Source organism: Streptomyces sp. NPDC007157 (assembly GCF_040634235.1).
In the GTDB taxonomy this organism is placed as follows: Bacteria; Actinomycetota; Actinomycetes; order Streptomycetales; family Streptomycetaceae; genus Streptomyces.
The window spans coordinates 1-52,805 of sequence record NZ_JBEYFE010000045.1; the positions used below are offsets into that span (position 1 = coordinate 1).

49 protein-coding genes and 1 rRNA gene are annotated in these 52,805 nt (G+C 70.5%); 18 read left to right on the forward strand and 32 right to left on the reverse strand.

Annotated elements, in window-relative coordinates; genetic code table 11:
• Nucleotides 1-81 (forward strand): 5S ribosomal RNA (rrf, locus tag ABZ642_RS43980); the annotation flags it as partial.
• Between the two features lie 133 nt (nt 82-214).
• Here the strand turns inward: rrf and ABZ642_RS43985 are convergent.
• Together ABZ642_RS43985 and ABZ642_RS43990 are read right to left on the reverse strand one after the other, a co-directional pair.
• A complete protein-coding gene (locus tag ABZ642_RS43985) occupies nt 215-403 on the reverse strand; it encodes a hypothetical protein (protein WP_360496581.1) in 189 nt (62 codons plus the stop codon).
• 233 nt (nt 404-636) lie between these two features.
• Complete coding sequence (locus ABZ642_RS43990; RefSeq protein ID WP_360496584.1) at nt 637-1,188, reverse strand: isochorismatase family protein; 552 nt, start codon at nt 1,186-1,188, stop codon at nt 637-639.
• Nucleotides 1,189-1,284: 96 nt separating this feature from the next.
• On the opposite strand from ABZ642_RS43990, the gene ABZ642_RS43995 reads away from it, so the two are divergent.
• Nucleotides 1,285-1,833, forward strand: a complete 549-nt coding sequence (locus ABZ642_RS43995) for a GNAT family N-acetyltransferase (RefSeq protein WP_360496713.1) — start codon at nt 1,285-1,287, stop codon at nt 1,831-1,833.
• Between the two features lie 17 nt (nt 1,834-1,850).
• Here ABZ642_RS43995 and ABZ642_RS44000 read toward each other — a convergent pair whose 3' ends face one another.
• The 9 genes from ABZ642_RS44000 to ABZ642_RS44040 form a co-directional block, all read right to left on the reverse strand.
• On the reverse strand, nt 1,851-3,386 hold the full coding sequence (locus ABZ642_RS44000; RefSeq protein WP_360496587.1) for a type VI secretion protein: 1,536 nt from the start codon (nt 3,384-3,386) through the stop codon (nt 1,851-1,853).
• 13 nt (nt 3,387-3,399) lie between these two features.
• A complete protein-coding gene (locus ABZ642_RS44005) occupies nt 3,400-4,818 on the reverse strand; it encodes an ATP-binding protein (RefSeq protein WP_360496590.1) in 1,419 nt (472 codons plus the stop codon).
• A 14-nt stretch (nt 4,819-4,832) separates the two neighbouring features.
• Nucleotides 4,833-6,392 (reverse strand): SCO6880 family protein, encoded by a 1,560-nt coding sequence (locus ABZ642_RS44010; protein ID WP_360496593.1) that lies wholly within the window; start codon nt 6,390-6,392, stop codon nt 4,833-4,835.
• Nucleotides 6,389-7,732, reverse strand: a complete 1,344-nt coding sequence (locus ABZ642_RS44015; protein WP_360496596.1) for a hypothetical protein — start codon at nt 7,730-7,732, stop codon at nt 6,389-6,391. Before ABZ642_RS44015 ends, ABZ642_RS44010 begins: the two co-directional genes overlap by 4 nt.
• The gene (locus ABZ642_RS44020; RefSeq protein ID WP_360496599.1) at nt 7,722-8,558 is read right to left on the reverse strand and encodes a hypothetical protein; all 837 of its coding nucleotides are present in this window, start codon (nt 8,556-8,558) and stop codon (nt 7,722-7,724) included. The genes ABZ642_RS44015 and ABZ642_RS44020 overlap by 11 nt, the downstream gene beginning before the upstream one ends.
• A gap of 141 nt (nt 8,559-8,699) precedes the next feature.
• Nucleotides 8,700-9,008: a hypothetical protein gene (locus ABZ642_RS44025; protein ID WP_351328461.1), complete on the reverse strand. Its 309-nt coding sequence runs from the start codon at nt 9,006-9,008 to the stop codon at nt 8,700-8,702.
• A gap of 349 nt (nt 9,009-9,357) precedes the next feature.
• A complete protein-coding gene (locus tag ABZ642_RS44030; protein ID WP_360496602.1) occupies nt 9,358-10,668 on the reverse strand; it encodes a S53 family peptidase in 1,311 nt (436 codons plus the stop codon).
• A gap of 375 nt (nt 10,669-11,043) precedes the next feature.
• The gene (locus ABZ642_RS44035) at nt 11,044-12,411 is read right to left on the reverse strand and encodes a S53 family peptidase (RefSeq protein WP_360496605.1); all 1,368 of its coding nucleotides are present in this window, start codon (nt 12,409-12,411) and stop codon (nt 11,044-11,046) included.
• A gap of 268 nt (nt 12,412-12,679) precedes the next feature.
• Nucleotides 12,680-13,282, reverse strand: coding sequence for a TetR/AcrR family transcriptional regulator (locus tag ABZ642_RS44040; RefSeq protein WP_360496608.1), 603 nt, complete (start codon nt 13,280-13,282; stop codon nt 12,680-12,682).
• 73 nt (nt 13,283-13,355) lie between these two features.
• Here ABZ642_RS44040 and ABZ642_RS44045 point away from each other — a divergent pair, with 73 nt between their 5' ends.
• Nucleotides 13,356-14,264 carry an oxidoreductase gene (locus ABZ642_RS44045; protein ID WP_360496611.1) on the forward strand — a complete coding sequence of 303 codons (909 nt, stop codon included), beginning with the start codon at nt 13,356-13,358 and terminating at the stop codon, nt 14,262-14,264.
• 120 nt (nt 14,265-14,384) lie between these two features.
• Nucleotides 14,385-15,146 carry an SDR family oxidoreductase gene (locus tag ABZ642_RS44050; protein WP_360496614.1) on the forward strand — a complete coding sequence of 254 codons (762 nt, stop codon included), beginning with the start codon at nt 14,385-14,387 and terminating at the stop codon, nt 15,144-15,146.
• Nucleotides 15,147-15,187: 41 nt separating this feature from the next.
• On the opposite strand, the gene ABZ642_RS44055 is transcribed toward ABZ642_RS44050, so the two are convergent.
• Nucleotides 15,188-16,528 carry a DUF4157 domain-containing protein gene (locus ABZ642_RS44055; RefSeq protein ID WP_360496617.1) on the reverse strand — a complete coding sequence of 447 codons (1,341 nt, stop codon included), beginning with the start codon at nt 16,526-16,528 and terminating at the stop codon, nt 15,188-15,190.
• A gap of 320 nt (nt 16,529-16,848) precedes the next feature.
• Between ABZ642_RS44055 and ABZ642_RS44060 the strand changes: the two genes are divergently transcribed.
• From ABZ642_RS44060 to ABZ642_RS44070, 3 genes are all read left to right on the forward strand, one after another.
• Nucleotides 16,849-17,619, forward strand: a complete 771-nt coding sequence (locus tag ABZ642_RS44060) for a trypsin-like peptidase domain-containing protein (RefSeq protein ID WP_360496620.1) — start codon at nt 16,849-16,851, stop codon at nt 17,617-17,619.
• 73 nt (nt 17,620-17,692) lie between these two features.
• Nucleotides 17,693-18,712 carry a bifunctional lytic transglycosylase/C40 family peptidase gene (locus tag ABZ642_RS44065; protein WP_360496623.1) on the forward strand — a complete coding sequence of 340 codons (1,020 nt, stop codon included), beginning with the start codon at nt 17,693-17,695 and terminating at the stop codon, nt 18,710-18,712.
• Nucleotides 18,713-18,905: 193 nt separating this feature from the next.
• Nucleotides 18,906-19,598, forward strand: a complete 693-nt coding sequence (locus ABZ642_RS44070; RefSeq protein WP_360496626.1) for a phosphatase PAP2 family protein — start codon at nt 18,906-18,908, stop codon at nt 19,596-19,598.
• A gap of 170 nt (nt 19,599-19,768) precedes the next feature.
• Here ABZ642_RS44070 and ABZ642_RS44075 read toward each other — a convergent pair whose 3' ends face one another.
• Nucleotides 19,769-21,331, reverse strand: coding sequence for an FAD-binding oxidoreductase (locus tag ABZ642_RS44075; protein WP_360496629.1), 1,563 nt, complete (start codon nt 21,329-21,331; stop codon nt 19,769-19,771).
• A 364-nt stretch (nt 21,332-21,695) separates the two neighbouring features.
• Between ABZ642_RS44075 and pstS the strand changes: the two genes are divergently transcribed.
• The 4 genes from pstS to pstB all read left to right on the forward strand — a co-directional run bounded on the left by pstS (nt 21,696) and on the right by pstB (nt 25,845).
• Nucleotides 21,696-22,826 carry a phosphate ABC transporter substrate-binding protein PstS gene (pstS, locus tag ABZ642_RS44080; protein ID WP_360496716.1) on the forward strand — a complete coding sequence of 377 codons (1,131 nt, stop codon included), beginning with the start codon at nt 21,696-21,698 and terminating at the stop codon, nt 22,824-22,826.
• Nucleotides 22,827-22,969: 143 nt separating this feature from the next.
• Complete coding sequence (gene pstC / locus ABZ642_RS44085; RefSeq protein WP_360496632.1) at nt 22,970-23,977, forward strand: phosphate ABC transporter permease subunit PstC; 1,008 nt, start codon at nt 22,970-22,972, stop codon at nt 23,975-23,977.
• On the forward strand, nt 23,974-25,029 hold the full coding sequence (pstA, locus tag ABZ642_RS44090; RefSeq protein WP_360496635.1) for a phosphate ABC transporter permease PstA: 1,056 nt from the start codon (nt 23,974-23,976) through the stop codon (nt 25,027-25,029). Before pstC ends, pstA begins: the two co-directional genes overlap by 4 nt.
• A gap of 39 nt (nt 25,030-25,068) precedes the next feature.
• Nucleotides 25,069-25,845: a phosphate ABC transporter ATP-binding protein PstB gene (gene pstB, locus ABZ642_RS44095; protein WP_360496638.1), complete on the forward strand. Its 777-nt coding sequence runs from the start codon at nt 25,069-25,071 to the stop codon at nt 25,843-25,845.
• A gap of 114 nt (nt 25,846-25,959) precedes the next feature.
• Here the strand turns inward: pstB and ABZ642_RS44100 are convergent, their stop codons facing one another.
• From ABZ642_RS44100 to ABZ642_RS44110, 3 genes are all read right to left on the reverse strand, one after another.
• On the reverse strand, nt 25,960-26,859 hold the full coding sequence (locus ABZ642_RS44100; protein ID WP_360496641.1) for a hypothetical protein: 900 nt from the start codon (nt 26,857-26,859) through the stop codon (nt 25,960-25,962).
• Between the two features lie 143 nt (nt 26,860-27,002).
• Nucleotides 27,003-28,001 carry an inorganic phosphate transporter gene (locus ABZ642_RS44105; RefSeq protein ID WP_360496644.1) on the reverse strand — a complete coding sequence of 333 codons (999 nt, stop codon included), beginning with the start codon at nt 27,999-28,001 and terminating at the stop codon, nt 27,003-27,005.
• A gap of 7 nt (nt 28,002-28,008) precedes the next feature.
• Nucleotides 28,009-28,629 carry a DUF47 family protein gene (locus ABZ642_RS44110; RefSeq protein WP_360496647.1) on the reverse strand — a complete coding sequence of 207 codons (621 nt, stop codon included), beginning with the start codon at nt 28,627-28,629 and terminating at the stop codon, nt 28,009-28,011.
• A 197-nt stretch (nt 28,630-28,826) separates the two neighbouring features.
• Between ABZ642_RS44110 and ABZ642_RS44115 the strand changes: the two genes are divergently transcribed.
• A complete protein-coding gene (locus ABZ642_RS44115) occupies nt 28,827-29,165 on the forward strand; it encodes a metal-sensitive transcriptional regulator (RefSeq protein ID WP_351747096.1) in 339 nt (112 codons plus the stop codon).
• A gap of 170 nt (nt 29,166-29,335) precedes the next feature.
• Here ABZ642_RS44115 and ABZ642_RS44120 read toward each other — a convergent pair whose 3' ends face one another.
• The 9 genes from ABZ642_RS44120 to ABZ642_RS44160 all read right to left on the reverse strand — a co-directional run bounded on the left by ABZ642_RS44120 (nt 29,336) and on the right by ABZ642_RS44160 (nt 37,781).
• Nucleotides 29,336-29,503, reverse strand: a complete 168-nt coding sequence (locus ABZ642_RS44120; protein ID WP_360496650.1) for a hypothetical protein — start codon at nt 29,501-29,503, stop codon at nt 29,336-29,338.
• Between the two features lie 104 nt (nt 29,504-29,607).
• Complete coding sequence (locus tag ABZ642_RS44125; protein ID WP_360496653.1) at nt 29,608-30,462, reverse strand: hypothetical protein; 855 nt, start codon at nt 30,460-30,462, stop codon at nt 29,608-29,610.
• A gap of 394 nt (nt 30,463-30,856) precedes the next feature.
• Nucleotides 30,857-31,273, reverse strand: coding sequence for an NUDIX hydrolase (locus ABZ642_RS44130; protein WP_360496656.1), 417 nt, complete (start codon nt 31,271-31,273; stop codon nt 30,857-30,859).
• Complete coding sequence (locus ABZ642_RS44135) at nt 31,270-32,292, reverse strand: CHAD domain-containing protein (RefSeq protein ID WP_360496658.1); 1,023 nt, start codon at nt 32,290-32,292, stop codon at nt 31,270-31,272. Before ABZ642_RS44135 ends, ABZ642_RS44130 begins: the two co-directional genes overlap by 4 nt.
• A complete protein-coding gene (locus tag ABZ642_RS44140) occupies nt 32,273-34,507 on the reverse strand; it encodes an RNA degradosome polyphosphate kinase (protein ID WP_360496661.1) in 2,235 nt (744 codons plus the stop codon). Before ABZ642_RS44140 ends, ABZ642_RS44135 begins: the two co-directional genes overlap by 20 nt.
• A gap of 319 nt (nt 34,508-34,826) precedes the next feature.
• A complete protein-coding gene (locus tag ABZ642_RS44145; protein WP_360496664.1) occupies nt 34,827-35,612 on the reverse strand; it encodes a hypothetical protein in 786 nt (261 codons plus the stop codon).
• Entirely contained in the window at nt 35,612-36,523 is a 912-nt protein-coding gene (locus tag ABZ642_RS44150; RefSeq protein WP_360496667.1) for an ABC transporter permease, read from the reverse strand. Before ABZ642_RS44150 ends, ABZ642_RS44145 begins: the two co-directional genes overlap by 1 nt.
• Complete coding sequence (locus tag ABZ642_RS44155; protein ID WP_360496670.1) at nt 36,520-37,398, reverse strand: ABC transporter ATP-binding protein; 879 nt, start codon at nt 37,396-37,398, stop codon at nt 36,520-36,522. Before ABZ642_RS44155 ends, ABZ642_RS44150 begins: the two co-directional genes overlap by 4 nt.
• A complete protein-coding gene (locus ABZ642_RS44160; RefSeq protein ID WP_360496673.1) occupies nt 37,395-37,781 on the reverse strand; it encodes a GntR family transcriptional regulator in 387 nt (128 codons plus the stop codon). The genes ABZ642_RS44155 and ABZ642_RS44160 overlap by 4 nt, the downstream gene beginning before the upstream one ends.
• Before the next feature lie 134 nt (nt 37,782-37,915).
• Between ABZ642_RS44160 and ABZ642_RS44165 the strand changes: the two genes are divergently transcribed.
• From ABZ642_RS44165 to ABZ642_RS44180, 4 genes are read left to right on the forward strand one after another with little or no spacing between them, the layout of a single operon-like run.
• Complete coding sequence (locus ABZ642_RS44165) at nt 37,916-38,458, forward strand: RNA polymerase sigma factor (protein ID WP_360496676.1); 543 nt, start codon at nt 37,916-37,918, stop codon at nt 38,456-38,458.
• Nucleotides 38,455-39,264, forward strand: a complete 810-nt coding sequence (locus ABZ642_RS44170; protein WP_360496679.1) for a zf-HC2 domain-containing protein — start codon at nt 38,455-38,457, stop codon at nt 39,262-39,264. The genes ABZ642_RS44165 and ABZ642_RS44170 overlap by 4 nt, the downstream gene beginning before the upstream one ends.
• A 13-nt stretch (nt 39,265-39,277) precedes the next feature.
• Nucleotides 39,278-40,141 carry an ABC transporter ATP-binding protein gene (locus ABZ642_RS44175; protein WP_360496681.1) on the forward strand — a complete coding sequence of 288 codons (864 nt, stop codon included), beginning with the start codon at nt 39,278-39,280 and terminating at the stop codon, nt 40,139-40,141.
• Nucleotides 40,138-41,673, forward strand: a complete 1,536-nt coding sequence (locus tag ABZ642_RS44180) for an ABC transporter permease (RefSeq protein ID WP_360496684.1) — start codon at nt 40,138-40,140, stop codon at nt 41,671-41,673. The genes ABZ642_RS44175 and ABZ642_RS44180 overlap by 4 nt, the downstream gene beginning before the upstream one ends.
• Before the next feature lie 6 nt (nt 41,674-41,679).
• On the opposite strand, the gene mshD is transcribed toward ABZ642_RS44180, so the two are convergent.
• A complete protein-coding gene (gene mshD, locus ABZ642_RS44185) occupies nt 41,680-42,609 on the reverse strand; it encodes a mycothiol synthase (RefSeq protein WP_360496687.1) in 930 nt (309 codons plus the stop codon).
• A 168-nt stretch (nt 42,610-42,777) separates the two neighbouring features.
• On the opposite strand from mshD, the gene ABZ642_RS44190 reads away from it, so the two are divergent.
• Complete coding sequence (locus tag ABZ642_RS44190; protein ID WP_360496690.1) at nt 42,778-44,574, forward strand: bifunctional metallophosphatase/5'-nucleotidase; 1,797 nt, start codon at nt 42,778-42,780, stop codon at nt 44,572-44,574.
• 688 nt (nt 44,575-45,262) lie between these two features.
• A complete protein-coding gene (locus ABZ642_RS44195; protein ID WP_360496692.1) occupies nt 45,263-47,044 on the forward strand; it encodes an ABC transporter ATP-binding protein in 1,782 nt (593 codons plus the stop codon).
• Nucleotides 47,045-47,204: 160 nt separating this feature from the next.
• Here the strand turns inward: ABZ642_RS44195 and ABZ642_RS44200 are convergent, their stop codons facing one another.
• From ABZ642_RS44200 to ABZ642_RS44225, 6 genes are all read right to left on the reverse strand, one after another.
• Entirely contained in the window at nt 47,205-47,807 is a 603-nt protein-coding gene (locus ABZ642_RS44200; protein ID WP_360496695.1) for a PH domain-containing protein, read from the reverse strand.
• Nucleotides 47,808-47,878: 71 nt separating this feature from the next.
• Nucleotides 47,879-48,616, reverse strand: a complete 738-nt coding sequence (locus ABZ642_RS44205) for a PH domain-containing protein (RefSeq protein WP_360496698.1) — start codon at nt 48,614-48,616, stop codon at nt 47,879-47,881.
• A gap of 115 nt (nt 48,617-48,731) precedes the next feature.
• Nucleotides 48,732-50,216 carry a HAMP domain-containing sensor histidine kinase gene (locus tag ABZ642_RS44210; RefSeq protein WP_360496701.1) on the reverse strand — a complete coding sequence of 495 codons (1,485 nt, stop codon included), beginning with the start codon at nt 50,214-50,216 and terminating at the stop codon, nt 48,732-48,734.
• Nucleotides 50,213-50,947 (reverse strand): response regulator transcription factor, encoded by a 735-nt coding sequence (locus ABZ642_RS44215; protein WP_360496704.1) that lies wholly within the window; start codon nt 50,945-50,947, stop codon nt 50,213-50,215. Before ABZ642_RS44215 ends, ABZ642_RS44210 begins: the two co-directional genes overlap by 4 nt.
• 117 nt (nt 50,948-51,064) lie before the next feature.
• Nucleotides 51,065-51,292, reverse strand: coding sequence for a hypothetical protein (locus ABZ642_RS44220; protein ID WP_360496707.1), 228 nt, complete (start codon nt 51,290-51,292; stop codon nt 51,065-51,067).
• A 41-nt stretch (nt 51,293-51,333) separates the two neighbouring features.
• Nucleotides 51,334-52,497, reverse strand: coding sequence for a trypsin-like peptidase domain-containing protein (locus ABZ642_RS44225; RefSeq protein ID WP_360496710.1), 1,164 nt, complete (start codon nt 52,495-52,497; stop codon nt 51,334-51,336).
• Between the last annotated feature and the right edge of the window lie 308 nt (nt 52,498-52,805).

A 52,805-nucleotide genomic window follows, 5' to 3' on the forward strand; every position in this document is an offset into this window, starting at 1 on the left:
ATTCCGAACCCGGAAGCTAAGCCTTACAGCGCCGATGGTACTGCAGGGGGGACCCTGTGGGAGAGTAGGACACCGCCGAACAAATTTTAGGAAAGGCCCACGCCGTTATGGCGTGGGCCTTTCTGCGTTTATGGACATGGTCCCTCCGGCTCTCCCGGCTGACGCTCACGCGGAAGCGCCCCGCAGCGCGTGGCTGCGGGGCGCCTAGTGGGGTCTAGTCGACCATCTGCCCGTCGAACGAACCGCCCTTGCAGGTGTTGTTCGCCCAATTGACTACTCCGCCGCCCTGCTCGCACTCACCCGGGGTGAGGCTGGCGGCGGTGGCGGCGGCGGCGCCTGTGAGGCCGAGTCCGGCGAGGGCTGCCGTGGCGATGACGGCGGCGAGGATTCGTCGAATGCGCATGTGGTTTCCCTTTCACGGATTGCCGCGGTTGGGGCACTAGCCATTTTGATCTTCACCCATCCGGGTGGCACGTCATGTTGCGCCATTCGGGTGACAGGGCTGTCGGGTACGGGGTCGGTGACGCGACCCGTCAGACAGGCCCTGGGATGCGGTACCGCCCCGTCTCATCGAGGGCCTCCTCGCCAAGACCGGCCTCGACTTCCAACCGCCGTGACCTCAGCCGTTGAAGATCTCTAGAACGTCACGTCCGCCGTGTCGACCGTGCCGCCCTTTCGGCCCGGGGCCTCCTGCCACTGCCAGTAGAGGTTCGTGTGCGAGATGACCAGCTGCGGCGCCGGCGCCCCGTACGCGGTGAGGTCCTCCGTGGTGTGCGCGTCGCCGACCAGGGTCGCGTCGTAACCGCGGACCATCGCGCCGTGCAGGGTGGAGCGGACGCAGGCGTCGGTCTGGGCGCCGGTGACGACCACGCGGCCCACGCCGTGTTCGGCCAGCACGGACTCCAGCTCGGTGTCCTCGAAGGAGTCACCGTAGCGCTTGTGGACGAGGGGCTCGGTGGCTTCCTCACGGGTCAGCTCCGGCACGTACTGCCAGGGGGCGCTGTCCGGCTTCAGCTCGTCGCTGGAGTGCTGGATCCAGATCACCGGGACCGCCTCGGAACGGGCCTTGGTGATCAGTGTGTTGATGTTGGCGATGACCTCGTCGCGGTTGTGGGAACTGTCCACCACCCCGTTCTGCACGTCCACGATCAGCAGGGCGGTGTTCGGTCGGTTCGGCAGAGTCGTCATGGCGTCCACAGTAGGCGGGGGCACTGACAGCGGGCGAGCGTCGTAAACAAGGTGAGCGGGGCGGCCGGTGACGGCTACCGTGGCCGTATGAGTGCGATGACCAGCGGTGATTACATTGTTCGTGCGATACGGGCCGAGGAGTGGGAGGACGTGAAGCGGCTGCGGCTGGTCGCGTTGCGGGACCCGGTGGCGCGTATCGCGTTCCTGGAGACCTACGAGGATGCCCTGGGCCGGCCGGACTCCTTCTACCAGGAGCGGGCGGCGCGGTCGGCCGAGGAATTGAGCGGTGCGCGGCAGTTCATCGCCGAGGCGGCGGACGGGGAATGGGCCGGGAGCGTGACCGTGCTCGTCGAGGAGGCCGGGTCGACGGACTGGGCCGGGGCTCTGGTCGAGCGGCGGCAAGGGCATGTGGTCGGGGTGTTCGTGCGGTCCGAGCACCGTGGCAGCGGGCTGATCAAGGCGCTGTTCGACGCCGGTGTGGCATGGGCGCGGGAACGGGGTGCCGAGCGGGTACGGCTGCTGGTGCACGAGGACAACGCGCGGGCCCAAGGGGCTTACCGCAAGGCGGGGTTCGTGCCGAGCGGGGTACTCCTGCCGTTCGTCAAGGACGAGAAGGAGAACGAGGTGGAGTTCGTTCTGGAGTGACCGGCCCACGGGCTCGGTCAGACCGGCAGGTCCCGGTGCGGCCAGCGGGAACGGGCCTGTTCGTGGGAGCGGAGCAGCGCCAGGGTCGGCAGGCCCTGGTCGACGCCGGTGGCGAGCAGGTCGGGGAGCTGGGGGAGCGGGGCCACGGCCGCGACGTCGTCCAGGACGAGGGTCAGTGGTGGGTCGAGCCGACCGGAGGATGACCGTTCGGCCATGCGCCGGCCGCGCTCGACCACGCTGGAGGCGAGGGCCGTCAGGAGGGGCATCGCGCCGGGGTTGGTCCTGGGGTCCTCGATGGATTCACCGACCACATAAAGCGTGCCCCCTTCGGCCACGAAGGAATCCAGCGCGAGGGCATCGGATCGGTTGGGCGTGCAGGCTTCGCGGATGTTGACCGTGAAGAGGGCGGCGAGCGCCCGGGCCGTCAACTCCTGTGCGATGTCCCGGCGTTCGGGGTGGGAGGTGAGTGCGGCTTCGAGTTCGCCGGCCGCGCCGGGCGCCGCCTTCGGGTGGGTGCGCAGGGTTCGTACGGCGTCCTGGACGCCGGTGCCCTGCGCCCAGCGGTGGACGTGGCGGACCGTGCGGTTCTCCAGGGCGGCGGCGTGGAGGTAGCTGCGCAGGAGGGTCTCGGCCGTGTCGGTGACCGCCTGGTCGATCTTGGCGGTGGGTTTCACCGGGGTGAGGAGTGCCTGGGCGCGCAGAACCGCGGTCTGCTTGTCCTCGCAGTTGGCCGTGGGGGACCAGTGGAAGCGGGCCGGGGTGTCGCAGAGGTGGTTCGGGTCGTAGAGGAGGACCGGGCCGAGTTTGGCCCGGGCGTCCTTGGTGTCCGACCAGAGGGCGGGGTTCGAGGTGACGACGAGGCTGGGGCCGGCCGCGTCGCGGACGGCCTGGGTCGCGGCGGTGTGGCGGGTGTCCCTGGGTGCGATGTGGATTCTCGCCCACCCACCCATCCGTGCCCCGTTGGCAGAGGGGTGAGCGTAGAAGCCGTCGGGGGCCGCGCCGGTGTGAACTCCAGCCGCGTGTTCGACTCCCGCTTCCGGGACCGTTGACTCAAGGACGACGGTCTCCGGGGCGATCGTCTCCGGGGCGATCGTCTCGTGGACGGTCGGTGTCGGCCTCGGTTCCGGTTCTGTGCGTGGCTCCGGGACCGGCGTTGCCGCAGCCCCGTGCTTCTCCGCGGCCCGTCTCCTTCTCCCCGCGCGCCATCTGGCCGCCGTGCCCATCACGAAGATCGTCAGGACCAGCAGGATCATCAGCTGGCCGATGAACAGGCCCCAGAACAGGCCCCATCCCGACAGCTGGGCCGACGGTGTGTCCGGCCAGGCGCCCGTGATGTCGTGCGGTTCGCCGATGAGGTGGCGCATCGCGAGGGGGGTGTGGGAGAGGTCGACGGTCGACGGCCAGGCGCCGTGGGAGAACCAGGCCGCCAGGCCGGTCGCCGTCCACACCATCACCGTGATGCCGAGCAGGAACGCGAGTATGCCGATCAGCAGGCCGTCGGGGATGCCGCCGCCGCTCTGCTGTTCGCGCTCCTGCCGGGGGTCCGGTCTCACGATCGGGTTCTCCCTACGCCACCGTCGATTCCGAGTCGCCGAGGTGCTGTTCGACGAAGGCCGCCGCTCGCTCCTCCGCCTCCAGTTCGGCGGCGCGCAGGGCGTCGTCGGCGGCGGCGAGCTGGTCGGCGGACGACTCGGTCATCGCGCGGTCGGTGAAGACGAGCGGGCGTTCCGTCTCGGTGATCAGGTGTTTGACCACCTGGACATTGCCGTTGACGTCCCAGACGGCGATGCCTGGGGTGAGGGTCGGGATGATCTCCACCGCCCAGCGTGGCAGGCCCAGCACCCGGCCGGTGGCGCGCGCCTCGTCCGCCTTCTGGGCGTAGATCGTCCGTGTCGACGCCATCTTCAGGATCGCCGCCGCCTCCTTCGCCGCCGCGCCGTCGACGACGTCGGAGAGATGGTGGACGACCGCGACGAAGGAGAGGCCGAGCCGTCGGCCGAACTTCAGCAGGCGCTGGAAGAGCTGGGCCACGAAGGGGCTGTTGATGATGTGCCAGGCCTCCTCGACCAGGAAGATGCGCTTCTTCCGGTCGGGGCGGATCCAGGTGTGCTCCAGCCACACGCCGACGATCGCCATCAGGATGGGCATGGCGATGGAGTTGCGGTCGATGTGCGAGAGGTCGAAGACGATGAGGGGCGCGTCGAGGTCGATGCCGACCGTGGTCGGGCCGTCGAACATGCCGCGGAGGTCACCGTCGACCAGGCGGTCCAGGACCAGGGCGACGTCCAGGCCCCAGGCCCGTACGTCGTCTATGGCGACGTTCATCGCCTCCGCGGACTCCGGCTCGGGGTGCCGTAGCTGCTCGACGATGTCCATCAGGACCGGCTGGCGGTCCAGGATCGTCTCGTTGACGTACGAGTGGGCGACCTTGAGGGCGAAGCCCGAGCGTTCGTCGAGGCCGTGGCCCATCGCCACCTCGATGATGGTGCGGAGCAGCGCCAGCTGTCCGGTGGTGGTGATCGACGGGTCCAGCGGGTTCAGGCGGATGCCGTGGTTCAGGGCCGCCGTCGGGTCGAGCCGGATGGGTGTTATCCCCAGCTCTTCCGCGATGAGGTTCCATTCGCCGACGCCGTCCTCGCCCTGGGCGTCCAGGACCACGACCTGGCGGTCGCGGAAGCGCAGTTGCCGTAGGACGTAGGTCTTCTCCAGGGCCGACTTGCCGTTGCCGGACTCGCCGAGGACCAGCCAGTGCGGGGCCGGGAGCTGCTGGCCGTAGAGCTGGAACGGGTCGTAGATGTAGCCCTTGCCGGAGTACACCTCGCGGCCGATGATCACCCCCGAGTCGCCCAGGCCGGGGGCGGCGGTGGGGAGGTAGACCGCCTGGGCCTGGCCGGTGGAGGTGCGGACCGGGGAGCGGGTCGTCTCGACCTTCCCGAACAGGAAGGACGTGAAGGCTTCGGTGAGGACGGACAGCGGGTCCCTCATCAGCGCATCAGCCTCTACCTTCGGATTCCGGTGGCGAAGGGAAGTGTGTTCACGAAGGCGCGGTGGTGCTCACGGTCGCACCACTCCAGTTTCAGGTACGACTTTCCGGCGGACGCCCTTATCGTGCGCTTGTCGCGGTTGAGGGCCTCCGGGGTACGGGAGGAGACCGTGATGTAGCCGACCAGGTTGACGCCGGCCGCGCCGCTGGCCAGGTCCTCGCCGCGCTGGTCGAGGCGGTTGTGGGCGGCGATGTCGCGGGGGTCGACGGTCCGGTTCATCTTGGCGGCGCGGGACGCCTCCGCCTCGTCGTTGGTCTTCTCGGTCAGCATGCGCTCGATGGCGACCTCGGTGGGTTCGAGGTCCATCGTCACGGCGACCGTGCGGATGACGTCCGGGGTGTGGACGAGGAGAGGAGCGAGGAAGTTGACGCCGACGGGGGTCATCGGCCACTCCTTCACCCAGGCCGTGGCATGGCACCAGGGCGCGCGGGTGCTCGACTCGCGGGTCTTGGCCTGGAGGAACGTCGGCTCCATGGCGTCCAGTTCGGCCGGCCAGGCGTTGCGCTGGGTCATCGCCTGGATGTGGTCGATGGGGTGGTCCGGGTCGTACATGGAGTGGATGAGGGAGGCGAGCCGGCCCTGGCCGAGGGGCTGGCGGACGCGGATGTCCGCCTCCTGGAGGCGGGAGCAGATGTCGGTGAGTTCGCGGGCCATGACGACCGCCAGACCGGCGTCGCGGTCCAGTTTGCGGCCGGCCTGGGGGCGGGCCGCGCGGGCCATCGCCTGGGCCTCGGCGGCCAGTTCACGGGAGTAGTGCATGCAGGCGACGAGGTAGGCGCGGTGCTGCTCGCTGCTGGTGGAGACCATGGACTGGAGCTGTTCGTACGACTGCGACAGCCAGTCCGGGGCCTTCTCGTCACCGCGCTGGGCGACGTCCTTGGCGTGGGCGTCGGGGTCGGCGGGGAGGGTGCGGGCGAGCATCTGGAGGCGGGTGACGAAGCCGTCGCCGTTGGCCACGTGCTTGAGGAGGGTGCCGAAGCGGTCGACGAGGGCTTCCTGGTCCTCGGAGTCGCGCAGGCCGACGCCGGGTCCCTCGATCTCGATGGCGGCGGTGACCGTCTTGCGGTCGGCGTGCAGCAGGACGGCGATCTCGTCCGGGCCGAACGGGGCGGCGAGCCAGCTGATCCGGCCGATACCGGGTGGGGGACCGATCTCGACCTCACGGCCGTCGATCCGGGTGCCGGCCTCGGCGGCCGTGGAACGGTAGACCGTGCCCTGGCGGAGAGCGCGCTTGAAACTGCGGTTGATCTCGAACCACTTGTAGAACGTACGGCGCTTGTACGGCACGTAGACCGCCGCCAGCGCGAGCAGCGGGAAGCCCATGAGCAGCACGATCCGCAGGGAGAGGACCGGAACGAGGAGCCCGCACATCATGCCGAGGAACGCGCCCGCGATGATCAGCACGATCTCGCCGGATTCACGGTTCCGGCCGACGATCGCGTTCGGCCGGGCGCGGCCGATCAGATACGTACGGCGGGGCGTGACCGGATGGGACAGATGGGACTCGGTCGTCAACGCCCTTCACCTCCCGAGCTGTTGTTGCGGGTGTTGCCGGCGTGCGGGGTGTTCATCGGGCTGGGCGCGCGGGGTGCGGGTGCGGCGGAGGGGACAGATCCGCCGCCACCACCGTTCGAGCCGCGCGTGCTGTGCGCGGCGACGCCGCCCGAGGCCGGGTTGGACGGGCGGGCACCGGAGGAGCCGGAGGCCTGGCCTCCGCCTCCGCCGCCGTTGTTGTCGGTGCGGGCGCTGTGGGTCCTGATGCCCTGGGCGACCAGGTTGGCGGGGCTGCTGATGACGGCGGCGGCCTTGCCCTCGGCGCCCTGCATGATGCGGTTGCTGCGGCCGGCCGCGATCTCGTCGCCGAAGCCGGGGACGAAGCGGTAGATCATCGCGCTGGCGAAGATGGCGAGCAGGATGATGGCGAGGCCGGAGACGACGGCGGAGAAGGCGTCGGGGCCGCCGTCGGAGGACAGGGCGCCGGCGAGGCCGAGCACTATCACGATGACCGGCTTCACGAGGATGACGGCGATCATGATGCCGGCCCAGCGGCGGACGTGGCCCCACAGGTTCTTGTCGACGAGGCCGGCGTAGACGACGGTGCCGAGGAGGGCGCCGACGTAGAGCAGGGCGGCCCGGATGACGAGCTCCAGCCACAGCACTCCGGCGGCGAGGATGCTCACCAGGGAGACGACGATCAGCATGATCGGGCCGCCGCCGATGTCGTCGCCCTTGCCGAGGGCGCCGGAGAAGGTGCCGAAGAACGTGTCCGTCTGGTTGCCGGTGGTCTTCGCGAGGACGTCGGTGACGCCGTCGGTGGCCGAGACGACGGTGTAGAGGATGAGGGGCGTGAAGGCGGACGCCAGCACCGTCAGCCAGAGGAAACCGACGGCTTCGGAGATGGCGGTGCTGAGGGGGACGCCTCGCACCGCGCGCTTGGCGACGGCCAGGAGCCAGAGCAGGAGCGTGAGGATCGTCGACGCGGCGAAGACGACGGCGTACTGCTGGAGGAACTTCTCGTTCGTGAAGTCGACGTTCGCGGTCTCCTTCACGGCGTCGCTGAGCTTGTCGACGGTCCAGGAGGCAGCCTTGGCACACCCCTGGGCAAGCGAGGAGAGGGGGTCGAGGGTGGAGGTGAGGGGGTCGGTGGTGGAGCCACCGGTGCCGCCGCCGCTGCCTTTCTCGCAGTAGTCCTTCGCGGGACCGCGAATAAGGTCGCAGGCGTCGTTGCTCGCCGTCGGGGACGGAGTGGCGGAGGGCGAGGGGGCGGCGACGGCATGGGTTGCCAGCAGCACCGCGGCCGTTTGAAGGGTGCCGAGGATCGCGCCGACTTTGAGGAAACGATGGCTAACGCGCATACGTGAACCCTCCGAACTCCTCCACGGCCCTAGTCATGTCGTCGGCGGTGGAGGCCTGCTGGTCACGACCGACAGGGACCGGTCCGTCCTTCTGCTGGAAGTCGGTGATCTTCCAGTCGTTGTCGACCCACGTCAGTTCGTAGGTGGTGGTGTACCAGCTCTCGGTCACCGGATTGGTCGAGGCCGCGCCGGACAGTCCGAAGAGCGAGGTGTACCAGACCGCGACCGTGGCGGTGTCCGTGCTGGACGCGGTGACCTTCGTGCCTACCGGGATGACCCGGGAGATGAAGGTCTCGCCGGCCGGTGCGCTGCCGTCGTTGTTAAGGCCGATGTTCGTGAGGAACTTCGCGCTGGAATAGGCACTGTCCAGCCCCGCTTGTCTGCTCGCGGCGACGTCAGGGGCGTAGATCGTGTTCACGAGCGCGTGCCGCTTGGCCAAGGCGAACATGTCGGTCGAGCCAAGTGCAACGGAGTAGTTCGCCGCCGCACTCTGCGCCCCCTGCGTGCTGTGGGCGAAGCCCGTCGGGATTCCCTCGGCGCTCTTTGTCTCCACCGGCTTTGTACCGCTCGCCGCCGTTGACGAAGTCGTCGGCCGGCTCCCGTTGCCGCCTGCGGTGCCCGTCGCTGAGGACGAGTCTCCGTCCCCGCCCCTGTTCGCGAAGGCGATCGCCGCGATGAGGAGGACGACCACGCCGACGACCGTGACCAGGCTTCTGGACGAGGAGCGGCCGCCGCGGCGGGACGCGCCGCCGTACGGGTCGCTCTCGGGCAGGCGGGTGCGGGTGTGGCCCGTCTCCGGGTAGCCGGGCTCGTCTCCGAGGCTCATGCCGCGTACTCCCCCTCCACGTCGTACCGGAACGCGTAGCAGTACGACGGTAGCCGTGCTGGTTCCCGCGCGGGCGCGGTGTGGTGACTCGACATCAGGGAAACGCAACCTCGGAGCGGGGGAAAGGGAGGTGCAGATTGGCTAGACGGCCATGCCGTACACGATCGTGAACAGGGTGCCGAGTGAGCCGATGATGAAGACTCCGGTCAGTCCGGCGATGATGAGGCCCTTGCCCTGTTCGGCACTGAAGGTGTCACGGAGGGCCGTGGCGCCGATGCGCTGTTTGGCGGCGCCCCAGACGGCGATGCCGAGGCAGAGCAGGATGGCGACGGCCATGACCACCTGGATCATCGTCTTCGCCTCGTTGCCCAGGCTGCCGAAGGGGCCCCAGTCCGGAGCGATCCCGCCGATGATGGTGTTGATGTCTCCCTTGTCGGCCGCATAGAACACGTAAGTCACCGCCCCTGGTGGGTAGTTCCGTTCGCCTCTGCCGGGTGCAGAGGTCACGCATCATTCTCGCCGAAAACGTCGCCGGAGTATGTCGACTTGACGTCATCGATTGGCGGGTTTCGTACGAAAGGCTCGTACGGTCACTCTGTGTATCACGGCAGGTCACGCCGGGCAATGAGGCCTGAGCGGAACCTGTCGTGTGGTTCCGTCGTTGACCCCCTTTATGACCTGGCACGTTCGATGGCGGCCGGTCGGGTGAGGGGTCGAGACGATGTTCTCACGGTAGTCATGGGGAAAAGGCCAGTGGACCCCGGCCGATGCCGGGGTCCACTGGGTCGGTGACGGATGCTCAGCCCGCGAAGGCCGTGGCGCCCTCCGGGGTGCCCCAGCCGGTCGGACCGTCGTAACCGGTCGTGGCGGTGCAGTAGTACGAGGTGGTGCAGGTCCCGTTGTTGCCGCTGGTCACGTCGTTGAGGTACGAGGTGCCGGCATAGCTGTAGGGGAACTTGGCCGGGTAGGAGCCGCTGGACGGGGTGCCGGCCAGGGCGTAGACGCCCGCGATGATCGGCGCGGAGACGCTGGTGCCGCCGAAGGTGTACCAGCCGGCGGTGACGCCGTAGGAGTCGTAGACGGAGACGCCGGTCGCCGGGTCGGCCACCGCGGAGACGTCCGAGATCATGCGCTTGGTGCAGGTGGTGTCGGTCTGCCAGGTGGGCTTGGCGTCGTAGGCGGAGCAGCCGGAGCCGGTGCCCTCGGTGCTGGACGTCTTCCAGACGGTCTCGGTCCAGCCGCGGGTGGTGGAGGAGGTGGAGAGCTTGGTGCCGCCCACCGAGGTCACGTACTTCGACGCGGCCGGGTACTCGGCGCCGTAGCCCTCGTCACCGGCGGAGACGGTGATGGCGACGCCGGTGTGGTTGAAGTACGAGGAGTCGTACGAGGTGTCGGACGAGGACTCGCTGCCGCCGTAGCTGTTGGAGACGAACTTCGCGCCCAGGGTGACCGCCTCGTTCACCGCGGTGCCCAGGTTGGCCATGGTGGCGCTGGTCGCCTCGACGAGCAGGATGTTGCAGTTCGGGCAGATCGCGGAGGCCATGTCGAGGTCGAGGGAGATCTCCTCGGACCAGCCGGCGTCGGACGAGGGCAGCGAGGTCGTGGAGCCGGTCTGGCTGACCTTCTTGAAGCAGCCGTTGGCCGTGGTGCAGGCGGAGAGGCCGTAGTACGAGCGGTAGGTCGCGAGGTCGGTCTCGGCGTTGGGGTCGTTGTACGCGTCGACGATCGCGATGGTCTCGCCCGAGCCGTTGGAGGCGGCGGCGGAGGTCAGGCCGTAGGCGGCCCGGAGGTTGGTCGGGCTGTAGCCGGAGGGGGTGGAGGCGTCGGCGGCCTTGGGGGTGACGCCGGTCTTCGCCGCCTGCTGCTTCTGGTAGGCGGTGAGCCCGCCGGTGACGCGGTAGGAGTTGCAGGCGAGCTCGCCCGTGTGCTTGGGGGTGGCACAGGGGGCCGCGGTGTAGGTCACCTTGGCGGAGGAGACGGAAGATGCCGCGTCGGCCTGGACGGCGGTGCCGAATCCGGTGAGCAGCAGCGCGGCCGTGGCCGCCGCCGCCGTGCCGATGCGGCGCCAGCCACCGCGTATGGACGGTCTGTTGGGGGGAGTGGAACGCATGCGTGCAGCCTCCTGAGTTCCGGTATGGGGGGAGGAACAGGGGCGGTGCGGGTGCGATCTGGTGCGTTGTGGTGCGCGACGAGAATCCTTTGTTGAGTACGCGACAACAAGAGGCTTCAGGAATCATGACTTCCGCATTGCCGAACGGGGCGTTCGTGTGACCCGTCGATGGCCGCCCGTTGTCCTGCGGGTGACGGTTGCTTGACTCAACTCACAGACACTTCAATGGAGTTGCAAAGGTGTCCAGGGTTGCGAAAAACGGGCCACGGCCGGCTGCCGTGACCCGTTTCTCTTTGCGTGCCGCCGAGGGGACCCCACGTCCCCCTCACGGTGGCGGCTCCCCGTGACCCGACGGGGAGGTCCTGCGGTCGGGGCTCAGCCGGTGAAGGCGTCGGTCCCTTCCGGGGTGCCCCAGCCGGTCGGGCCGTCGTAGCCCGACTTGGCAGTGCAGTAGTACGACGTGGAGCACGAACCGTTGTTGCCGCTCGTCACGTCGTTCAGGGCGGAGGTGCCGGCCGCCGCGTAGGGGTACTCGGCCGGGTAGTCGCTGCTGCCCGGGGTGCCGGCCAGGGCGTAGACCGAGGCGATGATCGGCGAGGAGGCGCTGGTGCCGCCGTAGGTGTTCCAGCCGGTGCCGTCGTCGCCGTAGGAGTCGTAGACGGAGACGCCGGTGGCCGGGTCGGCGACCGCCGACACGTCGGCGATCATGCGCTTGGTGCAGCTGGTGTCGGTCTGCCAGGTGGGCTTGGCGTCGTAGGCGGAGCAGCCGGAGCCGGTGCCCTCGGTGCTGGACGTCTTCCAGACGCTCTCGGTCCAGCCGCGGCTGGTGGAGGAGGTCTTCAGGGCGGTGCCGCCGACGGCGGTCACATAGCGGGAGCCGGCCGGGTACTCGGCGCCGTAGGCCTCGTCACCGGCGCTCGCGGTGATGGCCACGCCCGCGTGCTTGTAGTACGAGGTGTCGTACGTCGTGTCGGACGAGGACTCGCTGCCGCCGTAGCTGTTGGAGACGAACTTGGCGCCCAGCTTGACGGCCTCGTTCACCGCGGTGCCCAGGTTGGCGTCGGAGGCCGACTTGGCCTCGACGAGCAGGATGTTGCAGTTCGGGCAGGTCGCGCTGACCATGTCCAGGTCGAGGGACTCCTCGCCGGCCCAGCCGCTGTCGGCGGTGGGGAGGGAGGTCGTCGAGCCGGTCTGGGAGACCTTCTTGAAGCAGCCGTTGGCCGTGGTGCAGGCGGAGAGGCCGTAGTACGAGCGGTAGGTCGCCAGGTCTGCCGCGGCGTTCGGGTCGTCGTACGCGTCGACGATCGCGACGGTCTCGCCCGAGCCGTTGGAGGCGGCGGCGGAGGCCAGGCCGTAGGCCGACTGCAGGTCCGAAGGGCCGTATCCGGTGGGGGAGTCGGAGGCGGCGTTCGGCTTGACGGTCTTCGGCGTCACGCCCTTGAGCGCGGCCTGCTTCTCCATGAAGGCGGTGGTGCCGCCGGTGACCCGCAGGGCGTCGCACGCGGCGAAGCCCTTCTTCGGGGTGGCACCGCAGTCGGCCTTCTCGTACTGCACATGGGCCTTGGCGACCTGGGCGGCGATGGCCTTGGCGCTGACCTCGTGGGTCGTGGTGGCGGTGGCCGCGGTGGCGTGCGCCGCGGTGCCGAGCCCGGCGACGAGCAGGGCGGCGGTGGCCGCGGCTGCCGAGCCGGCGCGGCGCCATCTGCCGCGTATGTGGGGGGTGTTGGGGGTGGTCGTACGCAAGGTACAGCCTCCTGGGAGAGGGGGACAGAGGCCTGCGGGTGGGGGCCACCGGTGTGGTTGCCGGTGGGGGCGGCGGCCCGCGACGACCATCGCGTTGTTCAGTACGCGACAACAAGGTGGGTTTCGGAATCCTGACTTCCGCGTTACTGAAGGACGGCCGGGGCTTACTGATCATTGGGGCGCGGATGGCCGGAAGTTGGGGTCCGATTGACCTGGAGGGCGCTGGAGGCGGTGACTCAATGCGCGTTGATCGGGGCGTACCGAGCTGTCAGCGGGGCTTCAGGCCGTGCAGCAGGAGATGGACGTGATCGTCCAGGCCGGCCAGCGCCTCGTCCGCCGGGAGCGTGCAGTTGGCGACCAGGGCCGCCAGGCCGTGGATGGCGGAGGCGGCGACGAGCGTGATGCGCTCCGGGTCGCCGTCGACGATCTCGCCCCGCTGCTGGGCGTCGGCGAGCAGTCGCACGAAGGAGCCCATGGAGCGGTCGACCGCCTCGGCCAGCGGCGTGGAGATGTCCGGGTCGTGCTTGCGGGAGAACATCAGCTCCAGCAGTTCGGGGTTCTCGACGGCGAAGGCCAGATAGGTCCGGGCGAGCGTGACGATGCGTGGTTCGAGGGGGGCGTCCGGATCGTCCGCCGACTCCAGGCCCTGGTTGAGACGGTCGTACCCGCTGAGCGCGAGCGCGTCCAGCAGGGCCTGCTTGTCCTTGAAGTGCCGGCCGGGTGCGGCGTGGCTGACGCCGATGTCGCGGGCCAGTTCGCGCAGGGACAGCGCGGCGGCTCCCTTCTCGCGCAGGGTGCGTTCGGCGCTGGCGAGCAGGGCGGCGCGCAGGTCTCCGTGGTGGTAGGGGCGGCTTTGCGGCATGAAGGTCATCGTAACCCGGATGTTGGCGGTGCCAGCTTTGTTGTCATTGACAGCATTGTTGTCGGCGCCTACATTGGCGGGCATGGCGAAGAAGACCGGCACATGGAACGCATCCGACCTCCCCGACCTCTCCGGCCGTACGGCCGTGGTCACCGGTGCCAACAGCGGCATCGGCTTCACCGCCGCGGACGCGCTGGCCCGGGCCGGTGCGCGGGTGGTGTTCGCGGTACGGGACCCGGAGCGCGGGCGCACGGCCGCCGCGCGGGTGAACGGCAGTACGGAGGTGCGCCGCCTGGACCTGGCGGACCTGGCCTCGGTACGGGAGTTCGCGGCGGGCTGGGACGGCCCGCTGGACCTTCTGATCAACAACGCGGGCGTGATGATGCTCCCGGAGCAGTCCACCAAGGACGGCTTCGAGATGCAGTTCGGCACGAACCACCTGGGCCACTTCGCGTTGACGAACCTGCTGCTGCCGCACCTCACGGACCGGGTGGTGACGCTCTCCTCCGGGCTGCACCGCGGGGGCGACGGCGTGATCCACTTCGCCGACGTCAATCTGCGCGGCACCTACAACCCGACCCGCGCCTACGCCCAGTCCAAACTGGCCAATCTGTTGTTCACCCTGGAACTCCAGCGCCGGCTGACGGAGGCCGGCTCCCCGGTGCGCGCGCTGGCCGCCCACCCCGGTTACGCGGCCACCAACCTCCAGAGCCACACCGCCAGCCCGGTGGCCCGGCTCGGCATGCGCCTCGGCAACCTCCTCGTCGCCCAGGACGACCGCGCCGGCGCGCTCCCCACGCTGTACGCGGCGACCCAGGACCTGCCCGGCGCCAGCTACGTCGGCCCGGACGGCATGGGCGGGATGCGGGGCGCGCCGGCCCTGGCCGGCCGCAGTCCGGCGGCGAGCGACCCGGCGGCGGCCCGCAGGCTGTGGACGCTGTCGGAGGAGATGACGGGGGTGACGTGGCCGCTCGGGGTCGAGGCCGTGTGACGGCGCCCGGCACCCCCGCGCCCACTACCCGGACGCCCGTCGGTCCGTCCGCACCCGCCGGATACGGTGACCCGATACGACGGATACGGCGGATACGACGGTTCTCCGGGAGGTGGCCGGATGAGCGGTGGCGTGGACTTCGCGCTCGACGGGCGCACGGCCCTGGTGACCGGTTCCGTGCGCGGACTGGGCCTGGAGATGGCCCGGGGACTGGCGGGCGCCGGCGCGCGGGTGATCCTCAACGGCCGTGACCCGGCGACGCTGGAGGCGGTGGCCGGGCGGCTCCGCGACGACGGTCTCGACGCGGTGGGCGCGGCGTTCGACGTCACCGACCGTGCGGCCGCCGAGGAGACGGTGAACGCGCTCGGCGCGATCGACATCCTGGTCAACAACGTGGGCCACCGCGACCGGCGCGGAGTCCACGAGATGACCCCTGACGAGCTGTCCGCGCTCCTCGACGTCCACCTGACCTCCGCGTACGCGCTGAGTCAGACGGTGGCCCGGGGTCTGGCCGCGCGTGGCATCCCGGGCCGGATCATCAACGTCTCCTCGGTCGTCGGCCAGCTGGGGCGCACCGGGGACGTCGCCTACGCCACGGCGAAGGCGGGCCTGGACGGTCTGACCCGGGCACTGGCGGCCGACCTCGGACCCAGCGGCACGACGGTGAACTCGGTGGCACCGGGCACCTTCGCTACGGACGTCAACGCGGAGTTGGCGGAGGACCCGGAGTGGGCACGGTGGCTGCGCACACGCACGGCCCTGGGCCGCTGGGGCCGCCCCGCCGAGATCGCCGGCATCGTCGTCTTCCTGGCGAGCGACGCGGCGTCCTTCATCACGGGCCAGACGATCGCGGTCGACGGCGGGATGACCACGACGTTCTGAGCGGGCCGGTCGCGCTTGTCCGTCAGGTTCGTCGCGGCTGCCTAGTCCTTGAGCTCCGACGTCCGGAGCGCAAGAACCCTCCGCATCTCCGCGGCCCTCTCCGGCCCCTGGAACTGACCGAGGTGGGTGGCGAGCGCTGCCGTGTCCTGGACACTGAGCAGGAACTCGGCCATCTCCTCTTTCTTGGCCGCCGCACGGAGCTCGTCCTCGGTCAGCGGGACGACCCCTTCCTTCGTCGAGTCGCGCTGGTCGACCGCGACGATCTCGTACGGCGCACCCTGCTTCGCGATCCAGCCGTTCTCGCCGCCGGTGGCACCCTTCGCCAGATACTTCCGCTTGATCCGGATGGTGAGCACATATCCGAACCGGGATTCCGATGCGAACTGGGCGGCTATCTTGGCGTCCGTGGAGAATTCGATCAGTTTCGCGGTGTCCTCGTTGCGATTCTGGTTCACATACCCCTTGACGTGCTCGGGATCGGGCTTGGTGGCGTGCTCGTCAGGTTCCTGGAGCATCTTCGGGAGGCTGATGAACGAGCCGCGGATCATCTCCTTCACGAGGTACTTCTTCTGCGTGGGCGTCACACCGCGCTTCAGATAGACCTCCTGGTCGCTGTCTTCGGGCAGCGACGCGATGTGGTCCTCGGCGCTGAGTCCCGGCGCCTGATCCTGAAGGGCGATCCGGCTCCCGCCCCCCTGCGGCCGTTCTTCCTCCCCCGGCATCCGCTGGACGGTGTCGTGCGAGCCGTGCGCCACCGCGCGCTGGGCGACGGCGGAGGGGGCGGTGGACCGACCTGAGGCGTAGGCGTTGCCGTCCCGCTCCGCGGTTTGTTCGGAGTGCTGCCTCGGGTCGGTGACGGTGACTCCGGCGCCGTTGCTGTGGCCCGTCTCGGGCAGGCCCTTGAGGTTCTTGTCGACGTGGCTGAGCTCGTGCCCGATCAGCCTCTCGTCACCTGCCGCCCCCGCGGAGAGGAAGATGTGGTTGCCGACGGTCATGGCCTGGGCCCCCAGTGCCGCCGTGGCACGCTGGGCCACCGCGTCACGGTGCACGCGGGTGGAGGAGAATCCGTCGTTCTGATAGAACGCCCCGGCCTTCGCCACGACCGACGAAGGCAAGGACTCGCTCGACGAGTTCATGGCGGCGGCCAGCAGGGCGCTCTGTCCTTCCGGACTGGTGTCCCGCACCTCGCCGTGGACGTGTCCGTCCTCCTCCGCGGCGCGCGCGACGGTGCCGCTGTTCAGGGAACGCTGGACCGGAGAGTTCTGCGACCGGTGCCCGCATGCGGGACCGTGCTGGTGCCGGTCCTGCGCTCCTGGGTGCCCGGGGCGTCCCAGCATCTCGGTAACCGCCTTGTTCCCGGCCTGGCTCTGCAGATCCAGCATCCGTTGCACGGCCGTTCCGGCGAACGCGGGAGTCACTCGCGGCCGCTGGGGAGCCTGTCCCTCTTTCGTCGCGGGGCCTTTGTCACGAGCCAGTCCCATACGTCATCCTCCGGCGATCAACGGCGAACCAATCACCTCACGTTCGCACGAAGGACGGGCAGGTTCCCAGGAGTGCGAGGGCAGACTTACGGCCCTGGCGGGCAACGGCACCCGTTCCACGGCGGACCGCCGATGCCACCGGGGCCGCCGAGGTGGTTCACAGAGAAATCTCAGTCAAGTGAGGAACCGTTTCTCACCTTCGTGGGACACAGTGGGGGCTGATGAAGCGCACCTCACGCATCTCTTCCGTCACGCGCCGTGTCGCGCTCGGGGCGGCGGCCGTGCTCGCCGCCACCTCGGCCTCCGTGGCGGCCGCCGACGACGGGCCCGGGCCGTTCGAGGTGACCGCGGTGGTCGGGCCGACCGCGGAGAGCGCGCGGGTCGGGGCCCTGTTCGGCGCCGACAAGGCCGGGAGCCTGGCAGGCAACCACTTCTGCACCGCCTCCGTCGTGCACAGCCCGCAGCGGGACCTGATCGTCAGCGCCGCGCACTGCGTCGACGGCGACGACACCACCGGGCTCGTCTTCGTGCCGGGCTACCGGGACGGCCAGGCGCCGTACGGGGTGTGGAAGGTGGGGAAGCGGTACCTGCCCGACGGGTGGGCGAAGGGGCAGGACGAGGACAGCGACGTGGCCTTCGCCGTCGTGGACGAGCTGGGCGGTAAGAGGGTCGAGGAGGTGACCGGGGCCAATCGGTTCGTCAGCGGCATGGAAACCGGGGCCACCGCCGTGACCGTCACCGGGTATCCCGACTCCCGCGAGGTGCCCATAAGTTGCACCAACAAGCCCGTCGCCCACAGCACCACCCAGCAGCGGTTCGACTGTCCCGAGTTCACCGGGGGCACCAGCGGGAGTCCCTGGGTGAACGGGGACCATGAGGTGGTCGGGGTACTGGGCGGGCACGAGCAGGGCGGTTCGACCGCCGACACGTCCTACAGTGTCGTGCTCGGGAGCGAGGCCGGCGAGCTGTACAAGGAAGCCTTAGCCGGGTGAGACGGCGTCATGTGCGCCGTCCTGCTGTGAAATAGCGCCACTCTCCGCCGAAATGGCGTTGAACAGCCCTGACATGGGGGAGGGTTGGGGCGTGCGGAAAGTATGGGTGATCGGTGGCGCGACGGTCGGCGTCGGGCTGAGCTTCGTCATGCTGCTCGTCGTCGGCGTGTACGTCGTCGCCGGGAACCTCCTCAACGGCGCCGGCGGCGCGGGCAAGGCACTGGCCAAGGGAGCCGTACCGGCCGCCTACTCCACGCTCGTGCAGAAGTGGGGCAACCTGTGCTCCGCGATCGATCCCGCCCTGCTGGCCGCGCAGCTCTACCAGGAGAGCGGGTTCAACCCGAAGGCGCAGAGCGCGGCGGCCGCGCAGGGGATAGCTCAGTTCATCCCGGGGACCTGGGCCACCCACGGCATCGACGGCGACGGCGACGGGGACCGCGACGTCTGGGACCCGAATGACGCGATTCCGTCGGCCGCCTCCTACGACTGCCAGCTCGCCTCGTACGTCAAGGACGTCCCCGGCGACATCTCCGAGAACATGCTCGCCGCCTACAACGCGGGGGCGTACGCGGTCATCAAGTACAAGGGTGTGCCGCCCTACAAGGAGACCCAGAACTACGTCAAGACGATCACCACCCTCGCGGACAGCTTCGCCGCGCCCGTCAGCCGGCTCTCCCCGACCAAGCAGGCCGCCGGCGCCATCGAGTACGCCCAGAACAAGCTCGGCACCCCCTACCTCTGGGGCGGCAACGGCACAGCTCAGGACCGCGGCCGGTTCGACTGCTCGGGGCTGACCAAGGCGGCGTACGCGAGTGTGGGGATCACGCTGCCACGCGTCGCCAACGATCAGTACAACGCCGGTCCGCACCCCTCGCGCAAGGAGCTGCTCCCGGGGGACCTGGTCTTCTTCTCCACCGACCTCTCCAACTCCCGCGCCATCCACCACGTGGGGATCTACGTCGGCGGCGGGTACATGATCGACGCGCCGTACACCGGGGCGGTCATCCGGTTCGACCCCATCGACGGCGCCGACTACTTCGGGGCCACCCGGGTCACCGAGGATGGCGCGAAAGCGCTGCCCACCACGGTGTGAACGGAGCGTATAACCCACCCCCTGAGCTGGGGCTTTGTGTCTCTCTTCGATAACGTCTGCGTGATCATTCGGTGGAACATGGAACGTAGTGATGGGGACCGTGCGTTCCTGTTGACGTAGCCGACCACGGGGGTGGCAGCGAGCGGCGCACGCGAGGTGCGTCCGGGACGACGACGAAGGGGCCGCAGGCACGATGGCTGTACTCGCCGAATCCGGATCCAACCCCGACGTCGACCTGCTCTACGACATCAACGGCCTGGCCAAGGACGCACCGCACTGGTTCGACCGGGCCATGGAGTTCGTCGGGGAGTACGGGCTGCTGGTCGCGATGGTCCTGCTGGTGGTGTGCTGCTGGTGGTCCGTGCGGCGCCGGGGGGACGAGGACACCGCGGGCACGATGGCCGCGCTGGTGTGGACGCCGCTCGCCGCCGCGATCGCCGTCCTCGTGAACGTCCCCATCCGTGGTTTCGTCGAGCGGCCCCGGCCGTTCCTCACCCACCAGGGGCTCGACGTCCTGGTCTCCGGCAAGACCGACTACTCGTTCGTGAGCGACCACGCGACGATCACCATGGCCCTGGGCGTCGGGCTGTTCATCGCGAACCGCAGGTTCGGGCTGGCGGGGATAGGGCTGGCGCTGGTGGAGGGGTTCTGCCGGGTGTACATGGGGGTGCACTACCCGACGGACGTGGTCGGGGGGTTCGCCCTCGGCACGGCGGTCGTGCTCCTGCTGTCTCCGCTGGCCACGGCTGTGCTGACGCCGGTGATGAAGGCGGTGGAGGGGTCGCCGAGGGTGGGGTGGATCGTGCGGGGGCGATCGGTGACGGTGGGGTTGGTGCCGGGAACTCGTACGCCGATGGACCCGGAGGAACGAGACCTGGCGGCGTAGCCGGGTGGGGGTGCGGGGCGCTTACCGGCGCTTGCAGAGTGCCGCTGCGCCCACCCGTGCCGCCCTGCGGCACGATCGCCCGCAGCCGAGTAGGACGCGGCTGGCAGCGCCCCGTAAGAGGCGCGGGGAACTGCGCGACCAGCCCCCGCGCGCCCGCGGCCGAAGTGCTCTCACAACCCCTGCGAGTAGGAGAAGAACCGCTCCGGGTCGTACTGCTTCTTCACCTTGCCGAGGCGGGTCACGGCGTCCCCGTAGTACGCCTTCTTCCAGTCGGCCAGCGTCGGGTCCGTGTAGTTCTGATAAGCCGCGCCGGAGGCGTACGGCTTCATCGCCGTGTGCGCCCCGTTCAGCCACGCCTGGCCCGAGGCGCCGGTGCCCCCCGCTCCCCACGACACTATGTACTGCGCCAGCATCCGCGACCGCCGGTGCACGAACGCCGTGGCCGTCGGGGAGACCCGGTTCACCGCGCCGCCGAGCGCCGTGAAGGCGATGCTCCCGGCGCCGCCGCGCACCGCGCCGATCTGCCGCAGGGCCGTCTGGATGCCGGCCGCCGAGAGCGAGCGGTCGAAGAAGTCGGAGCGGGCCGCGTAGGTCTCCCTGCCCAGCCTGCCCGCCGTGGAGCGGCCCGGCGTGGACCCGGGCAGGTGGCACTGGGGCTCGGTGGCGAAGGAGGAGCAGCCGGCGTAGCTCTCCATCGCCTCCTCGTAGCCGTGGCGGCGCAGTGAGACGGAGGAGGCGTTGGCGCCCGCCTTGTGGGCGAGGGCGTCCACCGCGTTCTGGAGTTCGCCGTACGTGCCCATCGAGAAGCAGGCGACGGAGACGCGCGGGCCGCTGCCCGAGTTCTCCAGGTGCAGGGAGGACCAGATCTCGTCCGGCTGGGAGGGGCCCCACTCCTGCCAGGCCTTGAGGACCTGCGCGGCCTTCGACCAGGGCCAGGTCAGGTAGGCGGTCACGGCCTGCGGGGTGGGGTGGGTCTTGAACTGGAGCTCGGTGACGACGCCGAAGTTGCCGTTGCCGGCGCCGCGCAGCGCCCAGAAGAGGTCCTTGTTGGTGCTCGCGTCGGCGACCACCTGGGTGCCGTCCGCCGTGATCAGCGTCGCCCGGGTGAGGCTGTCGCAGGTCAGGCCGTACGCGCGGGACGCGACCCCGTGGCCGCCGCCGAGGACCAGGCCGGAGACACCGACGGTGGGGCAGGAGCCCGCCGGGATGGTCACGCCCTTGGCGGCGAGGCCGCGGTAGACGTCGATCAGCTTGGAGCCGGCGCCGACGACCGCCGTGCCGCCGCTGACCCGGATGCGGTTGAGCTTGGAGACGTCGAGGATCAGGCGGCCGTCGCCCGAGGAGTAGCCCGCGTAGGAGTGGCCGCCGTTGCGGATCGAGACCCTCAGCCCGTGGGCCTGGGCGTACGACAGCGTGGTGCGGATGTCGTCCGCGTGGGCCACGTACGCCACCGCGGACGGCTTCAGTCCGTCGAAGCGGGTGTTGTAGAGCTGGTGCGCCGTCGCCCAGCTCGCGTCGCCGGGGCGGACCAGGGTGCCGTCGAGGGCGTGGGCCAGGGCGGTCCAGTTGGCCGCGGCCGCTGCGCTGGTGGTCTTCAACGCCGTACGAGAGGATGTGGACGCGAGTGGCGCGCCGGTCGTGTGGGACGCGGTGGCGCCGCCGGAGCTGCACCCCGTCAGTGCGGTCGCCGCGAGGGCGGCCGCCCCGCCCGATATGAAGGTACGCCGTTCCATGCCCGTGCCTTTCGTCGGCTTTCGTGGGACGAGACGGCGTCCGTCGCACACGGGTTCCCGTGCGGTGTAACGAACGCTGTGACGTCGTAACGGCTGTGATGGCGAACGGCGAATAAATGTTCGCGTAACCCGGCGGTCGGAACCCACGCGTGCCCTCACCGTGAGCGTTCCGTGACCTAACCGGGTCGACGGCAGGGGTTCACCCTCCGTTTACCTATGGCCATCGGCGGCTTCACCTGTTCTGCCTAATTTCGGCCGTACCCGATGCGGTGGGCGGTCCTAAATGACCAGTCAGGAGGCCCTCACCCATCACGACTACTTCGCACGCCGCCGAAGGTGGCGCCTCTGGAAGGAACTCCCGAAAGTGAAGCTTCAGCGCAAGAACCGGCTGCGCGCCCTGTCTCTCGGTGCTGTCGCTGTCTCCGGCGCCCTGGCCCTGACGGCGTGCGGCTCGGACGACAACGGTGGCGGCAGCGGTTCGAGCACCTCCTCGGCCTCCGCGAACGCCAGCTCCATCAAGTGCGACGACGCCAAGGGCCAGCTGCTCGCCGACGGCTCCTCCGCGCAGAAGAACGCGATCGACGCCTGGGTGAAGGCCTTCTCCCAGGCCTGCGGTGTGCAGATCAACTACAAGGGCTCCGGCTCCGGCGCCGGTGTGACCGCCTTCACGCAGGGTCAGGTCGCCTTCGCCGGTTCCGACTCCGCGCTGAAGCCGGAAGAGGTCACCGCCTCCAAGAAGATCTGCTCCGGCGGCCAGGGCATCGACCTCCCGATGGTCGGCGGCCCGATCGCCCTCGGTTACAACGTCCCGGGTGTCGACAACCTGGTCCTGGACGCGCCGACGATCGCCAAGATCTTCGACAGCAAGATCACCAAGTGGAACGACGCCGCGATCAAGAAGCTGAACCCCGACGCGAAGCTCCCCGACCTCAAGATCCAGGCGTTCCACCGCTCGGACGAGTCGGGTACGACGGACAACTTCACCAAGTACCTGATCGCCGCCACCCCGAGCAACTGGAAGTACTCCGGCGGTAAGGCCTGGCAGGCCAAGGGCGGCCAGTCCGCTCCGCAGTCCGCGGGTGTCGCCCAGCAGGTCAAGCAGACCTCCGGCGCCATCGGCTACTTCGAGCTCTCCTACGTCTCGGACGGCGTCAAGGCCGTCTCGATCGACACGGGTGCCAGCAAGCCGGTCGCCCCGTCCACCGAGTCCGCCACCGCCGACATCGCGGCCGCCAAGATCGTCGGCACCGGCAAGGACCTGGCGCTGCAGCTGGACTACAAGACCAAGGCCGAGGGTGCGTACCCGATGACCCTGGTCACGTACGAGATCGTCTGCGACAAGGGCAACAAGGCCGACACCCTCCCGGCGACCAAGGCGTTCCTGCGCTACATCGCCTCCGAGGACGGCCAGAAGGTCCTCTCCACGATCGACTACGCCCCCGTCCCCGACGACATCATCGCCAAGGTCCGCACCACCATCGAGGGCCTCAGCTAAAGATCCGCGAGTGCGGCCGAGTTCCGTGAGGAGCCCGGCCGCACCGTCCGGTGCACCGCCGCCCGGAGCCGTACGCCCACAAGCCGGGGTGTGCGGCTCCTCCGAGCCGCCCCTCAGGGCGACTCCGCAGACCGGAGAACCCGATGGACATATCAACGCAGACAACAGACGCATCTCCCCCCACGCCACGGCCCGGCACGGCCGAGCAGAAGCGCAACGCCCGCGGTGCCACCCGGGCGGGTGACCGGGTCTTCCTCGGTCTCTCCCGCGGATCCGGCATCCTGCTGCTGGTGATCATGGCCGCGATCGCGGTCTTCCTCACCTACCGTGCCGCCCTCGCGATCGGCCGCGACCACGGCAACTTCCTCACCACTTTCGAGTGGAACACCAACATCATCCCGCCGACCTTCGGCATCGCGGTCCTGGCCTTCGGCACGGTCGTCTCCTCGATCATCGCCATGGCCATCGCCGTCCCGATCGCCGTCGCGATCGCGCTGTTCATCACGCACTACTCGCCGCGCAGGCTCGGCGGCACCATCGGCTTTGTGATCGACCTGCTCGCCGCGGTGCCGTCCATCGTGTACGGCCTGTGGGGCGCGCTGGTCCTGGTTCCGCACATGACCGGCCTGTTCGGCTGGCTCGACAAGTACTTCGGCTGGACCGGGATCTTCTCCTGGGACGGCGGTGCACCCCGCTCGATGCTGACCGTCGGCATCCTGCTCGCGATCATGATCCTGCCGATCATCACCAACGTGAGCCGCGAGGTCTTCCGCCAGGTCCCGCAGATGCACGAGGAAGCGGCACTCGCTCTCGGCGCCACGCGCTGGGAGGTCATCCGCATGTCGGTGCTGCCCTTCGGCCGCTCCGGCGTGATCTCCGCCTCGATGCTCGGCCTCGGCCGCGCGCTCGGCGAGACGATGGCCGTCGCCACCGTGCTCTCCCCGGACTTCGACATCCACGCCAGCCTGCTCAACCCGGGCGGCGGCACCTTCGCCCAGAACATCGCCAGCAAGTTCAGCGAGGCGACCGCGGACGGCCGTGACGCGCTGATCGCGTCCGGCCTGGTCCTGTTCGTCATCACCCTGCTGGTCAACGGCGCGGCCCGCATCATCATCCAGCGCCGCGCGGAGTACTCGGGGGCCAACGCATGAGCACCGCAGAAGTCAGGCGCCCCAGCACCCTGCAAGGCGCCACCCTCCCCAAGTGGTCCCCCTACGCCATCATCGGCGGGTCCATCGTCCTCGGCGTGGTCATCGGCCTCGTCGGCGGCCTGGACAGCAAGATCCAGTGGGGCCTGATCGCCGCCCTTCTCTACGTCTTCGGCACCTTCGGCATCGCCGCCCGGGTCGAGGGCCGCCGCCAGGCGAAGGACCGGGTCGCGACCTCGCTGGTCTGGGTCGCCTTCATCATCGCCGTCATCCCGCTGGTCTCCCTGATCTGGGTGACCGTCTCGCGCGGTGTGAAGGTCCTGGACTTCTACTTCCTCAGCCACTCCATGGGTGTGGTCGCCGACTCCGAGGCCGGCGGTGGCGCCTACGCCGCGATCATCGGCTCCCTGGAGCAGGTCGGTCTCGCCACCCTGATCGGTGCCCCGATCGGCATCCTCACCGCGGTCTACCTCGTCGAGTACGGCCGCGGCCGGCTCGCCAAGGCGGTCACCTTCTTCGTTGACGTGATGACGGGTATCCCGTCGATCGTCGCGGGTCTGTTCATCCTCAGCCTCATGCTGATCTTCGACATGGAGCCCTTCGGCTTCGCCGGGTCCCTGGCCCTGGCCATCCTGATGATGCCGGTCGTGGTCCGCTCCACCGAGGAGATGCTCAAGCTCGTCCCCAACGAGCTGCGCGAGGCCTCGCTGGCCCTGGGCGTGCCGAAGTGGCGCACGATCCTGAAGGTGGTCCTGCCGACCTCCATCGGCGGTATCACCACCGGTGTCATGCTGGCCATCGCCCGTATCGCGGGTGAGACCGCCCCGGTGCTGCTGCTGGTGTTCGGTAACCCGTTCATCAACAACAACCCCTTCGAGGGTGCGCAGTCGTCGCTGCCGCTGTTCATCTACCAGCAGTACGCGAACAGCGCGGGTGCCAACGCCGCGTACGACCGTGCCTGGGCGGCGTCGCTCACGCTGATCGCCTTTGTGATGATCCTGAACCTGGTGGCCCGCGGCATCGCCCGCTGGAAGGCCCCGAAGACCGGTCGCTGACCGGCCTGCAGCGACCGACTCCCTGGAAGTGAAGAAGTAATGTCCAAGCGAATCGACGTAAGCGGGCTCACCGCCTACTACGGCTCCCACAAGGCCATCGAAGACATCTCGATGAACATCGAGCCGCGCACCGTCACGGCGTTCATCGGCCCCTCCGGCTGCGGCAAGTCGACGTTCCTGCGCACGCTCAACCGCATGCACGAGGTCACCCCCGGCGGCCGCGTCGAGGGCAAGGTCCTCCTTGACGACGAGAACCTCTACGGCGCCGGTATCGACCCCGTGTCGGTGCGCCGCGAGATCGGCATGGTGTTCCAGCGTCCGAACCCCTTCCCCACCATGTCGATCTTCGACAACGTGGCCGCGGGTCTGAGGCTGAACGGCAACTACAAGAAGAACCAGCTCAACGACATCGTCGAGAAGTCGCTCAAGGGCGCCAACCTCTGGAACGAGGTCAAGGACCGCCTGAACAAGCCGGGCTCCGGCCTCTCCGGTGGTCAGCAGCAGCGTCTGTGCATCGCCCGCGCGATCGCGGTCGAGCCCAAGGTGCTGCTCATGGACGAGCCCTGCTCCGCCCTCGACCCGATCTCGACCCTCGCCATCGAGGACCTGATCGGTGAGCTCAAGGAGCGCTTCACGATCGTCATCGTGACGCACAACATGCAGCAGGCCGCGCGTGTCTCCGACCGCACCGCCTTCTTCAACCTGGCCGCCGTCGGCCAGCCCGGCCGGCTGATCGAGATCGACGACACGGAGCGCATCTTCTCCAACCCGTCGGTCCAGGCGACCGAGGACTACATCTCCGGCCGCTTCGGCTAAGCCGGTACCGACCCCTCGCGGTGCTGCATGGCGGTGCCACCGCGAGGATGCAAAAGGGCCCGCCCCTGGCTCCCGGGGGCGGGCCCGTCCGCGTGCGGGTCGGCGGGTCGGTGTTCACACCCTGTGGACGGGGAAGGCGATCGGCTCCCGGCCCGAGCCGAGCAGCTTGTCCACAGCCTGTTGGACCGCCTGGGGCCCGGTCAGACCCATGGTCTGGGCCAGCCGTCGCCAGGTCACCGCGCCCGGCCGGCCTCCGGTTCCGCCCGGGTGCTGCCGCTCGGGCGCAGGCCTGTCGGCACACTCGTGCGGCACCAGGGCGAGGGGCTCGTCCGCGGCCGCGAACCGGACCACCGAGGCCGTGCTCCGGTCCACCCGCGTGATCTCCCCGTCGGGAAAGGTCGCCACGTCCCCCTCGAAGCCCAGCGCCCCCGCGCAGACCAGCGCCAGCACGTCCGAGCAGTCGTGCACGACACACGTGGCGAACTCCCGGGCCACGCCCTCGCCGACCCTCGTCCCCTCGGCCGAGGTCAGCGCGGACACGAACGCCCAGTAGTCGTCGGCCGACCCGGATCCCACCAGACAGACGGTGAAGTGCCCCAGCGGCGCGAGCAGCGCCTGCACGGCGTCACCCGCGGGGCCCGGCGGCAGCAACCGCACCCCCGACCCGCAGGAACACCGGAACGGTCCGCCGACGGACACCACCTCGACGACCGGGTCGCCGAGCTCCCGCCGCAGCGCGGCCAGCACGTCGAGGACGGCCGGGGTCGGCAGCTCCTGATCCACCAGCACCAGCTCGACGGGCGCCGCGTACGCCGCCCGGACCCAGTCCAGGTCCTGCGGGAGCGCGCCGAGCAGATCGGGGGTGAGGCGTACGACACCCTCCGCGCCGCCGGCCGGCCCGCGCACGGCCCGGCCCTCGTCGCCGACGAGCACGACGGTCGGCACCCGCTCCGCCGCGCCCGGCCGCCGCGCCATCGCCGCGGCCACGAAGTCCCCGAGGCCGTTGCCGGCCATGACATGAATCGTCCCTGCCCTCAGACCCACCGAAGCCTCCCTGGTCCCGTTCCGGAGCCGCACGGGGCGCACGACTTCCCGTCGGCATGATCACATCGAAAGGCGAGGACGGAGGGTGAAGGCGGTGGTGGTGGGCGCGGCCGTTAAAGGAATGCCAGGTCCACGAGGCCGAACGTCGCCGCTGCCACCAGGGCCGCGGCCGGCATGGTGATGAACCAGCCCAGGACGATGTTCTTGGCCACGCCCCAGCGGACCGCGTTCACGCGCTTCGTCGCGCCGACGCCCATGATCGCCGAGGTGATGACGTGGGTCGTGGAGACCGGCGCCTTGAAGAGGTACGCCGTGGTGAACATGATCGAGGCCCCCGTCGCCTCGGCCGCGAAGCCCTGCGGGGGGTCCAGCTCGATGATCTTGCGGCCCAGTGTGCGCATGATGCGCCAGCCGCCGGCGTAGGTGCCGAGGGAGAGCATGACGGCGCAGGCGATCTTGACCCAGACCGGGATCGCGTCGCCGTACGTCTCATGGCCGGAAATCACCAGTGCCATGACGACGACGCCCATCGTCTTCTGGGCGTCCTGGAGACCGTGGCCGAGGGCCATGCCGGCCGCGGAGACGGTCTGGGCGATACGGAAACCGCGCTTGGCCTTGTGCGGGTTGGCGCGGCGGAAGATCCACATGATGGCCGTCATGACCAGGTAGCCGAGGATCAGGCCGACGACCGGCGACAGGAACATCGGGATGATGACCTTGTCGACGACGCCGTTCCAGAGGACCGCCGTGCCGCCCGCCAGGGCAGCGCCCACCAGACCGCCGAACAGGGCGTGCGAGGAGGAGGAGGGCAGACCGAAGTACCAGGTGACGAGGTTCCAGACGATCGCGCCGACCAGCGCGGCGAAGAGGATGCCCATGCCCCTGGAGCCCTCGGGCGTCTCGATCAGGCCCTCGCTGACGGTCTTGGCGACGCCGGTGCCGAAGAACGCGCCGGCCATGTTCATCACCGCGGCCATGGCGAGCGCCGCCCGCGGGGTGAGCGCACGCGTCGACACGGACGTCGCGATCGCGTTCGCCGAGTCGTGGAAGCCGTTCGTGTACGTGAAGAAGAGCGCGACCAGGATGGTCACGACGAGTGCAAAGGTGTCCATCGACGCCTCAGGACTCCTTGACGGCGATGGTCTCCACCGTGTTCGCCACGTGCTCGAACGCGTCCGCCGCCTCTTCCAGGACGTCCACGATCTGCTTCAGCTTCAGCACCTCGATCGCCTCGTACTTGCCGTTGAAGAGGTGCGCGAGAAGCTTGCGGTGGATCTGGTCGGCCTGGTTCTCCAGCCGGTTGACCTCGATCCAGTACTCGGTGAGGTTGTCCATCGTGCGCAGGTTGGGCATCGCCTCGGCGGTCAGGTCGGCGGCCCGCGCCAGTACCTCGATCTGCTGCTCGACACCCTTCGGCAGTTCCTCCACGTTGTAGAGGACGACCAGGTCGACGGCCTCCTCCATGAAGTCCATGATGTCGTCGAGGGACGACGCGAGGTTGTAGATGTCCTCGCGGTCGAAGGGCGTGATGAACGAGGAGTTCAGCTGGTGGAAGATCGCGTGCGTGGCGTCGTCACCCGCGTGTTCCGCTGCCCGCATACGCTCCGCGATCTCGGCCCGGGCGGACGGGTCCGCCCCGAGCAGTTCCATCAGGAGTTTCGAGCCCGTGACGATGTTGTCCGCGGACGCGGCGAACATGTCATAGAAGCTCGTCTCCCTGGGGGTCAGACGAAAGCGCACTTGGGGTCCTCGGTATGCATGGGTTTCGGTCAGGCTGATGCTAAGCGCATCATCCGGCCACGGCTAATGGGCCGCCCTCCAGTGTCGCCCATCGGCCGAGGTGATCAGTACGGGGGCGTCCCGAGGGCCCTATACCCAGCAAAGTTCGTTACCATATACCCACCAGGGGTATATGTATCGGCAATGCGGAGGACGCGATGACGACCACCGAGGCCGGCGCCACCAAGCCCTCCGGGAACGGGGCTCCGGCGACCACGCACGGCTACCACAAGCAGAAGGACGAACACCTCAAACGGCTGCGCCGGATCGAGGGCCAGATCCGTGGCCTGCAGCGCATGGTCGACGAGGACACCTACTGCATCGACATACTCACCCAGGTCTCCGCCTCCACCAAGGCCCTGCAGTCGTTCGCCCTGCAGCTGCTGGAGGAACACCTGCGGCACTGCGTCGCCGACGCTGCGGTCAAGGGTGGTGCGGAGATCGACGCGAAGGTGGAAGAGGCCACCCAGGCCATCGCCCGGCTGCTGCGGACCTGAACCGGCGGACCTGAACCGGCGGGCCTGAGCCGCGAACCCGAACCGGCGGACCTGAACCGGCGGGCCTGAGCCGCGGACCCGAACCGGCGGACCTGAACCGGCGGGCCTGAGCCGCGGACCCGAACCGGCGGACCCGAAGCCGCGGACCTGACCTGCGGACCTGGCCGAAGTCAGCCCTCCCCGCGCTCCTCGGCCACGCGCAGCACCTCGTCGATGCTCTCCAGGCTGAGCCGTTCCTCGGCGGCCGACGCCGCGATGATCAGTTCTCCGCACAGCTCGATCTCGGCGAGGGCCACGTGGTCCTGAACTGCCGTACCGCCGACCGGAGCCACGTGCATCACCTCTTCTCTGCCGTCACCGACTTCCTAGAGTAGGGAGCGGTCTACACAACGCGCATGGCACGGACGGGCTAGTTCACAGGTTGTACAGAGCCGATCCCGGACTAGTGCGCTGGCTGGTTTTCGGCGATCCGGCCCGCGTAGATGTCCCGGGAACGTGGCAATTTCACGTCCACCGGCGTGCCGAAGTCGTACAGCAGGGTCGTCGAGGCGACCGCGACCGTGCCCTTGCTGCTGTCGTTGACGAAGCTGAACCGCTGCCGCAGTTTGCGGATACGGCCCTGGTCGTCGAGGTACGCGTCGAACGGAACCTCGGCCGTGGCGAACCCTTTCGCCGCGGCGGCGAGGGCCGGCCGGTTGCCGGCGGAGGCGGCGCGGGCGGCGGCCGCGAGGTCGGCGGTGCCCCGGTAGTGCCGGACCTCGGCCCCGGCGACCTCGGTCCTGCCCAGGTAGGTCGCCGTGCGGGTGCCGAGGAGCAACTCGGCCGCGGCGAACGGATCGGTCGCGCCGCCGGTGACCAGATTGCCGTCGGAGAGGCTCGCGCTCTCCACGCGGACCCATTTGTCGGCGGGCACCCCGGCGCCCCGGTTCTTCATGAACAGCGCGCCCGGGGCGAGGAGTTCGGTGATCGGGCGATGCTCGGGGGTGCCGGCGGGGTCCTGCGGGAGCACGACCGTGAGTTCGCCGAGCTGGTTGCGGTAGTCGTAGCGGCCCTTGCCGCGGATGGTGACCCGGGTGCCGCCGGTCGCCATCTCCATCGACGTCGTCGCTCTGGAGGTGGCTGCCGTGCGCAGGGTGTCCGCCGCACGCTTCAGGACGGCGACCGGGGTGCCGCCGGGGTCGCCGCCCGTGCCCTCCGCGGCGGCGCCGCCGCAGCCGGTCGCGCATGCGCCGAGGCCGACCATGAGCCCTACGGTGACGGCCGTCTTTCCAGCGCGCCTGTGCTGCCGCCGATCCATCGCCTGCCTACCCCCAGCCGGTACGTCCGTCACGGGCCCCCTGTCGTTCCGCTTAACGAGGGGTGGGTGGGGCCGTCACGCATACCGGCCGTTTACCGAGCGTGGGTAACGTTGTCGGAGTGGCGGAAAAGAACGGTTCCGGGCTGGGCGCGCCAGGGCAGGAGCACGATACGAGGCTGGTCGAGCACGGGCCGTTCTGTTACGCGCGGTGTACGTGTGGGTGGCGGGGGCCGGCGCGCAGGGCGAGAAGTCTTGCGCGGACCGATGGCAAAGGGCACAGAGCCGAGGGGTGAGCGGCAGTCGTACGGTGACTGCGGGCCGGTGGGACTGGTCGCGTGGTTCCTCGCGCCCCTGCGGAGCGCCGTAGCCTCGCGCCTCTTCGGAAGAACCCCCCTTACGGGGCGCGATGCAGCGAGGCCAGGAGTTCGTCCACCAGCTCGGCGTCTCTCGGCTGGGTGAGCCGTTGCCGGGCCTCCGGTGGGCGGAGCCAGAGGATTCTGTCCACCTCGTGGTTCGGGGTGAAGCGGCCCTCTCCCGCTTCTCCCGCCCAGTAACGGACCTGCTTGGGGCGGCCGTTGGCGTAGTAGAGGGCGGTGGAGAGCTCGCTGCCGACGTGTGCGGTGTAGCCGGTCTCCTCCGCGACCTCGCGCAGCGCGCCCGTGACCGCGTCCTCGCCGCGCTTGAGCTTGCCCTTCGGGTGGGACCAGTCGTCGTACTTGGGGCGGTGGACGAGGCAGACCTCCAGGTCGCCGTCGACCGGTGAGCGGCGCCACAGGACGCAGCCGGCCGCCAGGACCGGGGTGTCGTTCACACCGCCTCCAGCCGCTGCTTCTGCCACGCCTGCTGGAACGCGAACCGGGCCGCCTCCACCTCGTGCCGCTGGTCGGCGTGGAGGACGCCGAGGGCGTAGGCGGTGGCCGGCGCGATGCGCGGGGTGCGGGCCGCGGCCGCGGCGGCCGCGGCCGCTTCGGAGGCGTCGCGGTGCCGGTTCAGGGCCTGGCCCGCCGAGAACAGCCGTACGTCCACGGGCGCGCCCTTGCCGCACAGCACCTCGCGGGCGTAGCGGTGCAGGCGCAGGAGGAGGCGGACCTGGTGCCAGGGGCCGTCCTGGGGGTGTGGGGCCGGGTCCGGGGACAGGCCGTGGACCAGGGCCTCCGCGTTGTAGGGGTGGCCGGCGGTGACCAGGGGGAGGGCCGCGATGGCGTCGGTGAGGCGTTCCTCGGCCGCCGAGGCGAACGGGCGCAGGTCGGCCGAGGACGCCGCGGGGGTGAGCGGGACCTCGCTGGCCAGTACCGCGACCTTGTCGGCGACCGCGTGGAAGCGGGAGGAGCCGAGCGCCTGGAGGGCCGTGGAGTGGGCCCTGGTACGGGCGAGGGTGAGCTGGCGGTCGAGCAGGGCGCCCGCCTTGGCGGCGCCGACGGTGAGGTTGCCGCGCTCGACCGCGGTCTCCGAAGTGGCCTGGCTCGGCAGGGTCGTCGAGCCGGAGAGCCGGTGGAGTGCCAGCAACAGGCGCTCCAGTCGTGCCTCGTATGCGTGCTCAAGCCCCAACGTGCCCGACAGCCAGGCCAGTTCGGGGCGGATCTCCTCCGACCAGTCGGCCTCGAGGAGCGGCCGGAAGGTGTGCAGGCTGCCGCTGATGCGCCGGGCCGAGCGGCGCAGCGCGCGGGCCGCGTCGACGGACTCCTCCGCCGCGCTCGCCGTCCCGGTCTCCCGGTGCAGGCGCAGCGCGCGGAGGAACTCGGTGGCCTGGGCGCGCAGGTAGCCCGCGAGGGCGTCCCCGGTCACCACCCGGGCCGTCGGGTCCGTCGGTTCAAGGTGTTGCTGTGCCACGCCGGCGCCTCCGGGCGTCTATGAGCATCTCCTGGATGTTGCGCAGGGGCTGTCCGTCCGCGTCGGTCGCGTGCCGGGTCCACTCGCCGTCCGCACTCAGGTGCCAGGAGGAGGTGGAGTCGGACATACCGGTTTCGAAGAGCCGGGTGAGCGCGGCCCGGTGGGCCGGGTCGGTGACCCGGACCAAGGCCTCTATCCGGCGGTCGAGGTTGCGGTGCATCATGTCGGCGCTGCCTATCCACACCTCGGGCTCGCCGCCGTTGCCGAAGGCGAAGACCCGGGAGTGTTCCAGGAAGCGGCCGAGGATCGAGCGGACCCTGACGTTCTCCGACAGGCCCGGGACGCCTGGCCGGATCGCGCAGATGCCGCGGACCCAGATGTCGACCGCTACGCCCGCCATGGACGCGCGGTACAGGGCGTCGATGATCGCCTCGTCGACCATCGAGTTGACCTTGATGCGGATGAACGCGGGACGGCCGGCCCGGTGGTGCTGTACTTCCTTGTTGATCCGCGCGATCAGTCCGTCGCGCAGCGACTTGGGTGCCACCAGCAGGCGGCGGTAGGTCTCCCGGCGCGAGTAGCCGGAGAGCCGGTTGAACAGGTCGGACAGGTCCGCGCCGACCTGGGTGTCGGCGGTGAGCAGGCCGAGGTCCTCGTAGAGCCGTGCCGTCTTCGGGTGGTAGTTGCCGGTGCCGACATGGCTGTAGCGGCGGAGCGTCTCGCCCTCCTGGCGGACCACCAGGGACAGCTTGCAGTGCGTCTTCAGGCCCACCAGGCCGTAGACGACGTGGCAGCCGGCCTCCTCCAGGCGCTTGGCCCACTTGATGTTGGCGTGCTCGTCGAAGCGGGCCTTGATCTCGACCAGGACGAGGACCTGCTTGCCCGCCTCGGCGGCGTCGACGAGCGCGTTGACGATCGGGGAGTCGCCGGAGGTCCGGTACAGGGTCTGCTTGATGGCGAGGACGTCCGGGTCCTCGGCGGCCTGCTCGATGAAGGCCTGCACGGAGGTGGAGAAGCTGTCGTACGGGTGGTGCAGCAGGACGTCCCGCTCGCGCAGGGCCGCGAAGATGTCGGGCGCGGACGCCGACTCGACCTCGGCGAGATCGCGGTGGGTGCCCGCGATGAACTTGCGGTACTTCAGCTCCGGCCGGTCCAGACCGTGGATGCGGAACAGGCCGGTCAGGTCGAGCGGGCCGGGCAGCGGGTAGACCTCGGCCTCGGAGACCTTCAGCTCGCGGACCAGCAGGTCGAGGACCTCGCGGTCGATGGACTCCTCGACCTCCAGGCGCACCGGCGGTCCGAAGCGGCGCCGCATGAGCTCCTTCTCCAGGGCCTGGAGCAGGTTCTCGGCGTCGTCCTCCTCGACCTCCAGGTCCTCGTTCCGGGTGAGGCGGAAGGCGTGGTGCTCCACGACCTCCATGCCCGGGAACAGCTCCTCCAGGTGGGCGCCGATGACGTCCTCGATGGGGACGTACCGGCCCGGGCTGCTCTCCAGGAAGCGGGACAGCGACGGCGGCACCTTGACCCGGGCGAAGTGCTTGTGGCCGCTGACCGGGTTGCGTACCACCACGGCCAGGTTCAGGGAGAGGCCGGAGATGTACGGGAAGGGGTGCGCGGGGTCGACCGCCAGCGGGGTGAGGACCGGGAAGATCTGGTGCCGGAAGAGCGTGAAGAGCCGCGCCTGCTCCTTCTCGGTCAGCTCGGCCCAGCGGACCAGGTGGATGCCCTCCTCCGCGAGCGCGGGGGCGATGTCCTCGTGGTAGCAGGCGGCGTGCCGGGCCATCAGCTCACGGGAGCGGGCCCAGATCATCTCCAGCACCTCGCGGGGCTGCAGCCCGGAGGCGGACCGGGTGGCCACGCCCGTCGCTATCCGGCGCTTCAGTCCTGCCACCCGGACCATGAAGAACTCGTCCAGGTTGCTGGCGAAGATCGCCAGGAAGTTCGCCCGCTCCAGCAGCGGCGTGTTCGGGTCCTCGGCGAGTTCGAGCACCCGCTCGTTGAACGCGAGCCAGCTGCGTTCCCGGTCGAGGAAGCGGCCCTGGGGCAGTTGGGGCCCGTCGTACGGTGACTCCTCGTACGCGTCGAGGTCGGCATCGATGTCGGGTTCGAGGTCGGAGACCGCGGCTGCCACGGTGTGCGGGCGGTGTGCGGCGATGGAGCCCACGGAGGGCTGGGCGTGCTGAACCTCGGCTGCCTGGGCGTTCTGCTGACTCATGACCCCATTCTTCCGCGCCCGGGGTGTGACAGGCGCGTCGGAGCGTGCGGTCGGGAGCTGAACGACCCCGTTTCCCGCGAACCCCTGCGGGGGCGGCGAAGGCTCTGGCACGGCGGGCTTCATTGGTTGAGCGTCGCAAGCCAGCCTGAACCAATGGTTACGAAGACATGGCGTATGGGATAGCTGCGGGAGGCTCGCGGACGTCGAAGATCAGGCTGCGGTGCCCTCCGGGATCACGAAAGCGACGTTCCTGTACGACCTTCCCGCGGATCCCGTACGTCCTTCCGCCGACGGGGGGACGCACGGGTCCGACGGTCCCTCAGCGGGTCCGGTGGCGCAAGAGGGAGAACGCGCCGACGACGGCCGCCGCGGCAGCGGCGAGCACCATGGCGGTGGCCGTGAGGTGGACGGCCCAGAAGCCGTGCAGCGGACCGTGCAGCGGCAGCCATGCCGCGCGCAGATACAGCCTGATCACCAGGGTCACGGCGGCGGCCACGGCCAGCGCGGGCAGGGTGCGGCGCAGGGCGATCCCGGCCAGCGCGCCGACCGCGAGGCCGAGCAGCAGCAGGGCCGGCAGCAGCGGGCCGCGCGGGATGAAGACGCGGTCCCAGGTCCAGTTGGTGACCAGGTCGTCCTGGTCGGAGGTCCACACCCAGCCGAAGAACAGCGCCAGCAGCCCGCCCCCGGCGAGCAGCGGTACGGCGGCCACGATCAGCTTGCCGGCCAGCCAGCGGGCCGGGGAGACCGACTGGGTCCAGGCCAGCTTGGCGGTGCCGGACTCCAGCTCCCGGCCGATCAGCGCGGCGCCCGCCCAGGCGGCGACGGCGACGGCGGAGTAGCTGAGGGCCTCGCCGAGGAAGTTGAAGATGTTGTTGGCGTCTGTGAACGCCGAGTAGACGCAGGTGGGGAGGTTGCCGTCGGCGGAGTGGTGAAAGCCGAGGCAGGCCCGCTCTGCGGGCAGCTCGGAGAAGTGCAGCCAGAGCAGCCAGCCCGTCACCAGCAGCCCGAACGCGGTCCAGACGAGCAGGGCCGGGCGGTGCAGCCGGCGCAGGGAGCGCTGGGCGGCGGCGGGACCGGGGGCGGGGGCGGCGGACAGGGCGGTCATCAGGCGGTCGTCTTTCCGGTCAGGCGGCGCAGCGCCAGGTAGCAGCCCAGGGTCAGCAGGGCCGCCACGGCGAGGAGCAGGGCGGTGGTGGTCAGCTGGAGCGGCCAGTAGTGCGAGGCCGGGTGGTAGTCGCCGGAGGGGACTGTGCCGCTCTTGCTCTCCCACACCGTCCAGGAGCTGTTGGGGAGGGCGAAGTAGGCCTCTCCGGTGCTGGTCCGCGTCGGCCACATGCGGGGCAGGAGCAGCTGGGTGACGGTCCAGATCGCGCCGGTGAGGAGCAGGCCGAGGCCCAGGGCGGGCAGGGTGCGGCGGGACCGCAGGCCCGTCAGCGCGCCCGCCGTCAGGCCGCACAGGGCCAGGGCGACGAGGGTGGGGCCGTTGGCGTGGAAGGTCCAGATGTCGTACCACTGCTTGGCGGTGTCGATACGGCCCTTGCCCGCGGCCCAGGCCAGGTGGTGCAGCCAGACCAGCAGTCCGGTCCCGGCGGCGACGGCGGCGGCCGGGACCGCGAGGCGGACGGTCAGCCAGCGCACGGGGGTGCTGGACTGGGTCCAGGCCAGCCGGGCGGTGCCGGACTCCAGCTCCTTGCCGACCGCGCCGCCCGCCCAGGCGGCCACCAGGAGGGGCACCGCGGCCATGACCAGGGTGGCGTAGTTGTACCAGTCCTTGTAGCGCAGGATCGCGTTCTGGTCGTACGAACACGGCTTCGGCCACTCCGGGCAGCCGTGGTACTGGCGCCAGGCGTCGGCCGCGGCGTCGGTCATGGGGCCGTGCAGGAGGAGGAGCAGGACGGCGGCGGCGAGCACCAGGCCCGCCCAGACGTACAGCGCGGGGCGGTGCAGGCGCAGCAGCCAGCGGGTGAGGTGGGCCCGGGTGCGGGCGGCCGGCGCGGGTGCGGTCAGGGTGGTCATACGGCAGCCTCCACCGCGGTCAGGGCCGGGGCCTCGGGGTTGCGGAGATGGGCGAGGACCAGCTCCTCCAGGGAGGGGGAGTCGGTGCGCCAGTCGGCGGGCAGCGGGCCCGCCGGGCGGATCATGGCGCTCAGCTGGCGGCCGGTGGTCCGGGACTCCACCACGGTGTGCGGGGCGAGGTCGGCGTCGGCGCCGGCGCCGACCCGGGTGTGGGCGGCCAGCAGGTCGTCGATCTCGCCGGCCAGCCGGACCCGGCCGCCGCCGATCAGCAGCAGATGGTCGCAGGAGTCCTCCAACTCGGCGACCACGTGCGAGGACATCGCGATGGTGGTGCCGTGCTGGGCGGCCTCCACCATGAGCAGGCCCATCAGTTCGTGCCGGGCCAGCGGGTCGAGGTCGGCCATCGGCTCGTCCAGGAGCAGCAGTTCGGGCCGCTTGCCGAGTGCGAGGGCGAGCGCGACCCGGGTGCGCTGGCCGCCGGAGAGGGCGCGGACCCGGGACTTCGGGTCCAGGTCGCCGCCGGCCACGATGTGCTCGGCGGTGGCCGCGTCCCAGCGCCCCGGGTTGAGGTCGGCGCCCATCCGGAGCGTCTCGCCGACCGTGAGCTGCGGATACAGCGGCTTGTCCTGGGCGACGTAACCGACCCGGCTGCGCGCCTCGGCCGGGGTGGTGCCGAGGACGGTCAGCTCGCCCTCGGTCGGGCCCAGCAGACCGGCGGCGAGGGCGAGGAGCGTGGACTTGCCCGCGCCGTTGGGGCCTACGACGGCACAGACGCGGCCGGCCGGGAGCCGGAAGCCGCAGTCGCGCAGCGCCCAGCCCCCGCGCCGGCCGAACCGCTTGCCGAGTGCGGTGGCCGCTATCGCGGTGTCGGTCATGAACTCTCTCCTTGGAAGTGCTTCTCCAGTACGGCGGTGAAGAGTGCGGCCACGTCGTCCCGGTCCATGCCGGACTCCCGGGCGCGGACGGCCCAGTCGTCCAGCTCCCCGTGCAGCGGGGACTCGGCCGGGGCGGTGCCCAGGGCGCGTTTCACGAACGTGCCGAGGCCGCGCCGTGCCTCGACCAGGCCCTCCCGCTCCAGCTCCCGGTAGGCCTTGAGCACCGTGTTGGGGTTGATGGCCGTGGCCTCGACCACCTCACGCGCGGTGGGCAGTTTGTCTCCCGGCTGTATGTGGCCGAGCCGGAGTGCCTGCTTGGTCTGCTGGACGATCTGGACGTAGGTGGCGACGCCGGAGCGCCGGTCGATGCGGTACTCGACCACCCGTACAACCACCCTTTCACTAATTGAGTAGTGAAAGGGTGGTGCAAGGGTGGGCCGAAAGTCAATCCCGGAAGATTTCCGGAACGGTCCCGGAGCCCGTGAACCGATCGGCCGGGCTCGTGCGATGAGGAGACGTGAGCGGAACGAGAAGCGACGGGGAGCTGCTGCGGGCGATCGCGGCGGACTCGGACCGGCGCGCCTTCGAGGAGCTGTACCGGCGGTACGCGCCGTGGCTGACCGCGCGGCTGCGCGGCCGGTGCGCCGATCCGGCGGTCGTCGACGACGTCGTACAGGAGACGTTCCTCGCGGTGTGGCGCGGTACGGCCCGCTACCACGAGGAGGGCGACGCCGCCGGGTGGCTGTGGCGGATCGGGTCGCGGCGGCTGGTCGACGTGCTGCGCGGGGACGGGGCCCGGGGCCGGCTGCGGCAGGCGCTGGCGCGGCTGCGGCACCGGGACGAGGCCTCGGCGGAGGAACGCGTGCTCGCGGGGGTGGAGCACGGGGACCTCGCCGGGGCCCTGGTCCGGCTCTCGCCGGAGCTGCGGGCGGTACTCCAGGCGACGGTGATCGACGGGCTGACCACCCGGGAGGCGGCGGTCCTGCTCGGCATTCCGCCGGGGACGGTCAAGACACGGGCGATGCGGGCGCGCAAGCAGTTGCGGGAGGAGTTGGCATGACCTGGCATGTGTCTGAGGAAGAGCTGCGGGCCTACGCGCGCGGCGAGTTGGCGGCGCCGCTGCTGTGGTCGGCCGACACCCACGTCGGCTCCTGCGCCGAGTGCCGGGCGGTGCTCGCGGGGGTCTTCGACCCGGTCGCGCTGGACGCCGGCTGGGACCGCCTGGACGCCGAACTGGACGCGCCCCGGCCGGCATGGGGCGAACGGCTGCTGATGAGGCTGGGCGTCGGTGAGCACACCGCACGGCTGCTCACCGCGACCCCGGTGCTGCGCCGCTCCTGGCTGGCGTCGGTCGCCTTCGTGCTGGCGGCGACGGTCACCGTGGTGCGCCTGGTGGACGCCCCGGCCCTGTTCCTGGCGCTGGCCCCGCTCCTTCCGCTGGCCGCGGTGGCGCTGTCGTACGGCCCGACGCTCGACCCGACGTACGAGATCGCCGCGGTAGCCCCGACGCACGGCTTCCGGCTGCTGATGATCCGCACGGTGGCCGCGCTGGCCGCCTCGCTCGGCCTCAACTGCCTTGCCGCGCTGGCCCTTCCGGGGTACGGCCTGCTCGCCTTCGGCTGGCTGCTGCCCGCCCTCGCGCTCACCGCGGCCGGTCTTGCGCTCTCCGCGCGGCTGGGCCCGCTGCTCGGCCCCGGCCTGGTCGGCGGCGCCTGGACGCTGCTGATGGTGGTGGCCGCGCGGCACCCCACGGCCACGCCGGCCGCGTTCACGTCGGCGGGCCAGTCGGTGGCCGCGGCCCTGGCCGCGCTGGCGATCTTCCTGCTGCACCGGGCGCGGGACCGCTTCGACGCCAAGCCCTACTGATCTGGAGTCTCACGTGCACACCACTGTCTCCGCCGCAGGCCTCACCGTGCGCTACGGCGGCACCCGGGCCCTGGACGGCGTCTCACTGCGTCTGACGGACGGCGTGACGGGCCTGCTGGGCCCGAACGGCGCCGGGAAGACGACCCTGCTGAAGGTCCTGGCCACGGCCGTACCGCCGGACAGCGGCGGCTTCACGGTCCGTGGCGAGGACCCGTCGACCCCGGCCGGGCGCCTCGCCGTCCGCCGCACGCTCGGCTACCTTCCGCAGACCCCCGGTTTCCACCCCGACTTCACGGCCTTCGAGTTCGTCGACTACGTGGCCGTCCTCAAGGAGCTGACCAGCCGGGCCGAGCGCCACCGCGAGGTGCGGCGCGTCCTGGACCAGGTCGGGCTCGCCGACGTACGCGGCGCGCGCATCAGGCGGCTGTCCGGCGGCATGCGCCAGCGGGTCGCGCTGGCCGCGGCCCTCGTCGGCGACCCCGGCTTCCTGGTCCTGGACGAGCCGACCGTCCACCTCGACCCCGAACAGCGGATGCGGTTCCGGGAGTTGGTCGCGGAGGCGGGCGAGGGCCGCACGGTGCTGCTCTCCACCCACCAGACCGAGGACGTGGCGATGCTCTGCCACCACGTGATCGTCCTGGCGGGCGGCCGGGTCCGCTTCGACGGCACCCCCGCCGAGCTGACGGCACGGGCGGCGGGCCGGGTGTGGAGCAGTACCGAACGCGCCGCGGGCGCCCGGGCGGGCTGGCGCACCGGCAGCGGCACCTACCGCAACGTGGGCGACCCGCCGGCCGGCGCCGACCTGCTCGAACCGACCCTGGAGGACGGCTACCTGCTGGTCCTCGACGACGAGACCACAAAGGTGGCGGCGGCATGACGACGACCCTGGTGAAGCCGGCCGTGCCGGTAGCGGGCGGTCCCGGCCGCCGTGCCGCGTCCGTGCTGACCCTCGCGGCCTTCGAGGCCCGCCAACTCGCCCTGCAGATACCGGTGGTGGTACTCGGCCTGGTCTATCTCGTCTACGTCGGGTACCAGTTGCTCGGCCGGGACGAGGGCATGGACGCGTACCCGGTCCTCCACGACGCCGACCGGGCCACCCAGGGCGGTCCCATGCTGCTCTGCGTCGCCCTGCTGGCGTGCGTGCACCGGGCCGCCCTGCTGAACCGGCGGCGCGGGCTGGAGGAGCAGCTCTCGGTGCTGGTCATGTCGCCGCCGCGGCGCACGCTGGCGCACGCCCTGTCGGTGGTGCCGTTCGCCGTCGGCGTGGCCCTGGTGGTGGGCGTCCAGTTCGGCTGGGCGGCGCTGCGGCCGGGCGCGGCCGGCCACGGCTCGCTCGCCGAACTCGCCGTCGCCCCGCTGACGGTGCTGCTCTCCGGGGCGGTCGGTGTCCTGCTGGCCCGTGTGCTGCCGTACGCGGCGGCCCCGGTGCTGTTCGTGATCGCCCTGGCGGTCGTCGTCACCCTCCTCGGCGGCGTCACGGGCGGCGCGCACGGTGTCCAGTGGCTCTGGCCGACGGTGCAGGAGAACGGCGGCACCCCGGTCCCGGGCGAGCTGCTGGGCCGCCCGGCGGGCTGGCACGCGCTGTACCTGGCGGGGCTGACGGTGCTGGCGGCGAGCGTCGCGGTACTGGTGGCGGGCGGCCGGACGCGGGCGCTCCAGGTGGTGACGGCCGTGGCCCTGGCCGCGACGGTCGCCGGCGTGAACGGCCAGACCCCGGGCACGTCGGCCTCGCTCCAGGCCACCCGGAAGGCGGAGGCGGACCGCCCGGGGAAGTTCCAGACGTGTGTGGAGCGCGACGGATCCCGGTACTGCGCCTACCCGGACTGGACGGGCTGGGCGGCCGACTGGGCGGGAGTGGTGCGCCGGGTGCGGGCCGAGGCGGGCGGCGACGCGGTGACCAGCCGTCTCATCGTCCGCCAGCGCATCCAGGAGATCACCGACCTGACCACGGACGCCACCCTGCCGACCAGTTCGACCAGGGGCACGGTCACGGTCGGCACCCAGTGGGGCGGCAACCGGGTCCCCGAGTTCGCGGTCGGCGTCGCCAGGGTCCTGGTGGCGGGCAACGAGATGGCGTCCATCGACATGTGCGACGCCCGGGCGGTCACGACGATGTGGCTGGCCCTCGCCGACGACCCCACCCCGACGGACACCTTCCGCCGGCTCCGCATCGACGACAGCCTCACCGGCCCGGCCGCGGTCCTCACCCCGGACGGCGGCAGCATGGGCGTCTCGGCCCAGGCCACCGAGGTCGTACGGGAGCTGCTCGACGCCCCGCACGACACGATCACCGCCCGGGTGAAGGCCCACTGGCCCCAGCTGACATCGCCCCGGACGACGGCGGCGCAGGCGGCCCACCTGCTCGGCGTGAACGCGCCGAAGGGCCCGGACGACTGCGGGGAGGGCTGACCGTTCTCACGTCTCCGTGCGGTACATCAGGTCCGTCTCGTGGGTCGTGAAGCCGAGGCGTTCGTACACCGCCACCGCCGCCGTGTTGTCGGCGTCGACGTAGAGCATCGCCGTCGGCAGGCCCCGGTCGGACAGGTGGCGCAGGCCGATGGTGGTGAGGGACTTGCCGAGGCCGCCGCCCTGGGCGGCGGGGGAGACGCCGAGGACGTAGACCTCGCCCAGGCCGTCCTGGTCGTGGACCTTCGTCCAGTGGAAGCCGACGAGTTCGCCCGAGCGCTCGGCGAGGAAGAACCCGGCCGGGTCGAACCAGGGCTGGGACTTGCGGTCGTCCAGGTCGCGCTGGGTGAGCGAGCCCTGTTCGGGGTGGTGGGCGAAGGCGGCCGCGTTCACGGCGAGCCAGGCCGTGTCGTCCTGGCCGGGCACGAAGGCACGGACCGTCACGCCCTCGGGCAGCTTCGGGTCGGGCAGGTCCAGGTCCGTCAACGGGCGGCGCATCTGGCGCAGTTCGCGGAACAGGGTGAGGCCGAGGACCTGGGCGAGGTGGCGGGCCGCCGAGTGGCCGCCGTGGGCCCACACGCGCAGCCGCTTGCCGGAGGCCGCGAGGAGGGCGGAGCCGAGCGCGCGGCCGTGGCCGTGGCCCCGGTGGGCGGGGTGGACGACGAGTTCCGCGGCCGGGGCCTCCACCGGGTCGGTGTCCTCCAGCTGGGCGTAGCCCACGAGTTCGTCGCCGACGCTGAGCAGCAGATGGGAGACGCCCTCGCGGGCGCCGCCGCGGATCTGGATCCGGCCCTGCTCGGACACCGGCTGCTGGCCGTCGGCCCGGGCCGCCTCCGCCAGCAGTCCCAGCACGGCCTCGGCCTGGTCCGGGGTGAGCGCGGAGTAGGTGTCGATGGAGCGGGAGTACATGGGCGGCCGTGCGGTGTCGTCGCTGGTCATGCGTACGAGGGTACGGGGCCGGACGGACAAAGTGGGGGCAAGGGCGAAGGTAAAGGGCGGGGCAAAAGGCAACCAGGATGTAACCATGAACCCCCTGTTGCGCTACGCGCGTTGATCCTAGGCTGCGCCGGACCGGGCCACTTCTCAGCAGACCCACAGGGGGGTTCCATGCAAGCGAAGTCCAGACCGTCCAGACGCCGTACGTACGCTCTGCTCGCGTCCGCCGCCGCGCTCGCCACCGCCGCCGCGCTGGCGAGCGCGCTGCCCGCCGACGCGCACACCGGCAAGGGGCACGGGCACCACGGCCCCAGCCGCTACCAGGACGTCCAGCTCCTCTCCTTCAACGACCTGCACGGCAACCTGGAGCCGCCGGCCGGCTCCTCCGGCCGGGTCACCGAAACCCAGGCCGACGGGACGACCAAGACGATCGACGCGGGCGGTGTCGAGTACCTCGCGACCCACCTGCGCCAGGCCCGCGAGGGCAACCCGTACTCGGTCACGGCCGCCGGCGGTGACATGGTCGGCGCCTCCCCGCTGATCTCCGGGCTCTTCCACGACGAGCCCACCATCGAGGCGCTCAACAAGCTCGACCTGGACGTGACGACGGTCGGCAACCACGAGTTCGACGAGGGCGCCAGGGAACTCGCGCGCCTGCAGAACGGCGGCTGCCACCCCACCGACGGCTGTTACACCGACAAGAAGTTCAAGGGCGCCGACTTCCCCTACCTGGCCGCCAACGTCCTCGACGAGAAGACCGGCAAGCCGATCCTGAAGCCGTACTGGGTCTGGAAGAAGAAGGACGTCAAGATCGGCTTCATCGGCGTCACCCTGGAGGGCACGCCCGACATCGTCTCCGCCGACGGCGTCAAGGGGCTGGCCTTCAAGGACGAGGTCGAGACGATCAACAAGTACGCCAAGGTGCTCCAGCGCCAGGGTGTCCAGTCGATCGTGGCGCTGGTGCACGAGGGCGGCTTCCCGGCCTCCGCCAACTACAACTACGACTGCGACTCCTCGGGCGCCGGCAGCGGCGTCTCCGGGCCGATCGTCGACATCGCGAAGAACGTCACCCCCGCCGTGGACGCGCTCGTCACCGGCCACACCCACACCGCGTACGTCTGCACGATCGACGACCCGTCCGGCCGGCCCCGCATGGTCACCTCGGCGGCCTCCTTCGGCCGCCTGTACACGGACACCACCCTCACCTACGACCGCCGCACCGGCGACATCGTGCGTACGGCCGTACGGTCGGCCAACCACGTGGTCACCCGGGACGTCGCCAAGGCGCCCGACCTGACCGCGCTGATCGGCAAGTGGAACACCCTCGCCGCCCCGATCGGCAACCGCGCCATCGGCTACATCTCCGCCGACGTCAACAGCACCGGCACCGAGTCCCCGATGGGCGACCTGATCGCCGACGCGCAACTGGCGTACGGCAAGAAGCTGGACCCGGAGACCGACCTGGCGCTGATGAACCCGGGCGGGGTGCGGGCCGGGCTGACGTACGCGGCCAAGGGGAGCGAGGGCGACGGCGTGGTGACCTACGCCGAGGGCTTCACGGTCCAGCCGTTCGCCAACACCGTCAACCTCCAGGACTTCACCGGGGCCCAGGTCATCCAGGCCCTCAAGGAGCAGGTGAGCGGGGGCAACGCCGCAGCCCCGAAGATCCTCCAGCCCTCCAAGGGCCTCACCTACACCCTGGACCTGACGAAGACGGGCGCGGACCGCGTCGTCACCGACTCCGTGAAGCTGAACGGCACCGCCATCGACCCGGCGGCCACCTACCGCGTCGCCACCAACTCCTTCCTCGCGGGCGGCGGCGACGGCTTCACCACCCTCGGCCAGGGCACCGGCGACGTCGTCGGCACCGACGACCTGTCCGCCCTGGCGGACTACCTGACGGCCAACTCCTCGGCCACGAGCCCGATCGCGCCTCCGGCCACCGACCGGATCACGATCGTGCAGTAGTCACCCCACACCAGCCCTCGGGCCCGGTGCGCGCACCCGCGTGCACCGGGCCCGTTCTGTTTTATAAAACCTGTGTGAGGGGGTGTTTGGTTCCACGTTGCTCCTGAAAATTGATCTCAGCCGCAATTCATCGAGGTCTAAGTGAAAATGGCTTTCTTCGGCTCGCGGACCACGTAATGTTTTCCATGTCGAAAGCGAACGGCGCGGACGACAGAACGAAGGAGAACACCATGAGCTTCCACAAGATTGCCCCGGTCAAGAAGCACCACAAGCCCGCCCCGGCCCCGAAGAAGCCCGCTCCGAAGAAGCCGGCCCCGAAGCGTCGCCCGGTCGGCGACCAGCGCTGACAAAGAATTTACAGACGTAATTCAAATCAATTCACAGGTTATTGCGGCAGGGCGGTAGAGGAACTGTTGCAGAACCACGACAGAGGCCCCGGCAGAGGCCACGACAGAGAGGAACAGCACCATGAGCTTCCACAAGATCGTCCCCGTCAGGAAGCACCACAAGCCCGCCCCGGCCCCGAAGAAGCCCGCGCCGAAGAAGCCGGCTCCGAAGCGCCGCCCCGTCGACAAGGGCTGAGGCACGCAGCGAGGCGGGGCCACCGGTTGAGCTCGGTCGTACCGGTGGCCCCGCCTCGGCCATGTGCGCTCCGGTGCGCACAGAGACAAGAAGGGAGTCGTCGACCATGAGAGAAGCCCGGGTGGCCTTCCGCCGCTTCTGGCCGCTGACCCGCGGCGACCGCGGGTGGCTCGGCGCGATCATCGCCTGCGTGGTGGTGTCCGCGCTCGCCGAGACCGCCGCGATCCTGCTCTTCGCCGACCTCACCGACAACGCCCTGGCGGCCGGTTCGCTGTCCGCCTTCTGGGGCCCGGCCGGTGCCTGGCTGGGCGTCGCCGCGCTCGGCGCGTTCGTCGGCTACTGCGGCAACTCACTGGCCACCTGGACCGCCGAGCGATTCGTGCTGCGGCTGCGCGCCAAGGTCTTCCGGCACGTCCAGGACCTGCCCCCGCACTTCTTCCAGAAGCACCGCCAGGGCGACCTGGTGGAGCGCCTCACCGGTGACGTCGAGGCCATCGAGCAGATGGTCGTCTCGGGTGTCGTCGGCACCGTCGCCGCCGCCTTCTCCGCCGTCTTCTACGCGGCCGCCGCCTTGTGGCTGCGCTGGGACCTGGCCCTGGCCACCTTCGTGCTCGCGCCCCTGTTCCTGTTCGCCGCCCGCCGCTTCTCCGGCCGGATCAGGACGGCCTCCCAGGACGAGCGGGTCGCCGACGGCGCGATCACCTCCGTGGTCGAGGAGTCCCTCGGCAACGTCGTCCTCACCCAGGCGTACAACCGGCGCCGGGACGAGGAGAAGCGCCTCGACGTCGAGGCCCGCGCCTGGATGCGGGCGAGCGTGCGCGGCGCGCGGCTCAGCGAGATGTACGCGCAGTTCGTCGAGGTCGTCGAGACCCTCTGCGTGCTCGCCGTGATCGGCCTGGGCGTCTGGGAGATCTCCGCCGACCGCATGACCCTCGGTCAGCTGCTCGCCTTCGCCGCCTTCCTCGGCTACCTGTACCCGCCGATCCGCAACCTCGGCCAGCTCGGCCTCACCCTCACCGCGGCCACCGCGGGCGCGGAACGCATCAACGAGATCCTGGACGCCGAGCCCGCCGTCACCGACCCCGCCCGGCCGGTCGGCCCCTGGCCGGTACGCGGCTGGGTCAGCTTCCACAACGTCTCCTTCCGCTACCCGGAGTCCCCCCGCGCCTCCCTCCGGGACGTCGACCTCGCGGCCGGCCCCGGCGAACTCGTCCTGGTCACCGGCCGGAGCGGCGCCGGCAAGTCCACCCTCTCCAAGCTCCTCACCCGCTTTTACGACCCCTCGGCCGGCGTGATCTGCCTGGACGGCGTCCCGCTCCCGGACGTATCCCTGGAGTTCCTCCGGGAGAACGTCGCCCTGCTCCCGCAGCAGACGCTGATCCTCAACGGCACGGTCCGCGAGAACATCGGGTGCGGCCGGCCCGGGGCGACGGACACCGAGATCGAGCAGGCGGCCCGGGACGCCGCCGCCCACGACTTCGTCGCCGCCCTCCCCGAGGGCTACGACACCCACATCGCGCCCGGCACGGCCGCCCTCTCCGGGGGTCAGCTCCAGCGCATCGCCATCGCCCGCGCGATGCTGCGCGCCGCCCCGGTCCTCGTCCTCGACGAGCCCACCGCGGGCCTGGACGCGATCGCCGCCCGCCAGGTGGTGACCCCGCTGCGCAGGCTGATGGCGGGCCGTACGACCATCATGATCACGCACGACCTCACCCTCGCCCCCGACGCCGACCGCATCCTGGTCGTCGACCACGGCCGCCTGGTGGAGTCCGGCACGCACGGCGAACTCCTGGCCCGCGACGGCGCGTACGCCGCCCTGGCCCATCCGCTCCCCGAGGCCATCGCGGCGGCACCGGCACCGGACGAGACGATGATCCTCAGGTGGTAGGAGCCGTCCGCAGGGTGTGCCCCACCCCGCGCACGGTCCGGCCGGTCCCGCCCCGCACGGCCGCCCCGCACCGCCGACCCGCACGGGCACGTCGTCGTCGGCCGGCGAGATCTTCCTCGCTGCCGGGGATGTGCCTGGGTTACGGCTGCCGGGCGGGCGGTCACACCGGGTTCACGGCGAAGACGGCCGCGACGATCAGCGCCACCAGGGCCAAGGCCGCCACCACGGCCCACGTCTTGCCCCGCGCGATCCGCCGTACGATCTGCTCCTCGATGTCCGGGCGTCGCGTCCAGTCGAGGCCGCGGTACGGGACGGCGGCCAGACAGAGGTCGGTGACCTCGGCGTACGGGTCGTCCAGCTGCCAGTTGTTGAGCTGCGGGAGCGTGAACCGACGGCCCTGGAAGTCGTACAGGTAGGCGACCCACTCCGGATACGTCGTCCCGGTGCCATTGCCCGGGACACGCTCGACCCGGATGTCGTACACCTCCCGCCAGGCCCAGGTCCGTGCGCGCAGGGCCCACTGCGCGGTGACGCCGTGGGCGGTCACCCGGGTGTGCGCCCGGTACTGGTTCAGCGGGACCATGACCAGGACCGTCACGAGCAGCAGCCCGATCCCCAGCGCTCCCCATCTGCGCAGCTCGCTGTCGTCCGTGTAGACCCGCAGGAGCGCCACCCCGATGGCCGCGCCCGCCGCCAAGAAGTACCGCCCCGGGAGCCTGCGCCGTCTCCGGTACACGCGCTCCACGCCTGTCGCCTCCCCCATCGAGGCCCCCCTCCTCAGGCCCGCACCGAACTGGTGCGCGGCTGAGGAGAGGATAAGACCGTTCCCTGACGTCAGTCGGGCTGCCGGCTCAGGGAACGCGGCGGTCGGGTGCTCCAGTACCACTGGAGTACGGCGCTCAGCACGACGCCCGAGGCGACCGGGACGCACACCAGCAGCAGGAAGGGATGGTCCGCCCGGTCCGGGAACACCAGCGCCAGGGAGACCACGAACATCACCACGATCATGGCGACGGCTCCGTAGCCGCCCCACAACCGTGCCCTGCGCCGCACGGCCCCCCGCAGGATCCGCTCCTCGATGTCCGGGCGTCGCGTCCAGTCGAGGCTGCGCTGTGGGTCGGCGGCCAGGCACAGCTCCGAGACCTCGGCGTAGGGGTCGGCCAGCTGCCAGTCGTCGAGGTGCGGGAGCAGGAAGCGGCGGCCGTCGAAGTCGTACAGGTGGGTGAGCCACCGGGGACCGTTCTGGCCGGAGCCGCGCGGGACCGGCTCGACCCGGATGTCGTACACCTCGGACCAGGCCCAGGTACGGGTCCGCAGTGGTCCCCGCGCGGTGATCCCGGCGCTCGTGACCCTGGTGCACGCCCGGTACTGCTCCAGTCCGACCCGCGCGAGCAGTACGACGATCAGCAGCCCGAAGACGGGCGGCCCCCACCAGTCCCCGCTGTCGCCGTCGTCGGGGAGACGGCCGGTCTGGAGGAGGGCGTTGAACAGCACCACCCCCAGCAGGAGGAGGTACGACCCGGGCGGCCTTCGCCGCTTCCGGTACTCGCGTTCGAATCCGCCCTCGTCCATGTCCCGAACCCTCCCCTGACGCACCGAACGGGTGCGCGACTGGGGAGAGGATAGGCGGCCTCGTTGTGGAGCCTTCACGCAGCTCAGGAGACGGCCGACGGCCAGGAGGCCGAACCTACTGTCCTGCCTCCGGCTGAGTCGTGGGCGCCCCCGGCAGTCGTACGGTCGCCACCGTGCCGCCGCCGGTCGCGCGGGTCAGGGTGACCTCGCCGCCGGCCTGCTGGACCGTGCGGGCCACGATGGACAGGCCGAGGCCGGAGCCCGGCAGCGCCCGTGCGCTCGGGCTGCGCCAGAATCGGTCGAAGACGTGGGGGAGTTCGTCCTCCGGGATGCCGGGGCCGTGGTCGCGGACGGTGAGGACGCCGCGGTCCAGGGCGACGTCGATCGTGCCGCCCTCGGGGCTGAACTTCACGGCGTTGTCCAGGATGTTGACGATCGCCCGTTCCAGGGCGGAGGGCTCGGCGCGTACGAACCAGGGCCGTACGTCCGCCGTGATCTTCAGCTCCGGGCCGCGCAGCTGGGCGCGGCGCAGGGCGGCCTCGACCGTGTCCTGCAACGCCACCACCTGGACGCGTTCGCCGCGCTGGCCCTCCGACCGGGACAGCTCCTGGAGGTCGCCGATCAGCGACGCCAGCTCCGTCATCTGCGCCTTCACCGAGGCGAGCAGCGCCTTGCGGTCCGCCGGAGGGATCGGGCGGCCGGTCTCCTCACTGCGGGTGAGGAGCTCGATGTTCGTACGGAGGGAGGTGAGGGGGGTACGGAGTTCATGGCCGGCGTCCGCGATGAGTTGCTGTTGCAGTTCCCGGGAGTTCGCGAGCGACGTCGTCATCGAGTTGAAGGAGCGCGACAGGCGGGCGATCTCGTCGTCCGACTCCTCCTCCACCGGGATGCGGATGCTCAGGTCCTCGGTACGGGCGACGTGTTCGACGGCTTCGGTGAGTTCGTCGACGGGGCGCAGACCGGCGCGGGCGACCGCGAGGCCGGCGGCTCCGGCGCCGATGACTCCGACACCGGAGACGAGGAGGAGCAGCAGGGCCAGGTCGTTGAGGGTCTTCTCGGTGTTCTTGAGGGAGACGGCGCTCACGAGAGCAACGTCGGGGTAGATCCGGGGCTGTGACCCGAGGTCCTGGCTGACCAGCAGGGGGATCGTCAGCACGCGGACGTCGTTCCCCGATGTGTCCACGCCGTTGCGGTAGACCCCTTTGCCACTCGTCGCGTTCTTGGCGATGGCCTGGTCGTCCCGTGTCGTCTTCAGCGTGCCCGGGGAGTCCGAGGAGACACAGAACGAGCCGTCGGCCTTCACCAACTGCGTGTAGTAGGCGTTGGGAAACCGCAGACCGTCCGAGTCCGACTCGGAGTCGGTCACCTCGCTCGGCGCTTGTGGGCACACCGACAGGAGTCCCACCGCCTGGCTCATCCTCACCGGCCGCTGTGCCGACTTCTTCAGATCGGCGTCCACCTGGTCGTACAGCTTCCCCTGCACGATGAACCAGCACGTCACCGACACCGCCGCCACCGCGAACGCCACCGCCGCCGCGACCAGCATCGACAGGCGGGCGCGGATCGGGAGGGTGCGGAAGCGGCGGGCGAGCCTGTTCACTCCGCGCCGCCCTGGCGCAGGACGTACCCGACGCCGCGCACGGTGTGGACGAGGCGGGGCTCGCCGCCGGCCTCGGTCTTGCGGCGGAGGTACATGACGTAGACGTCGAGGGAGTTGGAGGAGGGCTCGAAGTCGAAGCCCCAGACGGCCTTGAGGATCTGCTCGCGGGTGAGGACCTGGCGTGGATGGGCCATGAACATCTCCAGGAGCGTGAACTCGGTGCGGGTCAGCTCCACCTGCCGGCCGGCCCGGGTGACCTCGCGGGTCGCCAGGTCCATGCGCAGGTCGGCGAAGGTGAGTGCCTCGTCCTCCTGGCCCCCGTCGGCCACCGAGCCCGCGTAGGAGCTGCGGCGCAGGAGGGCGCGGATACGGGCGAAGAGTTCGTCGAGTTCGAAGGGCTTGACCAGGTAGTCGTCCGCCCCGGCGTCGAGGCCGGTGACGCGGTCGCCGACCGTGTCGCGGGCCGTCAGCATCAGGATCGGGGTCGTGTCGCCCGCCCCGCGGATCCGGCGGGCCGCGGTCATGCCGTCCATGCGCGGCATCTGGATGTCGAGGACGATCAGGTCCGGCTTGTAGGCCGTGGCCTTCTCCAGCGCGTCCGCCCCGTCGACCGCGACCTCGGTCTCGTACCCCTCGAAGGCCAGGCTGCGCTGGAGGGCTTCGCGTACGGCCGGCTCGTCGTCGACGATCAGAATGCGCTGGGGGTCACGGTCGGCTTCGGCGGGGCTCATCGCTCGCGGTTCCTCGGGGTGTGATGGATCGGGGTGCGGTGGCTCGTGGCGGGACGCCTCTCAGCCTCGCATGTTTCCGGGCTGTCGGGTATGCACACCAGTGGGGCGGAACGCCCCCTAGCCGCGTACCAGGGTCATCCGGCTCAGCGGCACCTTGCGCTGGTGCGGCCGGGCCGCGGACATGCGCAGCCCCATCAGCTCCGGGGCCGGCACGATCTCCGGGGCGCGCGCGGCCGGGGCCACCACTGCCTCGGTCGGTGCGTTGAGTTCGTGGGCCACCTCGAGAGCGAGGTCGAAGTCGGCCGGGCTGTCACTGGTCGTGTGGTGCATAACCTGCTTGATCATGACGTACTCCCTTGCGCTCGGTGTGTTCGTGGTGCCGTGCCTCAGCTGGTGGAGCCCGCCCGCAGCTTGGCCAGGTCGGACTTGACGGTGTTGATCGGGATGGCGAAGCCGAGGCCGACGCTGCCCGCGTCCGAGGAGGACGAGGAGGAGTCCGAACTGGCCGAGTACATCGCCGAGTTGATCCCGATGATGTTGCCGCCGGCGTCGATCAGCGCGCCGCCGGAGTTGCCGGGGTTCAGCGAGGCGTCGGTCTGGATCGCCTTGTAGGTCGTCGTGGACGAGCCCGTGTCGCCGTTGAACTGCCGGCCGCCGAAGGAGAACGGCCACTGGCCGCTGCCGTCGCCGCCCTGGCTCTGCTGGTCCTGGCCCTCGTCGGTGGAGACGGTCACGTCCCGGTTGAGCGCGGAGACGATGCCGCTGGTGACGGTGCCGCTGAGGCCCTCGGGGGAGCCGATCGCGACGACCGTGTCGCCGACCTGGACGCCGTCGGAGTTGCCGAGGGTGGCGGTCTTGAGACCGGAGGCGCCCTGGAGCTTGATGAGGGCGAGGTCCTTGGCGCTGTCGGTGCCGACGACCTCGGCGGTGTAGGACTTGCCGGTGCTGGTGGTGGCCTTGATCGACTGGGCGCCGGAGATCACGTGGTTGTTGGTGACGATCTCGCCGTTGCTGCTGATGACGACGCCGGAGCCGGTGGAGGTGCCGTTGCTCAGGGTGGCGGTGATCTCGACGACGCTCGGGCTGACGGCGGCGGCGATCGTGGCGACGTCCCCCTTCTTGCTGGAGGGCACCACGCTGGTGGTGGTGCTGGAGGAGACGACGTCGTTCTTGCCGGTCAGCTCCTGGAAGGCGTACGCGGTGCCGCCGCCGACGGCCGCCGCGACGATCGCGACCGCGGCGAGCAGGGCTATCGGGCCCCGGGTGCGCTTCTGCTTCGCGTGGGCCGAGTGCTCCGGGTGCTCCGCCGTGTGCAGCGGCGGCGCCGCCGTGTACTCCGGGAACTGCGCGGTCTGCGGCTCCGCGGTGACCTGAGGGACGGCCTGCTGCTGCAGCGGCTGCTGTGTCGGCTGGTGCGCCGGCGGGGGCGGCCACTCCGGGTTCACGGGGGTGGAGGCGGGCTGCTGCTGGGGGTACGCGCCCTGGTAGGCGTCACCCTGGGGACCCTGGGGGTTCTCGTACTCGCCGCTGCGGCGGAGGCTCTCGGTCATGACAAACAGCTTGTCCCGTGACCATGAGAGCTTCCTGAGGGCCCGCTGAGAACGCCGCGAGAAGCGTGTTTGCCCGATATAAGGAACCTTCTCGCAGGTCGGGCGAGGTTCTCAGAAATCGTTCATGAAGCGTTTCCTGTGGGTCCTGTGGGGCCTGTGGCTGCGGGCGTGGGGGCTGGTCGCGCAGTTCCCCGCGCCCCTGAAGGGGTGCTCACCGCAGCGCCCGGCTTTCAGGGGCGCGGCTACGACGTCGCTGGCGGCCATCACACCATTCTCACCGATTCCTGACGCATACTTGACGCATCTAG

What these genes read in the sequence shown, in the direction of transcription:
- ABZ642_RS43985 (WP_360496581.1), bottom strand. Translation starts at nt 403, where the DNA reads ATGCGCATTCGACGAATCCTCGCCGCCGTCATCGCCACGGCAGCCCTC.
- ABZ642_RS43990 (WP_360496584.1), bottom strand. Translation starts at nt 1,188, where the DNA reads ATGACGACTCTGCCGAACCGACCGAACACCGCCCTGCTGATCGTGGAC.
- ABZ642_RS43995 (WP_360496713.1), top strand. Translation starts at nt 1,285, where the DNA reads ATGACCAGCGGTGATTACATTGTTCGTGCGATACGGGCCGAGGAGTGG.
- ABZ642_RS44005 (WP_360496590.1), bottom strand. Translation starts at nt 4,818, where the DNA reads ATGAGGGACCCGCTGTCCGTCCTCACCGAAGCCTTCACGTCCTTCCTG.
- ABZ642_RS44015 (WP_360496596.1), bottom strand. Translation starts at nt 7,732, where the DNA reads ATGCGCGTTAGCCATCGTTTCCTCAAAGTCGGCGCGATCCTCGGCACC.
- ABZ642_RS44020 (WP_360496599.1), bottom strand. Translation starts at nt 8,558, where the DNA reads ATGAGCCTCGGAGACGAGCCCGGCTACCCGGAGACGGGCCACACCCGC.
- ABZ642_RS44030 (WP_360496602.1), bottom strand. Translation starts at nt 10,668, where the DNA reads ATGCGTTCCACTCCCCCCAACAGACCGTCCATACGCGGTGGCTGGCGC.
- ABZ642_RS44040 (WP_360496608.1), bottom strand. Translation starts at nt 13,282, where the DNA reads ATGACCTTCATGCCGCAAAGCCGCCCCTACCACCACGGAGACCTGCGC.
- ABZ642_RS44045 (WP_360496611.1), top strand. Translation starts at nt 13,356, where the DNA reads ATGGCGAAGAAGACCGGCACATGGAACGCATCCGACCTCCCCGACCTC.
- ABZ642_RS44050 (WP_360496614.1), top strand. Translation starts at nt 14,385, where the DNA reads ATGAGCGGTGGCGTGGACTTCGCGCTCGACGGGCGCACGGCCCTGGTG.
- ABZ642_RS44055 (WP_360496617.1), bottom strand. Translation starts at nt 16,528, where the DNA reads ATGCTGGATCTGCAGAGCCAGGCCGGGAACAAGGCGGTTACCGAGATG.
- ABZ642_RS44060 (WP_360496620.1), top strand. Translation starts at nt 16,849, where the DNA reads ATGAAGCGCACCTCACGCATCTCTTCCGTCACGCGCCGTGTCGCGCTC.
- ABZ642_RS44065 (WP_360496623.1), top strand. Translation starts at nt 17,693, where the DNA reads ATGGGGGAGGGTTGGGGCGTGCGGAAAGTATGGGTGATCGGTGGCGCG.
- ABZ642_RS44070 (WP_360496626.1), top strand. Translation starts at nt 18,906, where the DNA reads ATGGCTGTACTCGCCGAATCCGGATCCAACCCCGACGTCGACCTGCTC.
- ABZ642_RS44075 (WP_360496629.1), bottom strand. Translation starts at nt 21,331, where the DNA reads ATGGAACGGCGTACCTTCATATCGGGCGGGGCGGCCGCCCTCGCGGCG.
- pstC (WP_360496632.1), top strand. Translation starts at nt 22,970, where the DNA reads ATGGACATATCAACGCAGACAACAGACGCATCTCCCCCCACGCCACGG.
- pstA (WP_360496635.1), top strand. Translation starts at nt 23,974, where the DNA reads ATGAGCACCGCAGAAGTCAGGCGCCCCAGCACCCTGCAAGGCGCCACC.
- pstB (WP_360496638.1), top strand. Translation starts at nt 25,069, where the DNA reads ATGTCCAAGCGAATCGACGTAAGCGGGCTCACCGCCTACTACGGCTCC.
- ABZ642_RS44100 (WP_360496641.1), bottom strand. Translation starts at nt 26,859, where the DNA reads ATGGCCGGCAACGGCCTCGGGGACTTCGTGGCCGCGGCGATGGCGCGG.
- ABZ642_RS44105 (WP_360496644.1), bottom strand. Translation starts at nt 28,001, where the DNA reads ATGGACACCTTTGCACTCGTCGTGACCATCCTGGTCGCGCTCTTCTTC.
- ABZ642_RS44115 (WP_351747096.1), top strand. Translation starts at nt 28,827, where the DNA reads ATGACGACCACCGAGGCCGGCGCCACCAAGCCCTCCGGGAACGGGGCT.
- ABZ642_RS44120 (WP_360496650.1), bottom strand. Translation starts at nt 29,503, where the DNA reads ATGCACGTGGCTCCGGTCGGCGGTACGGCAGTTCAGGACCACGTGGCC.
- ABZ642_RS44125 (WP_360496653.1), bottom strand. Translation starts at nt 30,462, where the DNA reads ATGGATCGGCGGCAGCACAGGCGCGCTGGAAAGACGGCCGTCACCGTA.
- ABZ642_RS44140 (WP_360496661.1), bottom strand. Translation starts at nt 34,507, where the DNA reads ATGAGTCAGCAGAACGCCCAGGCAGCCGAGGTTCAGCACGCCCAGCCC.
- ABZ642_RS44145 (WP_360496664.1), bottom strand. Translation starts at nt 35,612, where the DNA reads ATGACCGCCCTGTCCGCCGCCCCCGCCCCCGGTCCCGCCGCCGCCCAG.
- ABZ642_RS44150 (WP_360496667.1), bottom strand. Translation starts at nt 36,523, where the DNA reads ATGACCACCCTGACCGCACCCGCGCCGGCCGCCCGCACCCGGGCCCAC.
- ABZ642_RS44155 (WP_360496670.1), bottom strand. Translation starts at nt 37,398, where the DNA reads ATGACCGACACCGCGATAGCGGCCACCGCACTCGGCAAGCGGTTCGGC.
- ABZ642_RS44170 (WP_360496679.1), top strand. Translation starts at nt 38,455, where the DNA reads ATGACCTGGCATGTGTCTGAGGAAGAGCTGCGGGCCTACGCGCGCGGC.
- ABZ642_RS44180 (WP_360496684.1), top strand. Translation starts at nt 40,138, where the DNA reads ATGACGACGACCCTGGTGAAGCCGGCCGTGCCGGTAGCGGGCGGTCCC.
- mshD (WP_360496687.1), bottom strand. Translation starts at nt 42,609, where the DNA reads ATGACCAGCGACGACACCGCACGGCCGCCCATGTACTCCCGCTCCATC.
- ABZ642_RS44190 (WP_360496690.1), top strand. Translation starts at nt 42,778, where the DNA reads ATGCAAGCGAAGTCCAGACCGTCCAGACGCCGTACGTACGCTCTGCTC.
- ABZ642_RS44195 (WP_360496692.1), top strand. Translation starts at nt 45,263, where the DNA reads ATGAGAGAAGCCCGGGTGGCCTTCCGCCGCTTCTGGCCGCTGACCCGC.
- ABZ642_RS44200 (WP_360496695.1), bottom strand. Translation starts at nt 47,807, where the DNA reads ATGGGGGAGGCGACAGGCGTGGAGCGCGTGTACCGGAGACGGCGCAGG.
- ABZ642_RS44205 (WP_360496698.1), bottom strand. Translation starts at nt 48,616, where the DNA reads ATGGACGAGGGCGGATTCGAACGCGAGTACCGGAAGCGGCGAAGGCCG.
- ABZ642_RS44215 (WP_360496704.1), bottom strand. Translation starts at nt 50,947, where the DNA reads ATGAGCCCCGCCGAAGCCGACCGTGACCCCCAGCGCATTCTGATCGTC.
- ABZ642_RS44220 (WP_360496707.1), bottom strand. Translation starts at nt 51,292, where the DNA reads ATGATCAAGCAGGTTATGCACCACACGACCAGTGACAGCCCGGCCGAC.
- ABZ642_RS44225 (WP_360496710.1), bottom strand. Translation starts at nt 52,497, where the DNA reads ATGACCGAGAGCCTCCGCCGCAGCGGCGAGTACGAGAACCCCCAGGGT.